Genomic DNA, 47,208 nt, shown 5'->3' with positions numbered 1-47,208 from the left:
ATATTTGCTCCTACCATTGGGGTTTGTTTTTTTTGTCAATTACAAAGAACCTAATTTAGGTTCATAACCCAATGGTTTTTATATTCTTATCCCTTAACTTAATGACATTGGGATGGGAGTAAGCTGCCGAAGCAGCACGGACAGCCCGACAGCGTCCCGATAAAAGGGCGAATAAGCGTATAGTGAAGTGGCCCTTTTATCGGGATGGTGTCACGCCCAAATTATTTTTTATCTTTTAAATAGTTGCTTTGCCATTGCTACACTCTGTGGTAATCTGCTTTCCAGTGTACGATTGCTTTTTTAATTGCATCGCCCGTTAAGTTGTTTTTTAAAACGTCTTCTACAAGCGGAGCCAACTCGCTGTCTGGTGCAAAACGTAGTGCAAATATTTGATCGTCGGTGAGTTTGTACTCAAATTCTTCGAATCTTTTGCCGGTTAAAGTGAAATATCGGTAACGCATTTCTAAACGCACAATTCTATTTTGCAGCGTTAAGGCATAGTGTTGGCGAAGCATAAAGGCTAATGCAAAAAGAAACATAAAGATTATGCTGATAAACCCCCATATCAAATAATCTTTTGTGGTAATGCCTAAATAAATGCTGGCGATTAAAAAGAGAATTAGAACAGGGTAGTATATAAAATGGTGTGGGGTGTAAAACCGTATATGATTGTAATAAGTTTGAATTTTCATGTCTTTTTAGATTAAAAGGTATCTTATAAAACAAAACTACTCTATATTTCTATAGAGTAGCTTTTTCCCAAAAATAAACTAACATAACCAATGTTCTCTTTATAGACTAAACTTTTTTTAAAGTTTGCTGTGTAAATTTTAGTAAGAAGAAAGCCTTTCCATGTCGTTCATCAATCTTTTAATATGGCTTATTTTTCTTTTTGTAAAATTAGTTCGAGAGTGCTTGGATTTTGTTATACTTTAATCGAAAAAAGTTACATGATTTCAATATTTGCATTTTAATTGTATAAAAAGAACGCGATTTATAATAAGGTTTTTATGATGTTCCATTCCTTTAATTTATCTTGAAAAGTCTTGCCAGCATTGGCCGGACTTGTAGAAGGAAGTGTGAAAGTTTTGTATTCTTTTGTTAAGTGAACATATTTTTTAAAAAAAGCAGCGGCCTTTTGTCCGTTAAAAATAATGCTTTCTATTTGAGGATGAATTTCTAAAAAATGTTCAAAATCATTTGCTATTTCGTTTTTTATAGCGCTGTCTAAACTTCCTACGCGATCGCAAAATTGCAAGACATCCCAAAGCGCTATATTGTTTTCAATTAATAGTTTTTTTCGTGTCTCATAATCATTAGAAAATTCTTGTCCGAGAATCTGAAACATAAATTTCCAAAAATTGTTTTGATTGTGACCGTAATATTGATTGAGTTCTAAAGATTTTGTTCCTGGCATTGTGCCTAAAATCAGAATTTTAGAAGAAGGAGAACTAATGGGTGCAAACGAAAAACTTTTCATACGGTTTTTTCTATACTAATTAAGATACCTCAAATTAAACATTTAGACGGAATTATAAAACAAAACGAAAAAATTATATAACATTTTTGGCGGGTCTTTAAACGAACTTTGACTTTCAGATTCCGACACAGTAAATCTGTTTTGCAAATTATAATTTTTAAATCCGGCGAACCATGAAAATTTTTACTATAAATACAGAACAAACTCAGAATATATTTGATGAACTTCATACTAGTTTTGGCGGAAAGGTGACTTTTGATTTAGACGAATATGCACTCCAAGTCGAAAATAATTTTGCAGAAGGATCAATTATAGGAGCTTCTTTTAATGATAATATCTCGTATGTTCAGTTTGATATGACATTTTCTGCAGATGTTAGATTGGATTTTCTAAATGTAAAATCGTCACCTATTTATTTTGCATATTGTTCTAAAGGTAACCTCTCGCATAGTTTTGGATTGAATGGAGAAGAGCGAAAATTAAAAACCTTTCAGACTGCCATTGTAACTTCTAAACAAAACCAGGATAATGTTTTGTTTTTTGAAAAAGGAAAGAAAACAAAGCTTACTTTAATTATTGTAGGTACTCAGATCGATCCTGCAAACCAGGCTCATTCTTTGAATCAGCAAGTAAAGGATACTTTTTTTGAAAATAATCAGGTAACAGATTTCTTTTATATTGGTTCTTATAATTTGCAGATTGCAGAGAAAATTGAACAGCTTAACTCTATTACACAGACAGGCGTTGTTCGCAATTTGCTGAAAGAAGGAATTATGCGAATTATTCTTGCTATGGAAATTCAGCAACATTCAGATGATTTGCATGCGTTTGCAAATGAATCAAATGGACTGACTTTAAGAGAACTGGAAGAAATAAAAGAACTTTCGGAGTTTATAAAATCAAGTCCAGAAGAAGCTTTTTCGATAAAATCTCTTAGTAAGAAATCTGGATTATCTCCAAATAAACTTCAAGAAGGTTTTAAAATGATTCATAATCGAACGGTTAACGATTATATCACTCATATGCGTGTTCTAAAAGCTGAAATTCTAATTAGGACATCTGACTTAAATATTTCAGAAATCGTATACTGTATTGGGTTCACCAGCAGAAGCTATTTTTCTAAAATATTCAAACAAAAATTTAATTGCAGCCCAAAAGAATATAAGTTTAATTTGAATTCTTTGGCGATTACAGCGTAATCTAAGCTGCTAAGGTACTGAGGCGCTAAGTTACAAAGGCTTCTCAGTTTATAAAAAAATAAATAATGTCGTTAGCTGTTAAGCATGATATATATAAAAGGAGCAAAGGTTCAGAGGTTCTAAGTAATAAAGGTTTTTTTTCCTCTGGATCTTCTTTTTAAGCTGCTAAGGTTTTGAGGTGCTAAGCTACTAAGGTGCTCTCAGTTTCTAAAAAAAAATAATAAATAATGTCGTTAGCTCTAAAGCAAGATATATAAAGTAAAATCCCCAGATTTTGGATAATTCAAAATCTGGGGATTTTAATGTTTTAACTAATTTAGTATTGAAAACTTAGAGCCTTAGAATCTTAGCAACTTAGAACCTTTACTAACGCCCAAATCGATAATAATCTAAATCTGTATTTTTTTTGTTATGAATGGAATCTAAAATAGAATTCATGCCAAGTACGCTGAAGGTGATTCCGTTTCCTCCGAAACCTAGAACGTAATGCTCATTTTTTCTTGAATTTGGTTTTCCGAAGTAAGGAAGGCCGTCTTTGGTTTCTCCAAAAGTTCCTGCCCAGGAATAGTCGATTTTGAAATCTAAGTCGGGAAATCTTTTAACGAATTGTTTTAAAAGATAGGCTTCTTTTTTAGGAAGTAATTTATCGCGTTTAGATGTATCTCTAAAGTCTTCGTCTCCGCCGCCCATTATAATTCGGTTATCTTCTGTAGTTCTGATGTAGTGATAAGGAGACGCTGTATCCCAAAAAATAGTATTTTTAAAATGCTCGGGAAGATCGTGCTGACTTTCTGAAGCGATAACGTAAGTACTTTTTAAATCTACGACCTTTTCTTTTAGCGTCTCTGTACTTTCGTAGCCTGTACAATGTATAATATGACCGGCCGTAATGACATGTTTAGAATCTGTAGTAGCAATAATTTTACCTTTTTGATGCTGAATTGAAGTAATGTCTGTTCGGTCAAAAATAGGCATTCCTTTTTCATGACAATGAAACAAAAGATCACTCGCAAGTTTAAACGGATCCATAACAGCGGCAGTTTTAGATTCTATTCCTGCAATTGCATTCAATCCCATTTTCTGTAATTCTGATCGGCTGAGCCAGCTTATTTCAAAACCATGCTGTTTACGGGCTTTAAATTCATTTTTTAAATAGGGAACATCTTTTTTTAAAGTGGTAAAATGAACGCTTTTTTTAAATTCAAAACCGCATTCGCAGCCCACAGAATCAATTATGTTTCTGAGATCAAAAATGGCTTTTTTTCCGTTTTGATAACTGTCTACGGCACATCTAGCGCCGCGAAGTTTAATAAGCTGATGTAAGGGAACATCAATTTCGTATTGCAGTAAAGCCGTACTGCCAGAAGTGCTTCCGCCACAGACATCTCGACGGTCTACAAGAACAATTTTTTTTCCTTCATTAAGTAATTTATAGGCTATTAACGCTCCTGTTATGCCTCCGCCAATGATCATAATATCGGTATTGATATCAGAATCTAGAGAAGGATAGCTTTGTTTGATAGCATTTTTTAATGGCCAATACGTTTTAGTAGAGCTCAATTTCATTTTTGGTTATTTTTAGTGGTATTTTGGTGTTATTTGGTTTGGTATTTTATAAAATCATCTTCTTCAGCAAATGAGATGCGATCTTTTACTGAAGAAGATGAAGAATTTATTATTATTATTATTTCTTTTTTTGCTTGCTAACTTTTTCTTTTCGAATTACTTTATTGTTCTTTTCATCATAAACGGCAGGATTAATTTCTTGTCCCGTTTTGCTGAATATTTTAATTTTTGGGTCTTCATGTGTTCCGGTAATTACAATAGGAAAACCTATTAATCCGAATAGCGGAAGTCCTAAACGCATTCTAAGATCCAAAAGTCCGTCAAAGCTTGTAGTTCCTTTAATTGTTGGCTTAAAGCTGGCCACGCTAAATGTAAAAGGCTCTATATTGATTAGATTATTGTCTATAGTTGATTTGATTTCGATTCCTTCCATATCCGGATCACTCAAACCATTTTGTCCTGTTTTAGAACTGATTCCATCAAAAAGTTTAAGTCCTTTAATTTTTACGTCGCGCAAATTAATCGTTCCTCCTCCTTGCATAGATTCATAAATAGGCCCCATATTTCCATTTAAATCTCCTTTTATTTTATAGTCAACAGAAATAATTCCGTGCGCCTTTTCGGCAGCAGTAACCATATCATGAAACATCGGAATTTCTTTGTATGCTCTTTGTACATCAAAATCCTTAGCTGTAAAATGTGCATCAAAATGTGCAGAAGTTGGAGATTCGTCTTTGTACATCGCATTAACTCCTAAAATGCAGTCAATAATATTAAAGGTAACATTTTCTAAGTAAAATCCTTCTTTTTTTACTCCAATTTTTCCGTTTAGTTTGTTAAATACCAATTTATTGTATTCGATTTTGTCGGCATTTGCATTTAAAGTGACATTTAAATTTTCAGGAATTATCACTACGCCACTCATTTTAGGATGGTCTTCTTTGGCATATTCCACTTCAATTTTACGATCTTTGTTTTCACCCTCTTCAAGCGCCATAAATTCATCGACATTAATCAATTTTGATTTAAGATTGAAGTTGCCGCTAAGCGTTCCTTTTGATTCTAAAAAATAATTGATCGTATTGAGCAAATAGCCATTAATATCAAAATCTGATTTTCCGTAAGAGGCATTGAATTTTTCAAACCACATTTTTTCATTTTGAAAACGGAAATTTCCCTGTTTAATATAGAACGCTTTTGGAAACAATTCTGAAGTTGCTTTTATATTTTTAAGCAGCAATGTTCCTTTATTATCCAACTTATCATATTGGCCTGTTGTTGCATAACTTTGTTTTCCTTTTAGAGAAAGATCGGCTTTGGCATAACCAGTTACATCAACGCCTTCTTGAGCAAAAACCTTATATATTCTGCCCACATTGAGTTCGCCTTTAATTTTGGCATTATAAGCCAAATCGCTAAAATCTGATAAAGTGGCATTTACATAAACAGGATTTCCTTCAAAAGTAAAAGAAGCTGGCGCTACGGCCACAATTAAATCCTGATAAGTGCCAGCTTTGTTGAGCATGTTTGCCACAAAAGTGATATCGGTAATCGGATTTGGATAATACTTTGTTTTAAGTGATCCATTTCGCAATGAAATTCCGCCAATTGTTTTAGGGAATAATTTTTTAGAGGTGCTAAAAAGCCCTCGCGCCTGAATATCGGTTTTCAAAATTCCTTTTAAGTCGATATTTTCTAATCCTAACGCGGCATCAACAACAGCAAGGTCTAATGCTCCTTTCACGCTTGCATTAATCGACATTTCGCTTAGACCTTTACTGTGCAGATAAGCATTAAAATAATCTTTTTCGCCAACTTTAAATTTTAGTGTTCTCAGATTAACCAATAATTTTTCAGTATCCAAAGACGGAAGCATGGCATTCAAATCCATTTGAAAATCGCTTAAAGGAACAGGCGCATCTTTATAATTTACAGAGCCTTCATTAATTTTTAAATTGAAAGCTAAGTTTGGTTTTTGCTTTTTCTGAACATTGTAATCTCCTTTAAAACTGACCAGTAAATCGCTTCTGCCTGAAATTTCTGTTTTATCTAGCCATGTTAAATATTCTGGTGGCATTACAGAAAGTAAATCTTTTACTGTAGTATTTTCGGAAGCTGCTTTGATGTTGATTTTGTAACCGTCTCGTAAAATGGTAAATAAGCCAGTAAATTTTAAAGGGAGTTTATTGATCTGTAATTCATTTTTCTGAAGAATGAAAGAAAGCGCATTGGTATTGATTCTGGTAATTAAATCGGCGTGGACTTCTTTTCTTCTAATATATCCAGTTCTGTCATAAAAGAAATCCAGATTATCAATCTTGGCATCGGTTGCGAGATCAAAAATATCTTCACTAAGATTTCCTCTTCCAACGTAATTAAAGCCTTTTGCGTCGACTAAAATTTTTGCAGAACGATCGTTATATTTTACATGGCAATTTTCTAGATCAATGCGCTCCAATCGAATTGCGGTTCCTTCTTCTGGTTTGTCTTTTTCTTCTTTGCGGTTTTCGGGGGCAATATAAATATTGTAATTAGCCTGACCTTTTTCGTTGACCATTACATTAATCAAAGCGTCAGAAACGTAAAGTTTATTAATTTTTACTTCATTATCAAAAAGCAGTCTTTTGATATCGATTCCAAAAGCAACTTGGTCTGCTTTTAATAAGGTGTCATTGCTGAAAGGCTTAGATCCCGTTAAAGAAAGTTCGTCAAGAGAAACAGTTAACGAAGGGAAATGCGTGAAAAAAGAAAGCTTAGATTTGGTAAAATCAAGCTTGGTATCCAATCTCTCGTTTGCAATTTTTTTAACCTCCGAAGCAATTTTTCCAGGAAAAAGAAGCGGAATTATAAATAGCAAAAACAAAATCACCGCAATCGTAATTCCAGTGATTTTTAAAACTTTTAAGGCGGTATGTTTGAATGTACTAGGCATATATTTTGTAATTTGTGGTTCGTAGAAAGTCCTTAGCTTGTTAGTGCTTAGTCCTTAGCTTTTAGCTTTTTAGTCCTTAGTTTGCTTAACTATTAACCAAACTAAGGACTAAGGACTAACTACTAAGGACTAAGCACTCTAAAAAAAAATCAATTCTTTTTAGCTTCTTCCTTTTTTTGCTGTTCTTCTTGCTTTTCTTTTTTAGCTTCTTCTTTTTGTTCTTTCTCTTTAGCCGCTTTTTCTTCTTGCTTTTCTTTCTTTTCCTCTTGTTTTTCTTTTCTTTCTTCAGCTTTTTTCTCTTTTTCTTTCTCCTTTTTCTTGAAATAGCCTCTAAACAAGAAATTGCTTTTTGCGGCTTCCATGTTTTCGCTGAAACCCTTTGTTCCGGTTTCTAAATTGGATAGGGTATTAGAAACACTGTTTGCCATTTTATCGTCTTTAACAAGTCTTGCCAAAGCTCCGTTTCCGTTGTTCATGCTATGGCTAAAAATGGCTATTTCGTCTGAAATCACGCCAATATTATCTACGCTTTTCTTCACGCTTTTCATAATATCGTGCATTTCAATTCCGTCAACAGAAGCAATTTGTCCATTGTCTTCAATGATCTTTGTAGATTTTGCACCTGGCGAAATCGTCAAAACTTTATCGCCCATTAAGCCATCAGAACCAATACTGGCTGTGGCATCAGTTTTAATAAATTCTCGAACTTCTTCTTTCATTACTAAAATCACTATGACAGTCGAGTCATTTTTAAGCTGAATTTGCTCTACCGTTCCAACATTAATTCCTGAGAAACGTACATTGTTTCCCACTTCCAATCCGCTTACTGTTTTAAACTGAGAGGTAATATGAAAGGTTGAACCGAAAAGGTTTTTTTGTTTTCCAATAAAATATACGGCCATTATAAAAAGCAGTAAACCTATTGTTACAAACATTCCTAATTTCCAAGTATATCTAGATTGCTTTTCCATGATTTCTATTTATTTTGCTTTGTTTTTATTGAAAGAATGAGCGAACCCATTCGTCTTCGTCTTTTTCTAGTTCTTCGTACGTTCCTTCGGCATGAATTACACCGTCTTTTAAAACAATGATTCGATCAGAAGTCATTTTTGCACACGCCATATCGTGTGTAATAATGATCGAAGAAGTTTTTTGTTTGTTTTTAATGTCTAAGATCAATTCACTAATTTCTCTTGAAGTAATTGTATCTAAACCTGTTGTGGGTTCGTCGTACAAAATGATTTCAGGTTTTAAAATCAGTGTTCTTGCCAGACCAATCCTTTTTCTCATACCTCCAGAGAGTTCAGAAGGCATTTTGTCAACAGCTTCTGCCAAACCTACGTTTTCAAGAGCTTCCATGACTTCTTTTTCGACTTCATCATCATTAAGATCGCGTTTGTGTTTGCTTAATGTAAAAGCGAGATTTTCTCTAACGGACATTGAATCGTAAAGAGCACCACTTTGGAACAAAAAACCGATTCGGACTCTAATGGCATTCAGCTCGCTTTTTGAAATATTAAGAACATTTTCATCAAAAACTTTAATTTCGCCCTTATCAGGTTCAATAAGCCCGACGATGCATTTTATGGTAACAGATTTTCCTGATCCTGAACGTCCTAAGACCACAAGATTTTCATCTTTATTTAAAACAAGATTTACACCTTTTAAAATGGTATTGTCTGTACCAAAAGTTTTATGCAGGTCTTTTATCTCAATCATAGGAGATTGACCTTTCTCTTTCTTTTTGGGTTCTTTATGTAATTTTTCTTCAGCCATTTTTAAAAAAATAAATCGGTTATTTGAACAGCGACCATATCGATAATAAAAATGCTTAATGAGGCAGTAACAACGGCAGAGTTTGCAGCTTGACCCACACTTTCTGTTCCGTTTGAAGCATTAAAACCTTTAAAGCATCCGATCATTCCGATAAAAAAGCCAAAAAAGAACGTTTTGATTGTAGCTGGAAATAAATCCAAAAACTCTAAAGATTGAATAATCTGAGTGAGATATCTGTAGAAATTTACATCTCCATGAATATTAATTCCTACGTAACCTCCAATAATTCCAATCGCATCGGCAAAAAAAACAAGTATCGGAATCATCAGCGTACAAGCCAAGACTCTAGTAACAACTAAATAATTATACGGATTTACTGCTGAAACTTCCATGGCATCAATCTGCTCGGTTACTTTCATTGAGCCTAATTCTGCTCCAATTCCAGATGAAATTTTTCCGGCGCAAATCAAGGCAGTAATTACTGGGGCGATTTCTCTAATCAGCGAAAGCGCAACCATACCCGGAAGCCAGGATTCTGCACCAAATTTTACTAATGTTGGACGCGACTGCAGCGTAAGAACCAACCCCATAATAAAACCGGTTATGGCTACCAGTGGTAGAGATTTATAGCCTATTACATAACATTGTTTCAAAAACTCTTTGGTCTCATAAGGGGGAATAAAAACCTCCTTAAAAAACTTCTTGGCGAATATCGTCGTCTCTCCAATTTCGGTGAATGTATTTTTGAGAATCAAAATGATTTTTGTTTAAATGTGAATGATATAAATTGAAAAATAGAATGATATAAACCCATCTAAATTCGTATAGGAAAGTTACTTTTTTTATGATCCAAAAATCTTACACAACTTTTTTGGAACGTTATATAATTTTCATCGGCATCTGCACAATAAAAAAACGTAAACTGCGTTTGCTGAGGTTTGTAAATAAAAAATCCCTTTTATGCAAAAGGGATTTCTCAGGTTAAAATGAAGTATTTGGTTAGCTTCAATAGTATAAAGTCTAAGAATTAATAGCAACTCCAGTTCGTGATTTCATTAAAGGAATAACGCGGGATTGTGACATTGCTAATTTTTCCATTAGTAATCTTGCTGTTAAAAAACATACTGTAGATTCTGCTCCTTGGTTTAAGTTTACGTTGTGCTTTTCTAGCCCGTCGTAACCGCCACCGCTTACTGGATTGTACATAATCTGACCTAGATGATTTTTACCTAAAAACCAGTTGAAAGCAGCTTTCATTTTCTTTTTATAATGCGGTGTTTTAAATTCATTATAAAAGGCATTTAGCGTCATAATGGTATACGTTACGTCAATTGGCTGTTCACCAAATTCCTGAGGTTCAGAACCTTTATGATACCAGCTTTGGTTCGAGATAGCTTTGAAATTACCTTTTACAAACGTTTTAGAAATTAAGAAATCTAAAGAGTCTAAAGCTACTTTTTTGTAGACTGGCTTATTGGTTATTAAATAAGCATAGAGCATCGATTCTGGAAGAATTCCGTTTCCGTAAGTCAAATAATTTTCAAACCATTGCCAATCTTCTGTTGCTGTATCTTCATAATTTGCCAACAATTTCGCATTCAGTTTATTGATAATGGCAGCAACATACAAATTAGGGATTTTAGTATGGTATAAGTACAACCCTTTTGTTGCAAAACCAATTGAACGTGGCGATTGAATAGTTTCTGCCCATTTCAATGAATTCAATAAACATTGTGTTGCTTTTTTTGTAATAGTTTCTGGAAGAATGTCTGAGATAGAAACAACAGTTCCTAAAGCCCAAAGTGCTCTAGCATTTGAATCTTCTAAATTTACTTCGGCATTTTGTTCTACATGTTCGCGATTTTCCTTATCAACATAATTGATAAAGTCTCCTTTTGGCTGCTGGCAACGCTGAATGAAATCTAAGTAAATTAGAATATATGCTAAATCTTCTTTGTCTTGAGTCAGTTTATAGTGCATGCAAAATGCAACTAATGCTCTTGCATTGTCGTCTAATGTATATCCTGACTCTAGGTCTGGAATAGAAATTTTGCTAAACTGAACAATACCAAGTTCTGTAGTCAGTTTTTTGATGTGTTTTAGTTGGATGTCAGGATAACTGAATTTAATGTCCTCTGGGTTATTAAATAGTTTTTTGTATGTGTTCATTTGAGTAATTCCGACATTTTCCCATGAAGAAGCTCTCATTTTAGTAAATGAGCTAATTCCCATTTCGTTTCTTAAATTTTCGTCTTCAATCAATTTTATAGCTGCCGCTGCAAACTGATCTGAATCTCCAATGTCACATAAAATTCCAGAATCTGCCGTTAATACTTCTTTAGTATGAGGAATTTTAGAAGCCACAATCGGACAAGCACAACTCATAGCGTAAGAGAAAGTGCCACTTACAGCTTGATTCGGATCTTTGGACGTAAACATATAAATATCTGTAGCTTTTAAATATTCTAGAAGCTCTTCTGTATCTAAATATTGATTAATAAAACGAACATTGTTTTCTAAGTTTAATTCTTTAACCATGGCTTCTAATTTATCTCGGTAAGGATCTGTACCATCTTTGATTAGGTTTGGATGCGTTTTTCCGATAATTAAATACAATGCATTTGGCGCTTTTTCGACAATTTTAGGCAATGCCTGTAAACCGGTTTCTATATTTTTTCCTTCGCCTAAAAGTCCGAAAGTAGAAAGTACTAATCTATCTTGAATTTCTAATTTTTCTTTTGCCTGTTGCGGAGCTTCATATACTACAATATGAGTTCCGTGAGGCACGCAAGTAATTATTTCTTCATTGATGTCGTAATCGTTAATTAGTATATCTTTAGATTTATTAGTCATTACAAAAACCGAGTTGCTGTAACTCAATAGCAGTTTTACGAACGTTCTCAGTTCATCATTCGGATTAGGAATCACACTGTGAAAAGTATAAGTTACAGGCGCTTTAATTACATTTAGAAAATCTAAAAGATGGTCTCCGTAATTTCCTGAAAACAAACCAAATTCATGCTGAATATGCACTAATTTTACAGCTTCATCATTATTGATTTCTTCGGCTACTTTAGCATATTCTTCACGATTCTTGGTGTTTAAGGTAAAAGCTTGAGTAGGTTCTTCTTTTGGTTTATCAACAAGTTCACATATTTCGCACTGAATAGATTTACCATAAACATCTGTAATACCTTTAATGGTGTCTTGAGTATAGGTTGCTATGCCACATTGAGTTGGCGGAAAAGTAGATAAAAAAACTATTTTCGATTTATTTGATATTGTTTTCATGAGATACATTTTTTATTCGGTTCATAACTCGTTAAGGTTCAAAGAAGCCAAGGCAATTTTCTCATCGACGGCACCATAATCAATACCGTTGGCGGTCAATGATGAAAGTTTCTGCTTCAAAACTATAATTGACATTAACATATATTTTTTTAATCGCTATTGTAATATTGGGTTTGGAAGTCTTTTGTAACTTTTTGAAGAAAATTCTAAGGCTTCCGGTGTGTTTTTAAATTTTATGTGAAATTAGTTCACCAATAGAGCGACGATTAATCCAATCGATCAAAAAATTAACTCTAAAGCTTAAACATGGTAATTGTGTAAGACTTCTAAATAATCGTGAAAGTCACGCGTAATCAGTGTTTTATTGATTCTTTTGAGCTAATAAAATACTGTTTTGAGTTAATAGCATTTGTAGGAATAAAAGAACTTTGAATAACAAACAAAAAAGGCTTTTGAAAGCCGTATATACAAACTCAAAAAATCAATATTATGTTACGTTGGACAGTTATATTTATCATTCTTGCTATCATAGCCGGAATCTTTGGTTTTGGTGGTATTGCCGCTGGAGCCGCGAGTATCGCAAAAGTTTTATTCTTTATCTTTTTAGTGCTGTTTATTATTTCATTAATCACAGGGAGAAGAAAGGTTTAGTTTTTTTTAAGCTTCTGAGGTGCTAAGATTCTAAGCTTCTAAGCAAAAGTTTGGTACCTTAGTTGCTTAGTACCTCAGGACCTTAGTAGCTTAGGCCTCAATACCATTTCGCATAATATTTTCTAGTTATAAAAGCAATCGGAATCCCGACACAGCAAATCACGATAAGTATAGAAAGCAAAAGCGGAAAATCTAAATTTTTCTCAGGTAACACAGGAAATACAATTGGTAGGACAACGAGATTCATTACGACCCAAATGAAGAATCCGTAGGAGATTCCCGATAGTAAAGTGTTTATTTTAAAAAATGGGATATAGGGGAAAATTTTAAAATAAAACCAAGCAAAAATAAAAGCAATTAAGAAATGAAGTCCCAAACCCACGAAAGTCATTTCTGTTCCGCCTGTGTAGGCTTCTTTTTTAAAAATGCCACTGGCAATAGACTGTAAAATTTTTTCTGCAGTTGTTTTATGCAATATTCCGGCGTAAATCAAAATAGCGGCAGTAATATCTAATGTGCCCGCAACTAAACCGGATGAAACAATGGTTTTTACTTTTGATCTCATAAAAAAGGTTTTGACTATTGTTTTTTGATATGTTCGTAAATCGATTTCAGCTGATGCGTGTGTCTCTGCGTATGCACAATTGCAAAATGTAGCCATTCGTAAATCGTGAAATAGTCAAAACCGGGGACTTTAGCATCCAAGCAAGTCAATGTCAAATCATAAGTTTCTGCGGCTTCAAATAAATCATTTTGTATTTTTTTGACAGAAGTCAGCAGCGTATCTTTTTCATAAACAATATCTCGAGGTTTTATGTTTTCGGGCGATTGGTATTTGGTATCAAAGTCTAAAAAGATAGCGTCCAGCTGTTTTACATTTTCGTCTGGCTCTCTGTTCGTTTTCTCTGTTTTTCCAGCAAAAAGTGAGGTTAGACCAGAACAAGCCAGAATAATATGTTGAGTAGTTTGTCCGGCAGTCCAGCTCCCTTCAAAAGGAACAATGTTGATTTCATCTTCTGAAAAAGAAGAAATTAAATCGTTTAGTTTGCTGTAGGTTTCTAGTAGGGTATTTTGAATAGCACTCTTCATTTTGTTTAAATTTTAGAAATTGAAAAATTCGATAGCAGATATTTACCGATTGGTTAAAGAAACCTCAGTGCATTATCTGTGAAATTAATTTATAGAATTAGGGGAAATGATACTCTTTCAAATATACAATAAAAAATATTAAAACACTATAAGTCAGAGGTTTGTGAAGTGTTAATTTTTTAAGGAAGTACTTCGCACAAATAACCGTGCGAATTTAAAATATCGATAATTTTTTTATTCGAAATAACTGGCGCATGAATACGAAGAATTTTATCACAATCTTCTAAATCGAAGTTGATCGAACTGTTTGGATAATGTTCAAGAAGAATCTCAATGATTATCGCACATTGAGATTCTTCTTGAACATTCGTTTTAAAAACTTCAATTATCATAAAGTTTTGATTTTTAGAGTGCTATGTTTTTATAACGCTGTATTCTGTGATATGTTATATACGATACAATTAGAATTGCCAAAACAATCAAAGGAAAGAAACCTTGAAAATCAATTCCGTCTACAGCAAAATGACTGATCGAGGCAAAAATAAAATCGAAAGCGAATCCTGCATAAGCCCATTCTTTTACACGACCTGGCACTTGCGGAATAATTAAGGCTAAAACTCCAAGAATCTTAAATACAACTAAAGCATTTCCAAAATATTCTGGATAGCCAAGATGTCTGATTCCTTCTTTAGCCAATTCAGTTTGAGAAGTTAAAGCGGGCATAACGCCTTCAAATAAAAAAATAAGAATAGTAGTCGTCCAGAAAAGGATTTTGGTTGTTTTCATTGGGTATTTGTTTTAAATAGTTATTAGTTAATGTATTACAAATGTAACTAATTGTTCTATTGAAACGAAATACACATTTACGACTATTTTAGGGGCATTTGGGACAAGAATTTGGTTTTAATTATGAGTTATGAGTTATGAGTTATGAGTTTTCACCCGTGGTGTCGTTCAGAGGCATGTGGGATTTCTTAAAGAAATTCTATAACGGTTTGTCCTCCTGAGCGTCCCGAAATTTCGGGAGAAGGATTCTCATGCTAAATCCATTCTGTGTGGTTACGGTATGTGTCCTTCTCCCGAAGTTTCTGGACGCTCGGGAAGACATAAAATGAGAGCAAAAATTTTAGGTTTGCATAAAAGAATCCGGAGGATTCAAATATTTATAGAATTCTATTATCCTACGCAAGTATGACCCCTTCGGGGTCACATGTCTGCGATGGGAATTGCGTGCTATAAATATGTGAATCCTCCGGATTCTTTTGGAATTTGGAATTTAGAATTTTCTAATTGGAATTTAATCCAAAAAGTAATTCGTAATCATAAACAAATCTTCAAACCCTAATCTAGTATAAATATTTTTTCCTAAAGGAGAAGCTTGCAATTGCGCATATTCGGCATTTGCATCAATCGCTTCGTTGATGGCAAATTTCATGATTTCTTCAGCAAAACCTTTTTTTCGCATTTCTGGAATTACGCCAACGCCATGAATTCCCATAACATTTCCAGTTTGAAAAAGAGTAAGAGTTCCAATCGGTTTTTCGTTCAAATGAACCAGATAAAATTTAGCATTTTCATAATTATGAGTCAGCGTTTCTTTACTGATAACATAACTAAAAGACAAAGGATAAATATCTGACCATATTTCGGCATCTTCTTCATTTAAAACTCTTTTGAAAGTAAGTTTATTTTCAAGTGGCAGTTTTTCTCCTAATTTTAAAGCCATTGCAACGAGTTTAATTCGTGTTTTAAACCCGTTTTTCTCGAAAATTTCGTTGGAACCACTTCCAAAAATATCCCAATAAGGAATGATAATTCCTGGATGGGTTTCTATAATTTTAAGAATTTGAGGCAGATTTTCTTCTGTAATATCTTCTCGAAACCATACTCGGTTGGGCCAGCCAGAGTTTTTTATCTGAATAACTTCAAACGGATTGTTTTTATGATAAGAATGGAGTGGGGTGGCAACCGTTTTCCAAAGTGATGTAAGATTGTCTATATTATCTTTAATCAGATTTGTATTGTTCATTTTGATGATTCATTTAAATAATAAAGCAAAGATAAAATAGAGTTTTCTCGTACACCTTTACATATGTTGATTTACAAATCTTTTTCTAAACTTTTCCTGATTCGGCTCAATTGCGTTGGCGTAATGCCTAAATGCGACGCGATATGCAATAAAGGAACACGATCAGCCATCGTTGGATGTTTATCAAGAAGGCTGAGATATCTTTCGGTTGCATTCTGCATAATTAAAGCGACTTCTATTTGTTCTTTTTCGATAATCCAGTTTTTCTCCAAATAGGCAATATAGAAGCTTTTAAGATCATCATTTTCGTTAATCAACTTGGTATATTTTTGATAATTTAGATTGATTAAAATACAATCTTCTAAAGCTTCGATTGTAAAATTGGAAGGAGTTTGCAGTATTGAGGAAACTTTTGAGCATGCAAGTCTATTTTCGAAAAAAAGGTTTTTGTTGTAGAAGTTTCCTTGTTCGTCAGTAATAAAAGTTCGCAGAATTCCTTCTGCAATAAAATAAAGATTTTTGCAGATTTCCCCATTTTCAAGTAATATTTTCCCTTTTTTGATTGTCTGGAATTGTGCCAGATTTTCAATCAATTTCCATGACTTTTCAGAAATAGGAGCATAACTTTCGAAATATAATTTTAGATTGTTGAGGTATGTTTCTTTATTGAAAAGCATAATTGTTTTTTTGGGTTTGCCACGAAGGCGCTAAGACGCAAAGTTTTTTTAGCCACTAATTGCACAAATTTACACAAATTTCATTATCGTTATGGAGCTTCTTTCGCGTCCTTCTCCCGAAGCCTCGGGATCGCTCAAGAGAACATAAAATGAGAAAATAATTCGTGTAAATTTGTGCAATTAGTGGCTAAAAAAATCCTTTTTAATCCTAACAATCTGTGGCAAAATAAAAACTTCGTGCCTTAGCGCCTTCGTGGCAAAAAACTTCGTGGCAAAAAAATAAAAAACGCCATGAAACCAAAAAGTCTCACAGCGTTTTCATCTCAAAAAATAAATAATTAACGGGTAACGGGTATTATTTCCAGCCGCCACCAAGCGCACGATACAAATCGGTGTTGGCTGTAAGTTGTTGTCTTTTAAGGTCTGCTAATTCTAACTCGCTTTGCAAAAGATTTGCCTGAGCCGTTAAAACTTCCAAATATTCAGCTAATCCGTTTTGGAATAGCAAGTTGGAGTTTTTAATTGCTTGTTGCAATGTTTTCACTTTTTCTTTAAGGAAAGTTTCTTGTTGTTGTAATTTTTCAATTTTCACCAAAGCATCAGAAACTTCGCTTACGGCAACTAAAACCTGTTGTCTGAAAGCTAAAACCGCTTTTTCTCTTTCCGCGACAGCGATATTATATTGCGTTCTTACTCGTTTGTTATTCAGAATTGGCTGTGTTAAACCACCTGCAACGGTTCCGAATAGAGAAGCCGGAATATTGAACCAGCTGCTCGTTTCGAAAGAGTTTAAACCGCCTTGCGCCGTAATCCTGAGAGCTGGGTATAAATCCGCTTTCGTGATACCGACATTTGCGTTGGCAACTTTAAGCGCTAATTCAGCACTTTTTACGTCTGGTCTTCTGCTTACTAATGAAGACGGAATTCCAACTGATGGATTCGTTTTCACTTCCAGTGCAGTTAAAAGCACCGTTCTTTGTTTTGAATTTGGGAAAGCACCAGTTAAAACACTTAAAGCATTTTCCTGAATCGCAATATTTTGTTCCAATAACGGAATCAATTGCTCTGAATTTAATTTCTGTGCTTCAGACTGTTGAATTGCCAAAGTAGTGACCTGACCAGCATCGTATTTCAATTTGATGATTTTAGTTGTGCTGTCGTTTAACTTTAAGTTTTGTTTCGCGATATTCAATTGCGCATCCAACATCAAAAGATTGTAATATCCTCTTGAAACATTAGCCACAATATTCGTCTGCAAAGCTTTTTTTACTTCTTCAGATTGAAGATATCCTGCATAAGCTCCTTTCTTTTGGTTTCTGATCTTTCCCCAAATATCAGCCTCCCAAGAAAGTGAAGCTCCAGCAGAATAGTCGTCAATATGCTTAGCGCCTAATGCCTGATTCAAGTTCATTCCTGTAAAACTATTGTCCGAAGGATTGCTGGTGCTGGCATTTACAAATAAATTCACCTGAGGAACATTTCCCCATTTCGATTGTGTAAATCTGTATTGCGCAATTTCAATATTTTTTTGTGCAATAAGCAGATCATTATTTCTAGTAACCGCACTATCGATTAGCGTGATAATATCTTTTTCTGTAAAGAAGTTTTTCCACTCAATATCGGCAATACTGGTTGTATCACTCGAAACCGATGCATTCCTGAAATTCTCAGGAAATGCATCTTTTGGAGTTTCAATATCCTTAGAGACTTTACAGGATATTAAAGTCGTGATCAGAATGGCGAAGGTCACGATTTTGGTTATATAATTTTTCATTGTCTTTTTATTAAGTTCTTTATCTGTTGAGTGTATTTTTTAAACACATAGAATCATAGTTTTTATAAGATTAAAAAAGGCGTTTCACTTGTCTAAATACACATAGTTACTATGTGTGGAAACTAGTTTCTTCTAATCTCTTTTCGCTACATGCAACATAAAATTCTATGTCTCTATGTGTTAAAAAATAATCTCCTAACAGCTTAAATTTCTGTACAAATATCTTTTTTGGTTTCAAGATCTTTTGAGATTCTGTACGATATATATCCGATGCCAGCTATGATGGCAACTAAAAGGATTGTGATATAGTTTTCCATATTTTATTTTTCTTCATTATGAATGACAGCAACTGGTTTGCCGCTGAATTTTTCTTGTAAATGCTGGAACACAATGAATAATACCGGAATGATAAACAATCCTAGAATTACTCCTGAAAGCATTCCGCCCGCAGCTCCAATACTAATTGAGTGATTTCCTTGAGCCGATGGCCCTTTGGCGCTCATCATTGGCACAAGACCAACTACGAAGGCAAGGGAAGTCATGATAATTGGTCGCAGACGTAATTTTGCCGCTTCAATAGAAGCTTTTACTAATGCCTGTCCTGATTTTCGTTTCTGTACCGCAAATTCCACAATCAAAATGGCATTTTTAGCGAGAAGTCCGATCAGCATGACTAAGGCAACTTGTACGTAAATGTTGTTTTCGATTCCAGTTAAACCAATAGCCACAAATACTCCAAAAATACCTGCAGGAATTGATAAGATTACAGCCAAAGGCAGAATGTAACTTTCGTACTGTGCAGCAAGTAGGAAATAAACGAATATCAAACACAGTAAAAATATAGTTGCAGACTGTCCTCCGGAAGAAATCTCTTCACGCGTTTGGCCCGAGAATTCAAACCCGTAACCTGCAGGCAATTGTTGAGCTGCTACTTCTTCAATTGCTTTAATGGCATCTCCGGAACTAAATCCAGGTTTCGGAATCGCATTAATAGAAATCGAGTTAAACAGATTGTATCTAGAAGCGGTTTCAGAACCATAAATACGAGTCAGTTTTACTAAAGTATTTATTGGCACCATTTCGCCGTTTTTGTTTTTAACGAAAACACGGTCAATTGCAGTTGGATCGGCTCTGTCGGCAATATCAGCCTGAACAACCACTCGGTAATATTTACCAAATCGGTTAAAGTCTGATGCCTGTGCACTACCAAAATAAGCCTGCATGGTTTGTAAAATGTCTTTTACATTTACGCCTAACTGATTCGCTTTTTCGTCGTTGATATCCAATTGTAATTGAGGATAATCTGCTTTGAAACTGGTGAAGGCAACCGCAATTTCAGGACGTTTCATTAATTCGCCGATGAAATTTTGAGAGATTCCAGAGAATTTATCCAATTTTCCTCCGGTTTTATCCTGAAGAACTAAATCTAAAGCCTCAACGTTACTAAATCCGGGAACCGTTGGGAAACTGAATACGAAGAAACTTCCGCCAGAAATAGCGCCCAGTTTACCACGAACCTGATTCATGATTTCGTCAATGTTTTTCACTTCTCCGCGCTCTTCGTTTGGTTTCAATAAAACGAAAACTACTGCAGAAGATGGACTTGTTGAATTGGTCAATAAGTTAAAACCAGAAATCGCTGTTACAAATCTTGAAGCGTCTAAACCTCTTAAAGTATTCTCAGCTTCGGTCATTACTTTTTGAGTTCCGTCAAGCGAAGTTCCCGATGGTGTGTTTACCGCAATCGCGATAAATCCTTGATCTTCTGTTGGAATAAATCCGGCAGGAGTTGTTTTTACTAATAAAATAGTTGCAGCAGTAATAGCAGCTAATCCGCCAAGACTCAACCATTTTTTTCTGATTAAGAATTTGATTCCGCCCACATAACGGTTTGTCAACGATTCGAAACTGCTGTTAAAAGCCGTAAAGAATTTTTCTTTAAATCCTTTTTTCACATAAGGCGCATCGTGATCATGAGCTCCGTGATTGTCTTTTAAGAATAAAGCAGCAAGCGCCGGACTCAAAGTCAAGGCATTAACAGCCGAAATTACAATTGCAATTGCCATCGTAAAGGCAAACTGACGATAGAAAACTCCTGTTGAGCCTTCCATAAAACCAACCGGCAGGAATACAGCAGCCATTACCAGCGTAATCGAGATAATAGCACCCGTGATTTCGTGCATTGCTTCATGAGTTGCGATTTTTGGAGACAATTTTTTATGCTCCATTTTCGCATGCACGGCTTCTACGACGACAATCGCGTCATCGACCACAATACCAATCGCCAGAATTAATGCGAAAAGCGTTAGAAGGTTAATCGAGAATCCGAATAACTGCATGAAGAAGAACGTTCCTAAAATTGCTACAGGTACAGCAATAGCCGGGATTAAAGTTGATCTAAAATCCTGAAGGAAAATAAATACCACAATAAATACCAGAATAAAAGCTTCGATCAAAGTATGCTCCACTTGTTCGATAGATTGATCCAGCGAAACTTTTGTACTGTAAAATATATTGTGTTTGATACCTTTTGGAAAATCTTTAGAAGCCTTTTCCATCATTTTATTGATCGCAATCTGAATGTCATTAGAGTTAGAACCCGCTAACTGAATCACACCGATTACAATTCCTTTTTTACCATTTAAACGTGTTAAACTGTTGTAAGAGTAAGCACCCAGTTCCACTCTTGCCACATCTTTTAGACGAAGAACAGAACCGTCTGCGTTAGAACGAATGGCAATATTTTGATAATCTTCTGGTTTGGTAAGTTTTCCTTTGTATTTGATGACGTATTCAAAAACCTCTTTGCTTCGCTCTCCAAATTTCCCTGGAGCCGCTTCCAAACTTTTATCCTGAATTGCGCCCATAACTTCGCTTGGCGTAACATTATGCGTTGCCATTTGCGTTGGATTTAACCAAACACGCATTGAGTAATCTTTTACACCACCAAAAATACTGGCAGAACCCACACCCGGAATACGTTTCAACTCCGGAATAATATTAATTTGAGCGTAGTTCGCAACAAAAGTCTGATCGTATTTAGTTTCATCATCGGTATACATACCAATTGCCATGATGAAAGAGTTTTGTTGTTTTGCCGTAATAACACCTTGCTGCACAACCTCCGCAGGAAGCTGACTTGTAGCTTGTGCCACACGGTTCTGAACGTTTACCGCAGCCTGATCGGCATCTGTTCCTAATTTAAAGAAAACGGTAATCGCCAAAGTACCATCGTTACTCGCAGTAGAACTCATGTATGTCATGTTTTCTACACCATTTATAGACTCTTCCAGAGAAGGTGCCACAGAACGTAAAACCGTTTCTGCATTCGCTCCCGGATATACCGCCGTTACCAAAACCGATGGCGGCGCAATATCTGGAAACTGTTGTAAAGGCAGTTTAGTTAAACCCAGTACCCCTAAGATCACCAACAAAATGGAGATTACAGTTGCCAGTACTGGTCTTTGTATAAATATTTTGAACATTATTTCTTTTGATTATTTTTTGTTAGTTACTTCGGCAACTTTAGTTGATTTTTCAGGCTGAATAGCTTGTCCGTCCTGTAGTTTGTCAATACCGCTCAATACGATTTGATCTCCAGCATGTACACCGTCTTTAATTAAATAATTAGTTCCGTTTTTACCTATAACAGTAATTGGCATTTTAGTTACTTTGTTGTCTTTTCCAACAGTAAATACGAATACTTTATCTTGCATTTCAACTGTAGCCGACTGCGGAACCAAAATCGCATCGTCGTGATTTAATCCTAAACGGATTCTTCCTGTGTTTCCAGAACGAAGTGTTCCGTTTGCATTTGGGAAAGTCGCTCTAAGCGTGATCGCACCAGTAGTTTTATCAAACTGACCGTCTACCATATCGATTTTTCCTGTTTTTGGATAATCCGTATTATCAGCTAAAATCAAGTTAACTGGCGGCAATTTTTTGATTTTATCACCTAAAGAATTTCCAGCGTATTTTGATTTAAAGTTGATGAAATCTGTTTCACTCAAAGAGAAATAAGCAAAAACTTCATGAACATCAGAAAGTGTTGTCAAAGCTTCAACATCAGATACAGAAACCAAACTTCCTTGTTTTTTAGGCAATCTTCCAATATAGCCGCTTACCGGAGCCGTAACATTGGTATATCCTAAATTAATTTTAGCAGAACCTACCATTGCTTTTGCCTGCTCGATATTGGCAGCAGCAATTTTTTGAGTCGCTTTAGCCGTTTTTAACTGATAATCAGAAACTACTTTGTTTTGTACCAATGGAGTAAGTTTATCAACTTCTAAATTTGCGTTGATTAAAGCCGCTTCAGCTGCATGTAGACTTGCTAAAGCATTGTTTAACTGCTCACGAAACGGACGCTCATTGATTTTAAATAAAGTTTGTCCTTTACTTACATAAGCACCTTCGTCAACATAAATTCTGTCTAGATTTCCGCTTACCTGCGGACGGATTTCAACGTCAACAGTTCCTTGTATAGAAGCAGGATATTCAGCGTCAGTAGTAGTGTTTGCACTTGTGATCGCTAAAACTGGTAAAACCGGTGGAGGCGGAGCAGCAGGACCTTGATTTTTATCGGCACAGCTGCTTAAAACTAATGCCAGAATAAAACTGGTTATAATTACATTTTTCATTTTAATTGTGGTTTTAATTGGTTGAACATTTTCTCGGATTAATTCTTTGGGCATTCTGGCATTCTCGGGATTCATATTTAATTGAATTAAATTATCTAACGTTGTTAAGTAAAAGTGCACAAATTGCCATACAGCAAGCCTTTCCAAGTTTATTTCTAAATCGGTATTAAATTATCTAACATCGTTAAGTAAAAGTCTAAAAAAAGAGCTTTTATTACCTTTATTAAATTTTCTAAGAGTGTTAAGTTAATGTTTCAAAAAAAAGGATTTTACATTATCCTATTAAATTATTTTACACCGTTAAGTAAAACTTGAAAAAATTTTTATTGTATTGATTTGATGATACCACCAATGGCATCCTTCAAAATTTGGGCATTAATTGTTTCTAAAATGTCACTTTTGTTAATGATATTGATGGCGATTAAACCATGAATAACAGAAAAGAAAGTGAAGTACTTTTGTTTTATGATATCCTGACTCGGATTGCTGTCTTTCATTACTTCAGCAATTACCTGAGTAAATAATTTGTAAGGTCCCTCCTGAGCCGAACATCGCTGTGCGCAACAGGTCATCTGGACACCAAACATTAATTGATACATTTCAGTATTAGTAAAAGCAAAGTCCCAATACGTCATCCACATGGCTTCTAATTGGTCTTCGGGTTTTTTAAACTTATCTATTGCAGCTTGCAGTTCTTTAGTCAGTTTAATAAAACCTTTGCCTGTCAGTTCTTCTAAAATTGCTTCTTTATTCGAGAAATATTCATAAATAATAGGAGCAGTATATTCGATCTTATCGGCAATTTTACGCATACTCAAACCATTCCAGCCTTCTTCTTTTACGATATCATAAGCAGCGCCAAGAATATTATTTCTTGTCTCTTCTTTTTGTCTTAAAATTCGATCTTTGCTAGCCATTTTATTCGAGTATTAAATCGTTTAACACTGTTAGGCAAATGTATGACGGTTTTTCGAATTACAAAATATTTTTATCATAATATTTTCTTATCGTGCAATAAGTATTTCTAAAAATATTTGTGAAGTGCTGATTTTATTGAGCTTTTTATGAAGTTGAATATTTTTTAGAAGCAGAATATTTTTTGTTTTCATCAAGTTTTGTCCCGCTCTACACTATATCTTTTTCTGTCTAAAGAAGCCAGAAAAAGGATGCCGTTACGATCGGGGCTAGGCGAGGAGGTATTGTTTTCATAATTTTTCTCAGCAGACTTCAAAAGAATATTTCGATATTATGGTTAGAAATTCCGTTAGGAATGACCAATATTGCAGCAACGTCCCGAAGCTTCGGGATTAATCCGTTGAATCACGAGAATTGCCACCACAAATGAGTTCCGTAGGAACGGAACCTATATACGTGTAAAATGGTTCGATCCTAACGGATCTTTATTTTGGATTTCGCTTTTTAAAACCGGGATTAAAATCCCGGCCTACAAAATTGGTCGAGCCGATGGCTCTTAAAAATTTCGTTAGAAATGGTAAATATTGTAACAACGGATTTCAATCCATTGAAAAAATGAAATCAGCGCGACGAATCAGTTTCGATAGGAACGGTATATATAAGCTTCATATTTTTGATTTTTTAAACCTGCGATTAAAATTCTAGCTTAAAAAACAATTTCTTAGAAAGCTATTTTTCCTAGGATATTTTTGGGTATTTACGAAGTACGAAAAAGTATTTAGAGATTTTATACAGTTCGTCAATTATTTATAAACCCTCATAGATCAATCTCAAAACCTAAAACTGTCTAATTTGTCGAAACATTTCTTCGTATTTCTCTTTAAACATTCCTTCAGCTTTTTCAGGAAACTTAAAACCATCAGGACCAACGTAAACATGAATGGTAACTTCGTCTTTATTGACTTTCCTCATGTCATTATATTTAATAAGCCATGCATCATAATGTTCTATCAATTTAGATGCTTCGCCGAGCAATTCAGGAGGTAGATGATGTCCGTTTTCTAAAAGAATATCCCGTATTTTTTTATTAGAAACATACATGATTTCATCTTCAAAGTGAGCATTATATTTTTTAAGTTTCGAATAGGTGTTTACAAATGCAAGTCGGGTTCTGTTTAAATGGATATAAACTTGTCCGAGAAGTTCTGTAGTTTGTTTCTGCCATTCAAAATCAGTATTTTGTATTTTTGCCATTCGGTCAAATTCGTGTCTGATTTCAGCATTTGTTCTTTCGGTTTTCTTATGGAAATAATATACAATGCCACTTGTCAAAATGGTTGTGATTATAGAACTTCCTAAAATTGTTTTTAATAAGTCTTCCATTATTCATCTTTTATTTGTAATTATTTGTAAATCAAATATTTATAACTAGCTAATATACGATTAAAAATGTTATGTTTTTTTCGTAACATTACAATAAAAAAAATGAAATCACTGACTATCCTAAAAACCGCCATTACAATTTTATTTCTCCAAATCGCTTTTGCTCAGGACACCCAAGAAAATAAACCAGAAATAAAATACACGATTGAAAACTGCGTCAATCATTTTGAATTCGACAAAGCCATCAAAACCAAAGTCGGTTATCAATATTGGTTTGGCGATAAAAACTTCACTCACGAAAATACGCTAAAAATGAGCATCGTCGAACCCGGAAAATCGACCCATGCGCCACATCATCACCCAGAAGAAGAATTCTTTTATATTCTGGAAGGTTCTGCTTCTTTTTTCTTAGACGGAAAAACAGTTGTCGTTGGACCAAATACGAGTTTGTATTGTCCGCCAAATGCCGAACACGGAATAAGTAATGCAGGAAATACCAATTTGAAATATTTGGTGATTAAGAAGGATTTGAGATGAGAATAAATTAGACATTTATTTTTTGCTATTCTCTTTGTATTCGCCTATAAAATAAGTAACGGAATCTACTTCAATTTTATATAATTTCTGTATAATTTTTAATAAATACTTGTAGTTCAATTAATTAACTTTTATTAAAGAAACCTTTAACATGTTCTGTTTTCGCTGTCTTTTTGAAATAACTAATTTTAGGTAAATCAAAATTAATAACATTTTAAATATTTAAAATTATGAAAAAGAATATAGCCATATTAGCGACAAACGGTTTTGAAGAATCAGAATTATCATCTCCAAAAGCCTATCTAGAAGAGCAAGGCTGGAATGCAGATATTATCAGTTTAAAATCTGGAACAATTAAAGCATGGAAAGACGGAAACTGGAGCAACGAATATAATGTTGACGTAGTTTTAGATCAGGCAAATGAAGCCGATTATGATGCGTTGGTGCTTCCTGGTGGAGTTTTAAACCCTGATTCATTAAGAAGAGAAGAAGCCGCAGTAGACTTTGTACGTTCCTTTTTTAAAAGTAAAAAACCAGTAGCAGCCATTTGTCACGGACCACAAATTCTGGTAGATGCAGATGTTTTAGAAGGTCGAAAAGTAACATCTTTCTTCTCTGTCAAAAACGATTTAAAAAATGCCGGAGCACAATGGGAAGATGCAGAAGTAGTCGTTGACCAAGGATTAGTTACCAGCCGAAACCCAAATGATTTACCCGCTTTTAATAAAAAAATGGTGGAAGAAATTAAAGAAGGAAAACACGAGCGCCAGTCGGTTTAAAAAGATTTTTTCTTTTAAAATTATCAAATGCAAAAAATGCGAGATCGATTTTGGTCTTGCATTTTTTTTGTTTCACGCTGATTAGGCGGATTGAAGCAGATTTTATTTTATTTTTTTCTATTCTCTCGCAGATTGGCAGATTTGGCGATTGATTTTTTATTGTTTTGATGAAAAGGCAAATTTCTGATCGGTTTAAAAAAGTAATATTAAACCAAATTTTGTTGATGCTTTTCAAAATATTTAATTGCCATTTCTACAATTTCTTCTTTTGTAGTAAAGCTATAGTGAAATCCGCCAGACAGCATATAACTATCTCCCAGTTTCGGATACTGAATTTCGCCATTTAAGTGAAAAGATTCAACTATTGTCAGCCAGAGATTTTTGTTTTTATCTTTAAAATAAAATAAAGATTCATCACTAACAATAAATAAAGTTCCGTTGTCTATATCCAATATTGAAGTGAACTTACTAATCGGGAAATGGCCTAATATACTAACGTTTGTATTATATTTTCTAGATAATAAATAGATGATTTTTTGTAATTCTGGCATAGTTGAGGTTTAAAGCTTTGGGTGTTAACCTGCAATTTATGATGACATGTTTGAAATATTTTACCCCTAAAAGACTTAATTATGTTAGAATAAGGTATTTTTATTTCAAAGGAATTTTTAATTGTTTTTGTTTAGTCAGAAAACGTGATTGGAAACAAAAAATGTATTATGATCTCGACATTGGGTTGTTTATAAATGTGCCAATCCTACAGATTTTTTTGAAATCATGACATTAATCCGTTGAAACGTGTAAACGTCACGAGAAATAAGTTCCGTAGCAACGACACATATTACCAGAATATTTCAGCAGTTAAAAATTCCAGAGGAATGAAATATTAGAGATTCATAATACGTGCCGTACCAAAAGCTCCAGCGGAGTGGCATATAATTACAATAAATGTTTCGATCCTATGGATCTTTTTAATTTTAGGATTCAATAATCCCGGGATTAAAATCCCGGGCTACAAAATAAATCATTCCTAACGGAATTTCAACAAGAGCCATAGGCTCGATTTATTTTGTAGTAACGGATTTTAATCCGTTGAAAAGGTAATCGTCAACACAAAAGAGTCCCGTAGGGACGACACATAATATTTCCGCAGGTTAAAAATTCCGGAGGAATGAAATATGTATAGATTCATAAAACGTGTTGTACCAAAAAGCTCCAGCGGAGCAACATATCGTAAATAGGATTTCACCCCGCTGGGACTCTTCTAAAATGTGAATAATTGCTTTCTATACATATTTCGTCCCGCTGGGACTTTCTACATTATTATATTTTAGCTCTCGGCGTCTCAGGACAACACCAAACCCTCCAAATCTGACTAGCCAATTTTGAAGACAATTATTATTGGCTCAATGAATTGGCAGAGATTTTGAATCCTTATTTGAGTGAGGAGTAAGGTTTATAAAATGGAAAAACCTCGATTTTTTTAAGGATCGAGGTTTATTTTTAATAACTTAGTTTTATGATTTAGACGATTATTAATAAATGATTACCTTATATTATTAACTAGTCAACACGAGTTCTAATATCGGTTTTTGCAATTCTAATTGTATGTAATGTATGGTTTAAAAAATTATTTTTATTTATTTCTCTACCATCCAATGTACTAGGAAAATAATTGGTAATGTTTGTTTTATTATTTTCAATTATTTCAATATAGCTAAAATCTCCAAACATTGATGAGAATTGGATAAGGTTAAATAAAAAATATTGGTTTTCCCAAAAAGGTGATTGCAAGTTATATTTTATCCAGTTATCCAATTTTGTTTTTAATTTTTTAAGGTTTGGAATATTTACCAAAAAAACTTGATTAATAATAAATGGATATTTAAAAAAAGGTAATTGAGAAATAAAAGCTTTTTCTAATGAGTTAAGATTATTTTCAAAATTTAATAAAATAGACAATGCAATTGATGATAATTCTGTATTATCATTAAAAATGGAATAAATTAGCATGAGTTCATTTTGAGATAAATAAACTTTTGTGGAATCAATTTTTTCTATTATTTTCTTGTATCCGCTGATATTTTCTTCACAGGTTAAATTTGTTGCCCACTCATGTAATATTTTATATCGTTTTTTTTGATCAAAATTTTTATTGTTAACACATTGTAGAATGAATTTATTAAATAAAATATTTTTCTTGTTTGATAGTGTTGAAGCAATGAAAAAAATAGTTGGTGTGTTATAAGATTTACTTCCTATTTCTAATAATTTAATATAATCCTCATCATCCATTATTCCTATAGAAGCGTGAGTTAACCATGTTTCATTTTTATAAGTTTCAGGCAAACATTCAATTATTTTATACAATGTAGGTTTAAGCTCTTTAGCTTGCATTTTTCCTAATCCAATAAATAAATGTCCGGCTAATTCGCTATTATGGTCTTCTTCAATTATTTCAATAAATTTTGGAATAGCTAGCCTGTAATCTAATGAACATATTGCTCTGCATAACCAAAATTTAGTATCATCTGAATAATTATTATTTAAAAATCTTGAAAACAACAATTCTCCTGTATTCTCAATTTTTGAATAATTAAGTATTCTAACCAAAGTGCTATCAGGTTTTTTATCAAATTCATGAATTATATCATCTCGAAGTTGGATATCTTCAATATAATGAAACCAATATTGTACATAAAAAAGTGGTCCGCGTTTATCTTCTACGTATTCATTTAATATAGATGAAAAAATAATTTTCCTCTCACTTATCATTTTTTTATCTAGAGTATCAAGGACAAATCGCCTTATTTGTGTTTTTATTTTTCGATTTTGAACTAAATCAATAAGTTTATCTGTACCTTTTTTACTTTTATATTTTTCAAGTAGTTTGCAAATTTCGTAGACATTATAATTAGATGAATACTCATTTATTAAATAAAGCAACTCAATTAATTCTAATTCAATATTTGAGAATTTTAAAATTTTTAAAAGTGTAATATTGATTTCTTCATGATTTAAGTAATCTGTTTGATCATTTTTAATAAGTTCCTTTATTAAAGTAAAAATTAACTTTATTTGATTATTTTCAATTTTTGCAAAGAAATTTTCATTTTGCTGAGCAATTAGCTTTATTGAAATGTTTGTATTTTTTTTCTTGTCAAATTTAATTATTGCTTTAATGCAATCTATTAAATATTCTGAATCACAATTTCCAATATAAAAATTAATTGCATTTTCTCCTATAAAAGAATCCAATGATTTTATTATCCTTTTAGTTCTTTGTTTCTTTTGGACATTGTTTAACAAAAGAATTTCATTGGAAATTATATAATCACGAATCTTAGAAAAATAAAAGCCAATATAAGTTATATTATTAATATTATTTCGATATAAAAGACTATTAGAAAACAAGTCTATTGGGATCTCTTCATTTATACTTAAACGAAGATATTCTCTAATTTTAAGTTCTTCTTCATGAATTTTATTGTTTGACAATAAAATTTGAGCAATTGAATATAAGTATCTTTTGCATAATTGATTATTTGTAGTCTTTATTAATTTTTGTTTTAGATATAACGAAATAGAATTAACGGAATTTTCACTTAGCGCTATAGTTTTATCTGAGTGTGAGACCTCAAATGCAATTCTTAAAGAAAATGGGTTATACATATCTCGTGAAAATTTTTTTAAAGTAATAGGAATATCCAAAATGTTTGAATATGCTAAAAGTGCTTCTTTAAATTCATTTTCGGTAAAATCTTCAATTAAGAATGTAGTATGTAAATGCTCTACTAAATTGGTTGGAGTATCTTTATTTTTTAGTAGCGAATTCCATAATAAATCTTTACATGAAATGCATAATTTTATATTATATCGTGATGTAATTTTAATTATTTTATCTAATTGAATTGATTTATCCGTAGCAATCCATTCATCTATTGCATCGATAAAAAGTATAAATTGCTTGTTGTGTTGCTCGGCTATGGAACTAATTTTTTTTATAATTGAAATTTCAGTTTCTTGCGGTGAAAACTCTAAATTAAAATCAAATTTTAAATCGTCAAAAAATGAATTTCCTAATAAAGTTCCTGAATAAAATAAAGCTGGATGGTCATTTAGTTTATTAAATAGATGTAATATTGAATTTGTCTTTCCGCATCCAGATGCTCCTACTATTGCAAATACATTTAATTCATTTTGTTCTAAGAATAAATTAAAATTATCGTGAAGACCATCTCTTTCTACATATAAGGATGGTATATATTTTTTATTTAGTATTTCATTTTTTTCTTTTTCTTCAACATTACTGAATTTCAAAATATGCTCTTTACTAATCATTTGGCAAAATATTGATAAATTCTTATACGAATATCCGATGAAATTTTTTAGTGCATTAAATCGAAAAAAAATATCTTCTTCAGTACTTACAAAATAGCCGTTTTTTATTATGTGATTTTTATCAACTTCATTTCCGTAAATTGTATCAAATAGATATGTTTCTTTTCCGTTAGTTACAATTACATATGGTGGCATTGGTTGCATAAGCCTTGCGTAGCTTAAACCTTGTTGACTGTCTTTAGTTTTATTAATAGAGACATTCTCAGCTTTTAATTCAATAATAAAGAGATTTTTATTGTCTACTTTACATAGAATGTCGAGCCTCCCACCGAAAGTCTTTTTTTGTTCATTTTTGATATCATAAACACCTCTGCCAAGTTGAATTGAAAATGAGGTCTCTAGTTTTAGATCATTGTATGAAAGTCCAATATCCTTAAGAAATGGAATTATTATTAAACTTCGAATTTCCTCCTCTGTAAAACTTTTCATAAAAAAAAATGTTATTGTATTTCTTCTAACCAAATATATTTATTTTTTCTTATAAACTATTTTGTAGAATTTTTATTTACTTAAGTATTAAAAGAGGTTCTATTGTGTTTAAAATAGACCTATAATGTGGTTATCTTGGGTGCTAAAAATTTTGCGTTATATATGTAATGTTTTTTATGAGACTATCGTAATCTTTTCTTTCAAAAAGAAATAAAAAAAAGGACAGTCCCTCCAAAAAAGAGGAACTGTCCTAAGGCAAATTTTAGATTTGCACTCCGAAGAATGCGTACAGTAATTGGTAATCTACTAAAAAGAAGACTAAACGCAGGTTATTAATGCCGATATAGTATGAAAACAGTCTAATTTTTATTAGACTGTATTGAATACATAATCGGTATTATTCGTTTATGATATCTCCTTCTTTAGTTTCTTCGCTGGCAATTTTTACCAATTTATCATTTGGAGTTAAATCGCCAAATATTTCGATTTTATCGTCGATTTCTCTTCCTTTTTTAACGTCAATTCTGGTTGCTTTGTGGTTGACTACTTTTACCACATACAGCCCTTCTGCAGAACTTACTAAAGCCGTTTTCGGGATTACGTACGTGCTGTCTTTCGCGTTAAGCGGTAACAAAACTTCGGCAACCATTCCAGGAAGTAAATTTCCTTTGGTGTTGTGAACGTCCATTTCGACTCTTTCAGAACGCAGTTTTAAATCTAAAGCGCCAGACATTCTGGTAATTTTTGCGGTGAAAGTATCAGGTAACGATTTTACGTTAAAACTCATTTCGTCGCCCGGATGCAGATATCCTGTGTACAATTCTGGTACAGAAACTGCCAAACGTAATTTACTCTGCTCCTGAATCGTTAATAAAGGCAAATCAGAACCTTTTCCTGCTGGCCCAACAAATGTTCCTAAATTGACATTTCTTGCTGCTACAACGCCGTCAAATGGCGCACGAATTTCTAAGTAACCTCTCATAATCGAGATTTCTTTGTGTGCTGCAATTGCGGCTTGGTATTGTGCGTAATCAGAATTCTTTTTACCGCTTGCCATTTCTAAATCGTTTTTAGAAATCGTTCCTTCCACCTTGCTTGTTTCGTACAAACGGTTGTAAGTGCTTTTGCTGGTTGCGTAAATCGCTTCCATCGATTTTAATCTCGATTCGGCAGCAGCCAATTGCGAACTGATTTCTGGTGCTTCCAAAACAATTAAAAGCTGTCCTTTTTTAACTTTAGAACCAATATCAACTTTTAAGGTTTTTACGTAACTGCTCACTTTGGCATACAGATCCACTTGTTGGAAACCGGTTAATTCTGCCGGTAAACGCAATTCTGTAGTCAGTTTTTCTTTGGCTAAAAGAAACGTTTCTACTTTAGGTTCGATGACTGGTTTTGCGGTTTCTTCTTTTTTCTTTTCACAGCCGCTTAATACAACTAATGCTGTAAATAATAATGCAGATGATTTTATAATGTTACTTTTCATTTTTTGGTTTTATATAATGAATATGTTTTAATCTGTTGCGTGTAATTTTTAACACATAGTCCCGATAGCTATCGGGATAGCTTTTCTTTGTGTATATAAGGCGTTTCACTTGTTTCAATGCACATAGTTAGACTATGTGTTAAAACTAGTTTTTTCTTTTACCTTTTTTACTCAAAACTCAAATCTATGTTTCTATGTGTTTAAAAAATATACTCAACAGGTTACTTTCCAACTTTCGACTTGCTTATTGATGAGATAAAATGGATGCTTTCTGGATCTTCAGGATCTAGAGAAACAGATTGTGTCGATGTTTTTTCTTGTGCCCACGCAAAGATCTGCGGAAGGATTAATAATACGGCAAATGTAGAAAATAATAATCCGCCGATTACTGCTCTTCCTAACGGAGAAACCTGATCGCCTCCTTCGCCGTGTCCGATCGCCATTGGCAACATACCCGCAATCATCGCAACCGAAGTCATGATAATCGGACGAAGACGCAATGCAGCAGCTTCACGAGCCGATTCTAGGGCATTTCCGTTTATTTTGCGCAATTGCTCGGCATTCGTGACCAAAAGGACGGCATTGGCAATAGAAACTCCGACTGACATAATGATTCCCATATACGATTGTAAATTCAGCGTAGAACCTGTAATCGTCAACATTAATAACGATCCTAAAACTACGGCAGGAACGGTCGTTAAGATTACTAATGAAACTTTGAACGATTGGAAATTAGCAGCCAACATTAAGAAGATTACAAAAACGGCAACCAATAATCCTGTTTGTAAACTGCTTAATGTTTCGGTCAATACAGTACTTAGTCCAATTGGCGTAATAAACAAACCACGAGGTAAATCGCCCAAAGAACTAATTGTTGACGACACATCTTTTGATGCCGTACCTAAATCGGTTTGGTAGATGTTGGCCGTAACGGTAATGTATGGCATGGCTCCTAAATTGTCGTTTTCACCGCTTACAAAGCCCGGTGTGATTTTGGCAACGTCACTTAATACAGGACGAAGCGAGTTTTTTAATACCGGAATTTCTCCAATATCGGTTTTGCTTTTCATTTTATTCAATGGAACCTGAACTTGTACCGCGTATGATAATCCTGCTCTTTCGTCAACCCAGTTGTTTTTCTCAGTATAACGAGAAGATGAGGTCGAAGCTACCAACGAACGCGAAATGTCATTCATATCAACGCCTAATTCAGCTGCACGGGTTCTGTCAATATCAATATTCATAGCTGGATAATGAATTGGCTGTCCAATCTGAACGTCTCTGAAATACGAAATCGCTTTTAATTTATCGACAATTTGAGTCGCATATAATTCGTTTCGTTTCTTGTCTTTTCCAGCTACTCGAATTTCGATTGGAGTAGGAGAACCCTGGCTCAATACTTTGTCTGTCAATTCGATTGGTTCAAACGAAAGTTTGGTATCAGGTAAAACTTTTTTCAAACGCGCTCTAAACTCGTCTTTAAAGTCATCCATATCTTCATGATAGTCTTTTAAACTTACCTGAAAAACAGCTTCGTGAGAACCCGCCATGAACAAATAAATCGGGTTAATCGAGAATAGAGAAGGATGCTGACCCACATAAACAGAAGTAATTCCGATATGCTCTTTGCCTACCATTTTTTCTAATTCTTTCAAAACAACTCTGGCTTGTTCTTCGGTTCTTTCCAAACGTGTTCCATCAACGGCGCGCATTCTTAATTGGAATTGGCTCGAATTGGTTCTCGGAAAAACATCTTTTCCGATAAATCCTAGAAATACAATGGCTAAAACCGTCGCTATAAGTAAATAGCTAATACTCGTTATTTTTTTATGAACAAACAATCGGTCTAAAGTGCGCATAAATCGGTTTCTGAATTTCTCGAAACCACTCACTTTTCCGTCGTCATTAAAATCTTCTCTTTCGACCATTTCCTTTTTCTGAGCAATTAAATCCTGTTCAGATTCTGGAGTTAATCCGCAGGCGTTAAACTCTGCTTCATCGTCGGTAATATTTGGTTCATGTTCGTGTTTCGTGTGTGCTTTCATCATCCAGTTCGCCATTACAGGAACAAAAGTCTGAGAAAGTAAAAACGAAATCACCATTGAGAATCCAATTGCTAAAGCCAAAGGCAAGAACAATGCTCCCGGAATTCCGACCATGGTAAATGCCGGAGCAAATACCGCCAGTATACAAAGTAAGATCAATAATTTAGGCAACGCGATTTCCTGACAGGCGTCCCAGATGGCGAGCGCCTTGGGTTTTCCCATATCGAGATGTTGGTGAATATTTTCGATCGTAACGGTACTTTCATCCACCAAAATACCAATCGCCAATGCCAAACCTGATAATGACATTAAATTGATCGTCTGTCCGAATAATTTCAGGAATAAAACACCAGAAATTACCGAAATCGGAATCGTCATAATTACGATTAACGCTGCACGTCTATCTCCCAAGAATAATAAAACCATTAATCCCGTAAGAACCGCACCGATAATTCCTTCTGTAATCAAACTTTTTACCGAGTTGATTACATAAACCGACTGGTCAAATTCGTATGTAATGTTTACATCTTCAGGAAGTGTACTCTGAATTTTAGGCAATTCTTTTTTCAATTTCTGAACCACATCCCAAGTCGAAGCGTCTCCCGCTTTTGCAATACTAATATAAACCGAACGTTTTCCGTTTACCAAAGCATAACCCGCCGTAATATCGGCACCGTCTTTTACCTGAGCTACATCGCCCAGTTTTAAGTTTTGAACACCGCCTTTGAATAACGGAATCTGCTCAAAATCTGCAATTTCTCTAATCGTATTGTTGGTTGGCGTAATATAGTTTTTGTCACCCATACGCACGTTTCCAGACGGCGCCGTTTGGTTGTTCAAACGAATCGCTTCTACAATCTGGTCTGGCGTCATATTATGCGAACGCAATAAATCCGGATCTACGTTAACCTCAATAGTTCTTGGGCTTCCGCCGAAGGGAGCTGGAGATAATAAACCTGGAATTGAAGTAAACGAAGCACGAACATAAACGTTGGCTAAATCCTGTAATTCGTTGTTGGATCTTACTTTAGAACTCAAAACCAATTGACCAATCGGCAGAGAAGAAGCATCAAAACGAATGATAAACGGTGGCTGTGTTCCCGGAGGAAAAGCCGCCTGAATCCTGTTTGAAAGCGCACTCAATTCGGCCGCTGCCTGCGCCATATTGGTTCCTTCATAATAGGTCAATTTCATAATCATTAACCCCTGAATATTTTTGGTTTCTACCGATTTGATACCATTCGAAAAAGGTAAAACGTTCACGTAGTTTTTGGCAAAATAAGCTTCCATCTGGTCTGGCGTGTAACCTCCAAACGGATGCGCGATGTAGATAACCGGCAAATTCATTTTCGGTAAAATATCTACCTTAATGTCTTTGATGGCACCGATTCCGAAGAAAAATAGACCCGCAACCAATACTAAGATCGATATGGGTTTGCGGAGTGCAAAACGTATTAAATTCATTAGGATTTATAATTAAAATTCATTTATAAATAAGTCAAAATTCCCTGTTGCAGCGACTTTCAATAAGTACGACTGCCAGACATTATTATTGACAATATCACGATCAATTTCGGCACGGTTTAAAACATACATCGTCTGCGTTAAATCGGTCAAATCGGTTAAGCCGTTTTTGTATAAAGTCGATTTCTGAATGTACGCTCTACGAGCAGCATCAACCTGAATTGGCGCTTCGGCGTAGTTTTCAAGCGTAATTCGGATTTTATCTTCAGCAAAATTCAACTGCGATTTCAATTCACGATCTGCCTGATTGTATTCTTCCTGAATCGCCTGCGAAACAAATTTCTGAGCGCTCACTTGTTTGCTCGAACGGAAAGGCGTGGTTAAATTCCACGTAATTCCAACCCCAATTAAATAGTTAGTGCGATCTGGATTTACACCGTCCCAGTAATTTCTTGTAAAGGCAGTTTGATCAGAAGCATAAGAAGAATCAAATCCTGAAGCTCTGGTCTGCAAAACTCCAAAAGCACTCATGGTTGGATAATAGAATCGTTTGTACAGTTTCACCTGCTGATTGCTGTAATCGATTCTGGTTTTGTACAATTGTAACAGAGGGTGAAGACTATCTGTAGCAGTTTCCCTTTTAATTAGATCTTTCGGAATCTGAGTAACAAATAAAGTATCCGTCACAAAATCCTGCGGCGCAACGCCCATTAAATCGACTAATTTGTTGTTTTGTTCTTTAACGAAATTCTTAGCTAGGTTTAAAGCAATTTTCGCTTTAGAAACTTCGGCTGTTGCTAAAGTCGAATCTACTCCAGCCAATAAGCCGTTTTTAACTCTTGCAGCTGCTGTTTTTTTGAAAACTTCTGCGCGGGAAAGATTTTTTTGCTGTGAAATCAATAATCGCTGACTTGCCAAAAGATTTAAATAAGCAGCCGAAATTTTAATTTCCTGTTGAAATTTTTCCTGCTGTAAATCTTTTTCTTTAGCCTGAACATCAATTTTAGAAAGATTTATTTTCTCTTTCGCTTTTCCAAAAGTGAAAAAATCCCAATTCATGTTGACTAAATACAGCGCTCCAAACGCCGAATTCCAGTTTTGATCAGGAAGAGGTAAACCTGACGAAGCTACTCCTAAACCTCCAAATCCGTAAAGCGGTCCGTTTTGTCCGTTTACAGTTCCGTAATCCTGTTGCGCCGATAAGTTAAGGTTGGGCAGATAATCACGACGGGATTGTTTTAGAGTCTCTTTTGATGCATTGGTGTAATTGCTTTTTGCTCGGATAGAACCGTAGTTTTCAAGACCTATCTTTACAGCTTCTTTTAAAGATAGGGTTTGAGCATAACCGATTGAGGCAAAAATCAATAAAAATAAATAGGTAATTTTTTTGAAATACATAAACTCAAGGTGTGAAATAAAATGTTTTTGATGAAACAAATTTATTTCTCTTATACTGATAAAAGTCAGGTTAAGTGATGTACTGCACTAGTAAATGACGAATTGAATTTGTCATTTAATGGAAAAAATTATTAAATATTTGTTCGTACTTTGTAAACTATTTCACAATTAAGAATGAACAAAAAAATCGATAACATATTGGATAACAAGTGGTGGCAAGAAGTTGCAGTTATCTTTTTCTCCTTTACAATTTATACCTTAAAAAATGACTGGATGCTCATTAGTTCATTCACTTCTATTTTAATGGGTATTTTTTTCTACTGCATTTTATACATGCACGCCCAGTTTAACCGCTTTTTTTTGCTCCCAATTTTATTCAAAGCAAACAAACCTTTCACTTATATTATTCTGACGCTTTTTGGAGTTTTTGTCTTTTCTGTGGTTTTGTATGAAATTACCATGATGGACATGTTTAATAAATGTCATTTATATCAAAACTCACATCAGAGAAGTTATGCATACCAATTGGCGAGCGTTTTAGGGACTTTGGTCTGTATTCTGAGTCCGATTATTGTTTTTAAGTTTTATCGTATTCACAGAAAGCAAACCGATGCGGCTTTATTGTTCAATCAAATGCAGTTAAATTCATTGAAAGGACAATTAAATCCGCATTTTTTATTTAATACTTTTAATACACTTTACGGAATCAGCCTTCAGTTTCCAGACAGAACGCCCGATTTGATTATGAAAGTTTCGCAGCTAATGCGTTATCAATTAGAAAGTAACAGCAAACAATGTGTTTCTTTAGAAGACGAATTGGAGTTTATAAACAGTTATGTACAATTGGAAAAAGAGCGTGTTGGCTATCGCTGTGATATTACTTTTGAAAGCAAAGTCGATATCGAATATACGTATAAAATATCGCCGATGCTATTAATTGCATTTATTGAAAATGCTTTTAAACATGGAACTTGCGCTATTGAAAATTGTTATGTAAAAATTACGATTACAGTTGAAAACGGTTTGTTGAAATTGCATGTTGCCAATTCGATTCCGAAGAAAAATGATGTGATTTCTACCAAAATTGGTTTAAAAAATACGATTGAACGTTTGAATTTAATTTATGGAAAAGACTATAAATTGAATATTAACGATGATAAGCAGACCTACGTTGTTGATTTAGAAATTCAGCTAAAAAAGTTTGTAGGATGAAAGAAACAAAGAAATGTATAATTGTAGATGATGAACCCGCGGCGCATTATGTTCTAGCGAATTATATTAAACAGAATCCGCAGTTAGAATTGGTTTTTCAAGGTTATAATGGAATTGAAGCGATGAATTTTCTTCGTGAAAATACAGTCGATCTAATGTTTCTGGATATTAATATGCCTGAAATTTCAGGAATGGAATTATTAAAGATTATCCCCAATCATCCTAAAACAATTTTAACAACGGCTTATTCTGAATTTGCTCTGGAAAGTTATGATTATGGCGTTATTGATTATCTGTTGAAACCGATTTATTTTCCGAGGTTTTTAAAAGCAATCGATCGTTTTTTTTCTACAGAAAATGGAAAAACAAAAGAAGAAGAAAACATTGTGAATGCCGTAAGTGTAAAAGTGGACGGTTATATTATGGATATAGAACTGGATCAGCTTTTGTTTGCTCAAAGTTTTGGAAATTATGTGAAGCTTCATACCACCAAACGAACTTATTTGGCATCGATCACGACAACAGAATTTGAAAAATGTCTTCCAGAAAAAAGTTTTATGCGCATTCATAAATCGTATATCGTTGCCTTAGATAAAATTGATGCAACTGAAAAGGATTTTGTTGTCATTAAAAACGAAAGAATCCCAATCGGAATTACTTATAAAAGGGAATTGACGGATAGGATTAAGAAAATTTAGTGATCAGTGGTCAGTTTTTTAGTGTTCAGTCTTCTTATACTTAAATTAAAACTGATTACCATCTAGAAGTTTCGGGACTGACTACTAAAAAACTGACCACTGAACACTAAAAAAAATCTTTGCCTTCATAATAGAAAAAGTAGTACTTTTAATACGTTATTTGAAGTTCAACTTAAAAGAGAAATTATGAAAAGAGCATTTTTGATTTTTACTTTTTTATGCAGTAGTTTTTTGATGGCGCAAGAAGGAACTAACATGAAAAAAGTGATTACACCGCCAGAAAAAGTGCGGTTTACTTTTGAAAAAGAGTATCCGGGAAAGGTACCAGTCTGGTCTGAAGAATATGTTGGAGACGATGCAGACGAAGTTAGGTATGAAGCACGATATAATGTAAACGATACAACCAAAGCGGTAGCGATTTATGACAATCTAGGAGTTATGAAAGCTTTTGAACTGCAGATTGCCTTTAGAGATCTTCCGATAAAAGCGCAGTCCTATTTGAAAAAGAATTACAAAGCAAAAGCGATTCAAGAAATTGTAAAAGTAGTTGACGATAAAAATAAAACAACTTATGAAGTTGGTGTAATTAAGGACACTAAATTTTATGATGTTGTTTTTGATAAAGACGGCGGTTTTGAGGTTTCTATTGAAAAAGAATAGCTTTTCTTCATAACAAAACAATTGTATTTTATTTGCGTTTATAGAAATCAAAATCTAAAAATGAGGAATATAATTTCAGTAGCGACACTGTTTTGTAGTAGTTTGTTAATTGGTCAAAACAGTATTTTGGTTCCACCGGAAAATGTTACCGCAGCATTTGCAAAGAAGTACCCGAATAAAAAAGCAGTTTGGGATATGCAATATAGCGGTAAAAATGATGATGTTATATTTATGGCAAAATTTAATAATACGCCAAAAACGATCGCTCTTGCTCTATATGATCAAAATGGAAATTTTAAATCTTATAAATATCAAATTCAAATACAAAATTTGCCACTAAAATCGCAGCAATATCTTAAGGAAAATTATGGAATAAAAGCTATCAGAAAGTCATTTACTGTTTTAGATAATGAGAATATTACAACTTATGAATGTGCTGTCGTAAAAGATCAAAAAAATTACAATCTTGTTTTTGACAAGGATGGAATATTTATCAAAAGAATTCAAATTATATAAAGGCTTTACTAATTCAAATATTATTTGAAATGACAAACCCGATAAGTTTTTTTTAAGCTTATCGGGTTTTGTTTTTCTAATTTTTTGTTTCAGGTTTTTTGTTTCAAGTTTCAGGTTTCACGTTCAAACCTGAAACTTGAAACTTGAAACTTGGAATTTGGAATTTGGTCCCGAAGCTTCGGGATGAAATTTTGAAACCTTTACAACATCATTCCGCCAGAAACTTCAATTCTTTGTGCGTTTACCCAGCGAGATTCTTCGCTGCATAAAAAGGCAATAACTCCGCCAATATCATCAGGAAGGCCGACTCTTCCTAAAGCCGTTACCGAAGCAATCTGCTGATTCATTTGTTCATTATCGCGAACAACACCGCCTCCAAAATTGGTTTCTATGGCGCCAGGCGCCACAATATTTACTCTTATTTTTCTAGCGCCCAATTCTTTTGCCTGATATTTTGTTAAGGTTTCCATTGCACCTTTCATAGACGCATAAGCAGCATAACCAGGGAAAGAAAATCTAGCTAAACCAGTTGAAATATTCACAATTCCGCCGCCGTCATTCATTTCGCTTAGAGCCTTTTGAGTTAAGAAAAAAGGCCCTTTAAATTGGATATTGGTCAATAAATCAAAATCGGCTTCTGTAGTTTCGATAAACGATTTATGAATCCCAATTCCGGCATTATTTACCAAAAAGTCAAATTTATCTGTTTTGAAAGTGTTTTTTAAAGTTGTTTTCACAGCTTCAAAAAAAGAATCAAAAGTTCCTGAATCTGCAACATTTAATTGTAACGCAGCTGCTTTTTGACCCAAACCTTCAATTTCTGAAACTACTGCATCAGCTTCTTCTTTTTTGCTGTTATAAGTAATAATTACATCTAATCCTTTTTTTGCAATTGCAATTGCCATGTTTTTTCCTAAACCTCTGCTACCACCTGTAACTAGAGCTATTTTTGTATTTACTGCCATTTTATATTTAGTTTTAAATTGATAAGGCAAAGGTAGAAGTTAAGTGATGTTTGAAGTTTGTAAATATCAAATCGATGTTTGCGAAATTCAAATCAGATGCAAAAATCCAATTTTTTAAATTCCAAATTCCAATTCTCATTTTATGTCTTCCTGAGCGGAGTCGAAGGACACGCAACGTATATCCAAGATGCGGATGTATAGCATGAGAACCTTATACTTCGCTCAGGGGGAAAAGAATACGGAATTGCTTATTCTAAAATAGAATCCGAAGGATTCAAATGTTTATAGAATACATATCCCCCACGAATTATATGACCCCGAAGGGGTCAAACACAACGAACTAAATAATATGCTATAAACATTTGAATCCTTCGGATTCTCAATCGTATCAAAAAATCTACAATCTACAATCTACAATCTACAATCTAAAATCTAAAATCAGCTTCTAAAAGCAATCGGCGTAAAGGTTGTTTGTTTTTTAAAGAAATTAGAAAAATGCGCTAATTCTTCAAAACCAAGAGAATAGGCAATTTCAGAGATATTCCAATCGGTTTGTTTTAAAAGTATTTTGGCTTCGTTGGTTAATCTGCTGCTGATTAATTCTGTGGTTGTTTTTCCAGTATTTTCCTTTAAAACTTTATTTAAATGATTGACATGCACTGATAATCTTTCGGCAAAATCTTTGGCAGTTCTTAGTTCTAATCGCTGGTTTGGCGATTCAATCGGAAATTGTCTTTCTAATAATTCAGCAAATAAAGAAGATACTCTTGCTGCGGAATTGTGCTTAGAATATAATGCCGTAATAGGCTGTAATTTTTGACCAAAGTGAATTAACTCCGCAACATAATTTCGGATTAAGTCATATTTGTAAACATAATCAGAGTTGATTTCTTTTTGTATTTTGTTGAATATCAATTCTACTTCTGAAACTTCTTCGTCTGAAAGCTGAAAAATCGGGTAACCGTCTGAAGCGAAAATTGGGAGTTCGTCCAGATCAATTCCGCTTTTACTTTTAGAAAGAAATTCACTTGTAAAAACACAAAATTGGCCTCCTTGATTGGTGTCTTGCGGTAAATAATTGTACGGAATTTTGGGTGTCGCAAATAACAATCCTTGTTTTTCGATTTCGATTATTTTATCGGCGTATTCAGCTCTGTTATGGCCTTTTATCAAACTTATTTTGTAGTAAGCTCTTCTGTCATAAGGCATAACTGGTTTTCCTTGCATGCGCTCTAGAAGCTCTTTTATATCGAAAACATTAAAGTGCCCAATTTCTTTCTGAATGTCATTTGGAAGCAAAGAATTAGGGTCAACGGTTGATCCTTCGGTGATGTCTTTATAAAATGAGTCAAGAGATTTCATAGTGTTGAAGTTTGCAAAAATCAAATATACGTTTTTTTTAGTGGCTAAGATGTTAAGGTGCTGAGGTGTTAAGTTTTTTTAACCGCAAAGGGCGCTAGGAATTACGCAAAGGGCGCAAAGTTGAATTTATTTAAGATTTAAAAAGTGCGCAAAGCTTTGTATGATTTATTCAGAACATAGCCCAAGGTTTCAACCTTGGGTACGCAATGAATTCATCTCTAGATAGATCGAAGGATGATGAAAAATAAAACGGGTTAAGTTTATTTAAGATTTAAAAAGTGTGCAAAGCTTTGTGTAATCTATTTCAGAACATAGCCCAAGGTTTCAACCTTGGGTACATTTAGAGAGGAATTTGCTGTGTACCCAAGGCTGAAACCTTGGGTTATGGCTTAGCTATAATGAAACTTTACGTCCTTTGCGTAATCCTAGCGCCCCTTGCGGTTAATAACGTATTAAAACAAACTCGCCTGAACAAACTCAGGCTGCGGATTGTTTCCAAAAGGGAAAGTATCAGTAACAAAAAACTGTTTTACTGCAGGATTAAATTCTCTCAAAACAATCGAATCACAAAGAAAAACGAGATCGATTGTTGTAAATAATTCTGATGCTATTTTTAAGTTTTCTGAAGTTAATCGTCGTCCGATTGATAGGTGTGGATCCTCGCTTTTTTTTAATTTTAAGGGTTTTAAAATTTCGTGAATCTTTTTCATTATTGGTATTAGATTGCTTTTAGATTCTTCGTTAGCAGCAATGTAAAAAGCCCCTGCATGCTCATAGAATCCAAAATGATCTAAATGTACTTGAGAAGGTGTAAAGGTATCCGCTATTTTAATCAGCTTTTGTTTAATAGAATCAATTTTAGAATCATCAATTGTAAATTCACAAATGGTAATATGAGCTTCAGAATTGCAGCTATTATACCAATCTATTTTGCTTCTTAAGAAGTCTTTCATTTTCTTAACAGGATCAACCAACTCTTTAGAATAAAAGACAACCGAATATGTTTTTTCCATTTTGATACTTTAAAGAAAACAAATTTAAAGCTTTCCTTTCAAATGCAGCCTATGCAGGATTTCCGATTTCAATAAACCGCTTCCGCCTCCAAAATGTTCAATAACTTCGACATCAGGTTGATGTTTTACGCAGAAAGAGGTAAACTCTTTTTCGATATGATCTTCAATTGCAGAACTCAAAAGCACAATATCTATTTTATTGTTTTGAAAGTATTCTTGAGCTTCCTTTTCGTTATTAAAAGCAACTCCATTCCAGTTCTCATCTGCGTTAACCAGACGAAGCAAAATAGCTAAAATAGCTTCATTTTTTCCGAGTAATAAAAATTGTAGCTTCATTTTTTTGAGGTTCTAAGTTATTAAGTTACTAAGGTACTGAGGTACTGAGCTTCTAAGCTTCTAAGAAATTATCTAATTATCTACTTGCGTTGACAAATTTAGTCAGGGATTTAGAAAAAGTGACTTAATCTAGGACAAGAAATATGTTTTTTATTTTTTTACCAACTTTCTCGATAAGAATCTAGTATTTTCTTTTACAAAATTTAGTTAAAGTTGCTTTTGGCAATATTTTGCTACACAACCAATTAAACTTTTTGTTTTGTTATAATGATGTTAATTTTTCGTTGAATGTGGAAAACCGTAAGGGAATCTCTCTTGAGCATTTTAATTTTGGGCTGTTGAAATTTAATAACAATGCTGTTTTTGCCTTTTTTAGAATATCATTTTAAGTTTTAACATTCATGTTTTTTGGAGAAACATTTTTTTTTGAATTAAATTTTGACATATTCATTTGATCGTGGGTACTTGTATAAGAGTTTGCACTATACATTAATGTCTAATTTTTTAGGGTTTTAAAAGGAAGTCGACGGATTGAATTTTGAAACCCTTTTTTTATAAAGCAAACGAAAAAACAAGTAAGAAAAACGGAATGATATCGGTATTGATTTTAAACTTTTGAGGCGAGAATCCGTAATAGTTTTTAAAAGCAGCCGAAAAATGAGAAACATCTTTATAACCGCATTTATACGCCGCTTCGCTTACCGTTGCAATTTTGTTTTGAAATAATTCTCTAGCATGCTCCATTCTCAGTTTTATGATATAGCTCTTAACGGTGGTTCCGAAACAAGCTTTAAAACCTTTTTTGAGTTTGAATTCGTTTAGCGAAATAAGTCTCGAAAGTTCAACCAGAGTAGGGGTATTTCTATAATCGTTTTCTAATATTTTTTTTGCTTGTAAAAGCTTGCTGAAATCTTCTTCACTAATTTTTTCTGAAATTAAAGGCTTGGTAACCAAAGTTTCAAGCTGATGAATAAGCAGCTCTTTGATTTTACTTTCGATATAAATTCTTTTTAAAACGCCTTCTCGTGTGCAATTTTTTATTTCGGATGTTACCCATTGAATCGCGGGTGTAAAAGGAAGGTATTTTGTCGTTAAATAAGAAGATTGTTTGCCTAGAATTTTTTTTGAAAATTTCTCATGCAAGTGCCAGTCTTCGTTGATAATGTTATAATAGAATTCTTTAGAAAGTATAATCGACAAGTAATTTACATCTTTCTGGGCCGGAATTTTAAATGACCCTTTAAAATTGTTGGTGTAAAAAATATTATGTGTATTTTCTTTAGAAAACTTTTCGCTTTCCAGTTGGTCAATGTATGTTTCTACATTACTGGTATAAATAAAATTCATTACAATCGATTCTTCATCAATTTCGAAAAGAATAGTTTTTGGTTTTGAAAAATATAACTGAGTATCAAGTAGAACTAGTCCTTCAGTTATAAGATGCCTGCTTTTTATTGTTTCTGAATCTTCATTTTGGATATTGACATTTTCTTCAGTTAAAATGCTTTTTGGGTAATAATTATCTCCAATTTGAATTTTAATTATAGGCGTTTGAGAAGTTAAAAGAGTGGCGTTGATTTTCAAAATTTAATCCGTTTTTACAAAATAATAATCCGTTTTTCCCTATCTTTTATCAAGACGTTGATGGTACTTTTGCAGCAAAGTTATTTATAATTAGTCTAATTAAAGATATGTCAACGCGTAAATTTTTATTTTTTATTTCATTTTTGTTCTTTTCAATCGTATTAAAAGCTCAGCAAAATCAAGGTTTTTTGGTATCGGGACAAGTTACTGAAAAATCAGGTCAAACAATTCCTTTTGCAACCGTAATTATTGATAAAACGGATTTAAGCATGATTTCGGATGAAAACGGGAATTTTGTTTTTAAAAATGTGAAGCCCGGAAAATACACTTTGAAAATTTCTGCTATTGGATTTTCAGGTCAGAAAAAGCAAATTGAAGTTTTAGATAATAACGTTACAATTTCACTTCAGTTAGACAATGAATTGCAAGAATTAGAAAGTGTTACTGTTATCGGACGTACCGCAACAGATAAGGTTAATAAACAAGCTTATAGTGTTACAGCTATTGATGCTAAGAAATTGCATAATACCACTTTAGATCTTTCTCATGCATTAGACCGAGTTTCTGGTGTACGAGTACGTGAACAAGGAGGGGTAGGCTCACAATCAGAACTGGCTATTAATGGTTTCTCGGGTAATCAAATTAAAGTTTTTATTGATGGAATTCCAATGGACAATTTCGGGTCATCTTTCCAATTGAATAATATTCCAATTAATCTCGCAGATCGTGTTGAAGTTTACAAAGGTGTAGTGCCAATCTGGCTGGGTGGAGATGCTCTAGGAGGTGCAGTAAATATCGTAACCAACAGCAAACCGAGAACTTATTTTGATGCTTCTTATTCATTTGGTTCTTTTAATACTCATAAAACGGCAATAAATGCTGGATATACGGCAAAGAGTGGTTTTACAACAGAAATCAATG

The 47,208-nt window shown here is 33.8% G+C and carries 38 protein-coding genes (1 of these 38 cut by a window edge); 9 read left to right on the top strand and 29 right to left on the bottom strand.

Features of this window, described 5'->3' with window-relative positions; all coding sequences use genetic code 11:
* Window positions 1–257: 257 nt before the first annotated feature.
* Window positions 258–692, bottom strand: a complete 435-nt coding sequence (locus EG814_RS17135; protein ID WP_125723121.1) for a DUF6526 family protein — start codon at window positions 690–692, stop codon at window positions 258–260.
* Between the two features lie 302 nt (window positions 693–994).
* Entirely contained in the window at window positions 995–1,480 is a 486-nt protein-coding gene (locus EG814_RS17130) for a DNA-deoxyinosine glycosylase (RefSeq protein WP_125723120.1), read from the bottom strand.
* A 173-nt stretch (window positions 1,481–1,653) separates the two neighbouring features.
* Here EG814_RS17130 and EG814_RS17125 point away from each other — a divergent pair, with 173 nt between their 5' ends.
* Window positions 1,654–2,679, top strand: coding sequence for a helix-turn-helix domain-containing protein (locus EG814_RS17125; protein ID WP_125723119.1), 1,026 nt, complete (start codon window positions 1,654–1,656; stop codon window positions 2,677–2,679).
* 366 nt (window positions 2,680–3,045) lie between these two features.
* On the opposite strand, the gene EG814_RS17120 is transcribed toward EG814_RS17125, so the two are convergent.
* The 6 genes from EG814_RS17120 to EG814_RS17095 form a co-directional block, all read right to left on the bottom strand.
* Window positions 3,046–4,245: an NAD(P)/FAD-dependent oxidoreductase gene (locus EG814_RS17120; RefSeq protein WP_125723118.1), complete on the bottom strand. Its 1,200-nt coding sequence runs from the start codon at window positions 4,243–4,245 to the stop codon at window positions 3,046–3,048.
* Window positions 4,246–4,363: 118 nt separating this feature from the next.
* Entirely contained in the window at window positions 4,364–7,177 is a 2,814-nt protein-coding gene (locus EG814_RS17115) for an AsmA family protein (protein ID WP_125723117.1), read from the bottom strand.
* Between the two features lie 149 nt (window positions 7,178–7,326).
* A complete protein-coding gene (locus EG814_RS17110; protein ID WP_125723116.1) occupies window positions 7,327–8,148 on the bottom strand; it encodes an MlaD family protein in 822 nt (273 codons plus the stop codon).
* A 25-nt stretch (window positions 8,149–8,173) separates the two neighbouring features.
* On the bottom strand, window positions 8,174–8,953 hold the full coding sequence (locus EG814_RS17105; RefSeq protein WP_125723115.1) for an ABC transporter ATP-binding protein: 780 nt from the start codon (window positions 8,951–8,953) through the stop codon (window positions 8,174–8,176).
* Window positions 8,954–8,955: 2 nt separating this feature from the next.
* The gene (locus EG814_RS17100) at window positions 8,956–9,714 is read right to left on the bottom strand and encodes an MlaE family ABC transporter permease (RefSeq protein WP_125723114.1); all 759 of its coding nucleotides are present in this window, start codon (window positions 9,712–9,714) and stop codon (window positions 8,956–8,958) included.
* A gap of 259 nt (window positions 9,715–9,973) precedes the next feature.
* Window positions 9,974–12,244 (bottom strand): glycosyltransferase, encoded by a 2,271-nt coding sequence (locus tag EG814_RS17095; RefSeq protein ID WP_125723113.1) that lies wholly within the window; start codon window positions 12,242–12,244, stop codon window positions 9,974–9,976.
* A 489-nt stretch (window positions 12,245–12,733) separates the two neighbouring features.
* Here EG814_RS17095 and EG814_RS17090 point away from each other — a divergent pair, with 489 nt between their 5' ends.
* Complete coding sequence (locus EG814_RS17090) at window positions 12,734–12,895, top strand: DUF1328 family protein (RefSeq protein WP_008467744.1); 162 nt, start codon at window positions 12,734–12,736, stop codon at window positions 12,893–12,895.
* A 97-nt stretch (window positions 12,896–12,992) separates the two neighbouring features.
* Here EG814_RS17090 and EG814_RS17085 read toward each other — a convergent pair whose 3' ends face one another.
* The 11 genes from EG814_RS17085 to EG814_RS17035 all read right to left on the bottom strand — a co-directional run bounded on the left by EG814_RS17085 (window position 12,993) and on the right by EG814_RS17035 (window position 25,402).
* Window positions 12,993–13,460, bottom strand: a complete 468-nt coding sequence (locus EG814_RS17085) for a DUF1440 domain-containing protein (RefSeq protein ID WP_125723112.1) — start codon at window positions 13,458–13,460, stop codon at window positions 12,993–12,995.
* 14 nt (window positions 13,461–13,474) lie between these two features.
* Window positions 13,475–13,984 carry a DinB family protein gene (locus EG814_RS17080; RefSeq protein WP_125723111.1) on the bottom strand — a complete coding sequence of 170 codons (510 nt, stop codon included), beginning with the start codon at window positions 13,982–13,984 and terminating at the stop codon, window positions 13,475–13,477.
* 179 nt (window positions 13,985–14,163) lie between these two features.
* Window positions 14,164–14,376 (bottom strand): hypothetical protein, encoded by a 213-nt coding sequence (locus EG814_RS17075; protein WP_394343511.1) that lies wholly within the window; start codon window positions 14,374–14,376, stop codon window positions 14,164–14,166.
* Between the two features lie 13 nt (window positions 14,377–14,389).
* On the bottom strand, window positions 14,390–14,770 hold the full coding sequence (locus tag EG814_RS17070; protein WP_125723110.1) for a DoxX family protein: 381 nt from the start codon (window positions 14,768–14,770) through the stop codon (window positions 14,390–14,392).
* Between the two features lie 511 nt (window positions 14,771–15,281).
* Window positions 15,282–16,013 carry a GNAT family N-acetyltransferase gene (locus tag EG814_RS17065; protein WP_125723109.1) on the bottom strand — a complete coding sequence of 244 codons (732 nt, stop codon included), beginning with the start codon at window positions 16,011–16,013 and terminating at the stop codon, window positions 15,282–15,284.
* Window positions 16,014–16,084: 71 nt separating this feature from the next.
* Entirely contained in the window at window positions 16,085–16,690 is a 606-nt protein-coding gene (locus tag EG814_RS17060) for a Crp/Fnr family transcriptional regulator (protein ID WP_125723108.1), read from the bottom strand.
* Between the two features lie 355 nt (window positions 16,691–17,045).
* On the bottom strand, window positions 17,046–18,464 hold the full coding sequence (locus EG814_RS17055; RefSeq protein ID WP_125723107.1) for a TolC family protein: 1,419 nt from the start codon (window positions 18,462–18,464) through the stop codon (window positions 17,046–17,048).
* A 320-nt stretch (window positions 18,465–18,784) separates the two neighbouring features.
* Window positions 18,785–21,949: an efflux RND transporter permease subunit gene (locus EG814_RS17050; protein ID WP_125723106.1), complete on the bottom strand. Its 3,165-nt coding sequence runs from the start codon at window positions 21,947–21,949 to the stop codon at window positions 18,785–18,787.
* A 12-nt stretch (window positions 21,950–21,961) separates the two neighbouring features.
* Window positions 21,962–23,179, bottom strand: a complete 1,218-nt coding sequence (locus tag EG814_RS17045) for an efflux RND transporter periplasmic adaptor subunit (RefSeq protein WP_125723105.1) — start codon at window positions 23,177–23,179, stop codon at window positions 21,962–21,964.
* Window positions 23,180–23,427: 248 nt separating this feature from the next.
* The gene (locus EG814_RS17040) at window positions 23,428–24,021 is read right to left on the bottom strand and encodes a TetR/AcrR family transcriptional regulator (RefSeq protein ID WP_125723104.1); all 594 of its coding nucleotides are present in this window, start codon (window positions 24,019–24,021) and stop codon (window positions 23,428–23,430) included.
* 835 nt (window positions 24,022–24,856) lie between these two features.
* Window positions 24,857–25,402 (bottom strand): hypothetical protein, encoded by a 546-nt coding sequence (locus EG814_RS17035; RefSeq protein ID WP_125723103.1) that lies wholly within the window; start codon window positions 25,400–25,402, stop codon window positions 24,857–24,859.
* Between the two features lie 102 nt (window positions 25,403–25,504).
* Here EG814_RS17035 and EG814_RS17030 point away from each other — a divergent pair, with 102 nt between their 5' ends.
* Complete coding sequence (locus EG814_RS17030) at window positions 25,505–25,939, top strand: cupin domain-containing protein (RefSeq protein ID WP_125723102.1); 435 nt, start codon at window positions 25,505–25,507, stop codon at window positions 25,937–25,939.
* A gap of 230 nt (window positions 25,940–26,169) precedes the next feature.
* Entirely contained in the window at window positions 26,170–26,718 is a 549-nt protein-coding gene (locus tag EG814_RS17025) for a type 1 glutamine amidotransferase domain-containing protein (RefSeq protein ID WP_125723101.1), read from the top strand.
* Window positions 26,719–26,924: 206 nt separating this feature from the next.
* Here the strand turns inward: EG814_RS17025 and EG814_RS17020 are convergent, their stop codons facing one another.
* The 5 genes from EG814_RS17020 to EG814_RS17000 form a co-directional block, all read right to left on the bottom strand.
* Entirely contained in the window at window positions 26,925–27,269 is a 345-nt protein-coding gene (locus EG814_RS17020) for a hypothetical protein (RefSeq protein WP_125723100.1), read from the bottom strand.
* Between the two features lie 1,012 nt (window positions 27,270–28,281).
* Window positions 28,282–31,548 (bottom strand): type I restriction enzyme HsdR N-terminal domain-containing protein, encoded by a 3,267-nt coding sequence (locus EG814_RS17015; protein ID WP_125723099.1) that lies wholly within the window; start codon window positions 31,546–31,548, stop codon window positions 28,282–28,284.
* Between the two features lie 397 nt (window positions 31,549–31,945).
* Window positions 31,946–33,034 carry an efflux RND transporter periplasmic adaptor subunit gene (locus tag EG814_RS17010; RefSeq protein WP_125723098.1) on the bottom strand — a complete coding sequence of 363 codons (1,089 nt, stop codon included), beginning with the start codon at window positions 33,032–33,034 and terminating at the stop codon, window positions 31,946–31,948.
* A 221-nt stretch (window positions 33,035–33,255) separates the two neighbouring features.
* Window positions 33,256–36,543 carry an efflux RND transporter permease subunit gene (locus EG814_RS17005; RefSeq protein WP_125723097.1) on the bottom strand — a complete coding sequence of 1,096 codons (3,288 nt, stop codon included), beginning with the start codon at window positions 36,541–36,543 and terminating at the stop codon, window positions 33,256–33,258.
* A 12-nt stretch (window positions 36,544–36,555) separates the two neighbouring features.
* Window positions 36,556–37,941: a TolC family protein gene (locus tag EG814_RS17000; protein WP_125723096.1), complete on the bottom strand. Its 1,386-nt coding sequence runs from the start codon at window positions 37,939–37,941 to the stop codon at window positions 36,556–36,558.
* 174 nt (window positions 37,942–38,115) lie between these two features.
* On the opposite strand from EG814_RS17000, the gene EG814_RS16995 reads away from it, so the two are divergent.
* From EG814_RS16995 to EG814_RS16980, 4 genes are all read left to right on the top strand, one after another.
* A complete protein-coding gene (locus EG814_RS16995; RefSeq protein ID WP_125723095.1) occupies window positions 38,116–39,153 on the top strand; it encodes a sensor histidine kinase in 1,038 nt (345 codons plus the stop codon).
* Window positions 39,150–39,851: a LytR/AlgR family response regulator transcription factor gene (locus tag EG814_RS16990; protein WP_125723094.1), complete on the top strand. Its 702-nt coding sequence runs from the start codon at window positions 39,150–39,152 to the stop codon at window positions 39,849–39,851. Before EG814_RS16995 ends, EG814_RS16990 begins: the two co-directional genes overlap by 4 nt.
* A gap of 186 nt (window positions 39,852–40,037) precedes the next feature.
* Window positions 40,038–40,511, top strand: a complete 474-nt coding sequence (locus EG814_RS16985; RefSeq protein ID WP_125723093.1) for a hypothetical protein — start codon at window positions 40,038–40,040, stop codon at window positions 40,509–40,511.
* A gap of 60 nt (window positions 40,512–40,571) precedes the next feature.
* Entirely contained in the window at window positions 40,572–41,027 is a 456-nt protein-coding gene (locus EG814_RS16980; RefSeq protein WP_125723092.1) for a hypothetical protein, read from the top strand.
* Between the two features lie 200 nt (window positions 41,028–41,227).
* On the opposite strand, the gene EG814_RS16975 is transcribed toward EG814_RS16980, so the two are convergent.
* The 5 genes from EG814_RS16975 to EG814_RS16955 all read right to left on the bottom strand — a co-directional run bounded on the left by EG814_RS16975 (window position 41,228) and on the right by EG814_RS16955 (window position 46,287).
* Window positions 41,228–41,992 (bottom strand): SDR family NAD(P)-dependent oxidoreductase, encoded by a 765-nt coding sequence (locus EG814_RS16975; protein WP_125723091.1) that lies wholly within the window; start codon window positions 41,990–41,992, stop codon window positions 41,228–41,230.
* 438 nt (window positions 41,993–42,430) lie between these two features.
* The gene (locus tag EG814_RS16970) at window positions 42,431–43,354 is read right to left on the bottom strand and encodes a helix-turn-helix domain-containing protein (RefSeq protein WP_125723090.1); all 924 of its coding nucleotides are present in this window, start codon (window positions 43,352–43,354) and stop codon (window positions 42,431–42,433) included.
* Between the two features lie 452 nt (window positions 43,355–43,806).
* The gene (locus EG814_RS16965) at window positions 43,807–44,367 is read right to left on the bottom strand and encodes a 2'-5' RNA ligase family protein (RefSeq protein WP_125723089.1); all 561 of its coding nucleotides are present in this window, start codon (window positions 44,365–44,367) and stop codon (window positions 43,807–43,809) included.
* Between the two features lie 24 nt (window positions 44,368–44,391).
* Window positions 44,392–44,703, bottom strand: coding sequence for a hypothetical protein (locus tag EG814_RS16960; RefSeq protein ID WP_125723088.1), 312 nt, complete (start codon window positions 44,701–44,703; stop codon window positions 44,392–44,394).
* 552 nt (window positions 44,704–45,255) lie between these two features.
* Window positions 45,256–46,287: an AraC family transcriptional regulator gene (locus tag EG814_RS16955; protein WP_125723087.1), complete on the bottom strand. Its 1,032-nt coding sequence runs from the start codon at window positions 46,285–46,287 to the stop codon at window positions 45,256–45,258.
* A 107-nt stretch (window positions 46,288–46,394) separates the two neighbouring features.
* Here EG814_RS16955 and EG814_RS16950 point away from each other — a divergent pair, with 107 nt between their 5' ends.
* On the top strand, window positions 46,395–47,208 hold the 5' end (the start) of the coding sequence (locus EG814_RS16950) for a TonB-dependent receptor (protein ID WP_125723086.1). 1,577 nt of this gene lie beyond the right edge of the window; only the first 814 of its 2,391 coding nucleotides appear in the window; the start codon lies at window positions 46,395–46,397; the stop codon falls past the right edge of the window.

The organism is Flavobacterium ustbae (assembly GCF_003946915.1).
In the GTDB taxonomy this organism is placed as follows: Bacteria; Bacteroidota; Bacteroidia; order Flavobacteriales; family Flavobacteriaceae; genus Flavobacterium; species Flavobacterium ustbae.
Note: the sequence above shows the minus strand (reverse complement) of the source record. Positions and strands in the feature narration are given on the sequence as shown.

Excerpts from the sequence above, each read along its gene's own strand:
- EG814_RS16960 (WP_125723088.1), bottom strand. The coding sequence starts at position 44,703 with ATGAAGCTACAATTTTTATTACTCGGAAAAAATGAAGCTATTTTAGCT.
- EG814_RS17120 (WP_125723118.1), bottom strand. The coding sequence starts at position 4,245 with ATGAAATTGAGCTCTACTAAAACGTATTGGCCATTAAAAAATGCTATC.
- EG814_RS16995 (WP_125723095.1), top strand. The coding sequence starts at position 38,116 with ATGAACAAAAAAATCGATAACATATTGGATAACAAGTGGTGGCAAGAA.
- EG814_RS17005 (WP_125723097.1), bottom strand. The coding sequence starts at position 36,543 with ATGAATTTAATACGTTTTGCACTCCGCAAACCCATATCGATCTTAGTA.
- EG814_RS17090 (WP_008467744.1), top strand. The coding sequence starts at position 12,734 with ATGTTACGTTGGACAGTTATATTTATCATTCTTGCTATCATAGCCGGA.
- EG814_RS17050 (WP_125723106.1), bottom strand. The coding sequence starts at position 21,949 with ATGTTCAAAATATTTATACAAAGACCAGTACTGGCAACTGTAATCTCC.
- EG814_RS17060 (WP_125723108.1), bottom strand. The coding sequence starts at position 16,690 with ATGCTTTTCAATAAAGAAACATACCTCAACAATCTAAAATTATATTTC.
- EG814_RS17000 (WP_125723096.1), bottom strand. The coding sequence starts at position 37,941 with ATGTATTTCAAAAAAATTACCTATTTATTTTTATTGATTTTTGCCTCA.
- EG814_RS17015 (WP_125723099.1), bottom strand. The coding sequence starts at position 31,548 with ATGAAAAGTTTTACAGAGGAGGAAATTCGAAGTTTAATAATAATTCCA.
- EG814_RS16990 (WP_125723094.1), top strand. The coding sequence starts at position 39,150 with ATGAAAGAAACAAAGAAATGTATAATTGTAGATGATGAACCCGCGGCG.
- EG814_RS17030 (WP_125723102.1), top strand. The coding sequence starts at position 25,505 with ATGAAATCACTGACTATCCTAAAAACCGCCATTACAATTTTATTTCTC.
- EG814_RS17125 (WP_125723119.1), top strand. The coding sequence starts at position 1,654 with ATGAAAATTTTTACTATAAATACAGAACAAACTCAGAATATATTTGAT.
- EG814_RS17085 (WP_125723112.1), bottom strand. The coding sequence starts at position 13,460 with ATGAGATCAAAAGTAAAAACCATTGTTTCATCCGGTTTAGTTGCGGGC.
- EG814_RS16975 (WP_125723091.1), bottom strand. The coding sequence starts at position 41,992 with ATGGCAGTAAATACAAAAATAGCTCTAGTTACAGGTGGTAGCAGAGGT.
- EG814_RS17045 (WP_125723105.1), bottom strand. The coding sequence starts at position 23,179 with ATGAATCCCGAGAATGCCAGAATGCCCAAAGAATTAATCCGAGAAAAT.
- EG814_RS17105 (WP_125723115.1), bottom strand. The coding sequence starts at position 8,953 with ATGGCTGAAGAAAAATTACATAAAGAACCCAAAAAGAAAGAGAAAGGT.
- EG814_RS16970 (WP_125723090.1), bottom strand. The coding sequence starts at position 43,354 with ATGAAATCTCTTGACTCATTTTATAAAGACATCACCGAAGGATCAACC.
- EG814_RS17055 (WP_125723107.1), bottom strand. The coding sequence starts at position 18,464 with ATGAAAAATTATATAACCAAAATCGTGACCTTCGCCATTCTGATCACG.
- EG814_RS17130 (WP_125723120.1), bottom strand. The coding sequence starts at position 1,480 with ATGAAAAGTTTTTCGTTTGCACCCATTAGTTCTCCTTCTTCTAAAATT.
- EG814_RS17040 (WP_125723104.1), bottom strand. The coding sequence starts at position 24,021 with ATGGCTAGCAAAGATCGAATTTTAAGACAAAAAGAAGAGACAAGAAAT.
- EG814_RS17080 (WP_125723111.1), bottom strand. The coding sequence starts at position 13,984 with ATGAAGAGTGCTATTCAAAATACCCTACTAGAAACCTACAGCAAACTA.
- EG814_RS17075 (WP_394343511.1), bottom strand. The coding sequence starts at position 14,376 with ATGATAATTGAAGTTTTTAAAACGAATGTTCAAGAAGAATCTCAATGT.
- EG814_RS16965 (WP_125723089.1), bottom strand. The coding sequence starts at position 44,367 with ATGGAAAAAACATATTCGGTTGTCTTTTATTCTAAAGAGTTGGTTGAT.
- EG814_RS17095 (WP_125723113.1), bottom strand. The coding sequence starts at position 12,244 with ATGAAAACAATATCAAATAAATCGAAAATAGTTTTTTTATCTACTTTT.
- EG814_RS17010 (WP_125723098.1), bottom strand. The coding sequence starts at position 33,034 with ATGAAAAGTAACATTATAAAATCATCTGCATTATTATTTACAGCATTA.
- EG814_RS17135 (WP_125723121.1), bottom strand. The coding sequence starts at position 692 with ATGAAAATTCAAACTTATTACAATCATATACGGTTTTACACCCCACAC.
- EG814_RS17035 (WP_125723103.1), bottom strand. The coding sequence starts at position 25,402 with ATGGAAGACTTATTAAAAACAATTTTAGGAAGTTCTATAATCACAACC.
- EG814_RS17065 (WP_125723109.1), bottom strand. The coding sequence starts at position 16,013 with ATGAACAATACAAATCTGATTAAAGATAATATAGACAATCTTACATCA.
- EG814_RS17070 (WP_125723110.1), bottom strand. The coding sequence starts at position 14,770 with ATGAAAACAACCAAAATCCTTTTCTGGACGACTACTATTCTTATTTTT.
- EG814_RS16980 (WP_125723092.1), top strand. The coding sequence starts at position 40,572 with ATGAGGAATATAATTTCAGTAGCGACACTGTTTTGTAGTAGTTTGTTA.
- EG814_RS17110 (WP_125723116.1), bottom strand. The coding sequence starts at position 8,148 with ATGGAAAAGCAATCTAGATATACTTGGAAATTAGGAATGTTTGTAACA.
- EG814_RS17025 (WP_125723101.1), top strand. The coding sequence starts at position 26,170 with ATGAAAAAGAATATAGCCATATTAGCGACAAACGGTTTTGAAGAATCA.
- EG814_RS17115 (WP_125723117.1), bottom strand. The coding sequence starts at position 7,177 with ATGCCTAGTACATTCAAACATACCGCCTTAAAAGTTTTAAAAATCACT.
- EG814_RS16985 (WP_125723093.1), top strand. The coding sequence starts at position 40,038 with ATGAAAAGAGCATTTTTGATTTTTACTTTTTTATGCAGTAGTTTTTTG.
- EG814_RS17020 (WP_125723100.1), bottom strand. The coding sequence starts at position 27,269 with ATGCCAGAATTACAAAAAATCATCTATTTATTATCTAGAAAATATAAT.